The following is a 44,198-nucleotide window of genomic DNA, read 5'->3' as shown; positions in this document are numbered from 1 at the left end:
TGGGACTCCTTTTTGTGTTTTTATCTTTCTTGATTTATTCTTTTTGCCTAATCTCTATCCTAATAGTATTATTCATTTGGTTGGCTGGGTGATTAGGGATATTTTTAAGAAAATAATCTTTGTTACTTTATATCTAAATTTTTATAAATAATTCTTTAAAAGGGTTTATCTTTTAGGATAGTGAGGTAATGAGTATTCTTGATTTTAACCAATATTAAAAAAAATTATATTATGATTAGGATTTTAGTATGTTGTGGTAAGGAGTGTAAGTGGGATTTGCAGATTTTTTTAAAAATTTTAAGAAAGACGAAAGAGCCACCCCTCAAGAAGCACCTAGTCATTGGGTAAAATGCCCTAGTTGTAATGCGCTTACCTATTATAAAGAAGTGGTATTACAATTCCATACCTGCCCTAAGTGTAATTTCCATATGCGAATTAGTCTTGATGATAGAATTGCTTTACTTTGCGATGAAGGTAGTTTTGTCGAATATGATAAGGAATTATCCCCTAATGATCCTTTGAAGTTTGTTGATAAGAAAAGCTATAAAAAACGCGTTGAAGAATACCAAAAAAAATGCGGACGACCTAGCTCTATTGTTAGCGGTGAGTGCAAAATTGAAGGCATAGAGGTTGAATTGGTTTTATTTGACTTTAATTTTATGGGAGGTTCTTTAGCCTCTGTGGAGGGCGAGAAAATAGTACGTGCTATTAATCGTGCTATTGCTAAAAGACATCCTTTAATTATTATAAGTGCAAGTGGTGGGGCTAGAATGCAAGAATCTACCTATTCTTTAATGCAAATGGCAAAAACCTCTGCTGCACTTAATGCCTTAAGTGCGGAGAGATTACCCTTTATTTCTATATTGAGTGATCCTACAATGGGAGGCGTTAGTGCTTCTTTTGCCTTTTTGGGTGATATTATTATGGCAGAACCGGGAGCAATGATAGGATTTGCAGGTGCTAGAGTGATTAAGCAAACTATTGGAGAGGATTTACCAGAGAGATTTCAAACAGCAGAATTTCTCTTAGAACACGGATTGATTGATATGATAGTGCAACGCAAAGAGATGAAAAATGTTCTTGCACAGCTTTTAGAATACTTCAAAGTGAATCCTTGATTAAGGTAATAGTTTATTATATTGCAAAAGATACTTATGGGGTAAGTAGTCTTTGTGAGGAATATAAACCCTTAGTATCCCATTTTGGGGTGAAGATAGAATTTGTGAATATGCTTTGCAAGAATATTAAGGAGAGTCAAAAAAATAATGAAAGAGAGGCAAAGAGAGCTTATACACAAGCGTTTGCTAAGGTTTTTAAAAATGCCTCTTATAAGGTTGCACTCACTCCAGAGGGCAGAAGCTTGGATACTTTTGGGTTTGCCGAAATGTTAAAAGAAAAGTCAGAGATTGTATTTTTTATTGGAGGGGCTTATGGATTAGAGCAGGAGTTTTTACATAAGTGTGATTTATGTGTTTCTTTATCATCATTAACTTTTAGTCATAGTATAGCAAGAATTGTATTGAGTGAGCAGATTTATCGGGGTTTTTGTTTATTAAACAATCATCCTTATCATAAATAAAAAGGGGAGTTATGCATCAAGATAAATTAGAGAGTTTTAAAAAGGTTTTATTGGCTAAGAAAGATGCGATTTTGGAGCATAATGCTCAACATCAAAGCAATGTTGAACAAATGCGTAATACAAAAGGAGATGAAGCAGATTATGCAACAATGAGTGTAGAAAACACTTTGGAGGGGTCAATTTTTCAAAAACATCATCAAGAATTAGAATACATTGAGGTGGCTTTAGAAAAAATAGAAAATGGAGTTTATGGGGTTTGTGAAATGTGTGGCGAACCTATAGCACACGGGAGATTAAAAGCAAAACCCTATGCAAAATATTGTATAGTATGTCGAGAAATTGTTGAAAAAGATTTAAAGGATAAAGTATGAAATGGAAATATTATTTAGGGGCTTTGTTAGTCTTTGTCGTGTTTTTGGGGTTGTATGTTTATTCTTTAAGTGGAGAGCAATATACTTATCACATACCTTTTAGTATTTACACTATTACATTGCCTTTGGCGGTTTGGTTTGTTGTGCCTGTTTTATTGTTTTTTGTCATTATTGTGTGTTTGCGTCTTGGTGGTATGTATCGAATGTGGAGAAGGGAAAATAAATACAAAAATGATTATAAGCTCTTGCTAGAACAGATTGAAAACCAACTTTTGGATAAGAAAGTATCTCTTAAGCAACCGAGTATGGATTGCTATAAGAGGCTTTCTATATTGCTTGATAATCTTACTTTTGATATTAAAAAGGAAGCATTGGTAAAAAGTGGTGAGGGAAGATTAGATGAGCTTTTAGAGGTTTTAGGCGATTTGAAACAGGGCAAAGAGGTTAATCTTAAACGTTTTTCTCTGCCTAATGATTCTTCGCTTAAGCGACAAAATACTTTTAATCAGATTAGGAATGATGAAAAATTTGCTTTAGAGGTTTTGAGAAAATCCCATTTTGAAAATGAGTATAAGCAAGTAGCTCTTAAGAAGCTTCTTGATAGTGGTGTTACTAAGGATATTAAGCATTTCCTTAGTGGGGTAAAAATGGATAAAAGTTTAGCAGATACAATGCTTGGAATGTGCTATGCTAAAAAGATTCAGCTTAGTAATGAAGAGATTATTAAGCTTTGTAAGGAGATAGGATACACTAAAGAAGACTATTTGCATTTAGCGCAAAAAATGAAGAAATGTTATGAGCCGGGTCTATGGGTTGGTTTGTTTGAAAGCTTGGCGGATGAAGATGAAAAAGCGGAGATGGCGTATTTTTATGTTTTATTGGATTTAGAGATGTTAGATGAAGCCAGAGATAGACTGAATACTTATCCCAAAAATGAGTTTTTAAAGATTCGTGCCTACTTAGATTTAAAAAGTTTTGGCAAAAAATATCCTTTAGAATTATTTTTGCTTGATTAGGGGAGATTGTGAAACTTTGTGTTGCCCTTGATTTAGCAAGTAGAAAAGAGAATTTAGACTTATTAGAGACTCTAAAAGATAATGAGATTTGGGTTAAGGTTGGATTAAGAAGTTTTATACGCGATGGAAAAGAGTTTTTGCATTCTATTAAAGCTATTAATCCATCTTTTAAGATTTTTTTAGATTTGAAGCTTTATGATATTCCTAATACGATGGGTGATAGTATTGATGAGATTGTAAAGCTTGGTGTTGATATGGTTACTTTGCACGCTAGTAGTGGTAGAGAGGGTATGTGTGAAGTTATGGAGCATTTAAAAGCCATTGAAAATCCTCCTTTGGTTATGGCGGTAACAGCTTTGACGAGTTTTGATGAAAAGAGTTTTTTTGAAGTCTATCATAACGATATTTCCTCTCAAGTCCTAGAGTTTGCCAAGATGGCTTTTAGTGTTGGGGTAAATGGCATAGTCTGCTCTTGTTTGGAATCTTTGCAGATTAAAAAAGCCTTTGGGCAAGATTTTTTAACATTAACACCAGCTATACGACCTTTTGGCGAAGGGAGTGGAGATCAAAAGCGGGTAGCAAATTTGCAAGATGCTAAAGAAGCGATGAGTGATTTTATCGTTGTAGGGCGTCCTATTTATAAAGCGGAAAATCCACGAGCTATTGTTAGGAAAATTTTAGAATCTATGGAATTGCCTTGTTAGGGATTCTAACACAAGATTTAAGCTTTACACTTTTTAATCAACACTTTGGTGAGCATTATCATAATCTTCGTGATGGTGCTTTAAAAGAGACATTGCATAAGCATATTTATCCTAGCTTTGCTTATTCTTCTTATAAAGATTCTTTAAAGGTTTTGGATATTTGTTTTGGATTGGGGTATAACACGTTTGCTTTGATAAGTTATGCAAAGGAGAGAGGGTATAAAGGTGTTTTAGAGATTCACTCTCCAGAAATTGATAGAGGACTTCTTTTATCACTTGAATCTTATAAATATCCTAAGAGTTTGGATAAGCAGATTTTAAAGAAGCTTATCACACAGCAATATTATGAGGAAGAAAAACTCAAGGTTTTTTTACATTTAGGGGAAGCAAGGGAGATTTTAACGCATTTAAAAGGAGATTTTGATATTGTGTTCCAAGACGCCTTTAGCCCTAAAAAGAATAAAATGCTTTGGACTTATGAGTATTTTAAAAGACTTTTTGAGATGACTTCAGAGGATTGTATTATTACTACTTATTCGCAAAATTCTTCTATGCTTTATGGTGCATTTTTAGCGGGTTTTATACCTTATTTGTTAAGGCAAAAAGAAGTGCGGGATTCTATTGTTTTTACAAAGATTGTTAATCCTTGTATTGCTATTGCCAATGTTTTAGGTATTGTAGCGGTAGATATTCCTCATAAAATTTCTTTAAATAAGAACTTAAAAGCCTTGTATGATGAAGAAATAAATGAAAAATCTAAGCAATAAAGTGCGCATAAGGCTTTCTGATAAAGAGCATTAGTTTGTGGGCTTAGGATAGGGTGTATCCTATGCGTAAAAAGCGCACGATTTAGGAATTTTAAAACAAAAGAGTTCAAAAACTTATGGGGTTTTAGCAAGGTTTTTATGGTGGAGATGAATATAAAGCTGTAGAACTTCTAAACTAGCAGGTGTGATACCGCTAATTTCACTAGCTTCAAAAAGGCTTTTTGGGGTAAATTTTTTGAGCTTTTCTATAACTTCTAGGCTAAGACTTGGAATCTCATAGTTAAAACCCTCTGGAATTTGAATGCTTAACATCTTGTCCATATTATCAATGAGTGTTTGTTGCTTTTGGATATAATTGACGTATTTTGCTTCTATTAAAATTTGCTCTAAAGCACGGAGTGAAAAAGCCTTAAAAGGTGTTGGGATAAGTTCGGTAATTTTTAGGAGTTTAGGTAAATCAAAACTTCTACGACTAAAAATTGTTTGCCAATTTGTTTTATCGCTTATTTTTTCTTCTTGGAGGGATTGTAGGAGATTTAGAATCTCTAGTGTTGGGGTTATAGAGGTCTCTGTAAGCCATTTTAGTCCCTCTTGTATGGATTGCTTATCTTGAAGAAGGCTCTCATATTCTCTTGGTGGCATTAAGCCTAACTTATAGGCTAAGTCTCCAAGCCTAAAGATTGCATTATCTTCGCGCAATAAGAGTCGGTATTCTGCACGAGAGCTAAACATTCTATAAGGCTCTTTAGTGCCTTTGGTAACCAAATCATCAATCATTACGCCTAAATAGGCTTCATTGCGTTTAAGAATGATAGGTTCTTTATCTTGAACGCTTAAGGCTGCATTGATTCCTGCTAAGATTCCTTGAGCTGCTGCTTCTTCATAACCTGTTGTCCCATTAATTTGCCCTGCACAATAGAGGTTTTTTATTTTTTTTGTTTCTAATGTGTGCTTTAGCTCTGTGGGATTAATATAATCATATTCAATGGCATAGCCATAACGCACGATTTCTGCATTTTCTAAGCCTTTGATGCTATGAATGATTGCCTCTTGCACATCAAAGGGCAGGGAAGTTGTTAATCCATTGATATAATATTCATTAGCTTCTAGTGTTTGGGGTTCTAAGAAAAGCTGATGCCTCTCTTTATCGCTGAAGCGATAAACCTTGTCTTCAATGCTTGGACAATATCTTGGACCTACTCCTTCAATTTGTCCTGTAAAAAGGGGTGTGCGATGGAAATTATCGCGAATGATTTGGTGTGTTTTGGCATTGGTATAAGTTACATAGCAGGGTAGTTGGGTGGGAGAAAATTCTTGCCCTTCCAATTCCTTTGTGGTTTTTTGACTAAAATAAGGGGTTGGAGTGTCTCCATAATGTTTTTCTAAAGATTCAAAGTCAATACTGTTCCCTTTGATTCTCGCACAAGTCCCTGTTTTTAAACGCCCTATTTCAAGCCCTAAAGTCTCTAAGCATTTGCCAAGCTCCATAGCAGGAGGCTCTCCAGAGCGTCCATTGTTTGAAGTATTCTCCCCAATATGGATTTTCCCTCTTAAAAATGTCCCTGTGGTTAAAATCACTTTTTTTGCGTGATAGATTTTGCCAATATTGGTTTTTACTCCTCTGATTTCGCCATTTTGCAGGATAAGGGATTCTATAATTTGTTGAGATACCTCTAAATTTGGGGTTTGGTAGCATAAATCTCTTGCTAAGATTTTATATCTATCCATATCAATTTGCGCCCTTGTTCCGCGAACAGCGGGACCTTTTGAGGCATTGAGTGTGCGGAATTGAATCCCTGTTTTATCGGTGATATATCCCATAACTCCGCCAAGTGCATCGACTTCTTTGACAAGGTGTCCTTTGCCAAGTCCTCCAACAGCGGGATTGCAACTTGCAGCACCAATTTGTTCTACTAAGATGGTTAATAAAAGTGTTTTGCAACCCATTTTAGCTGCTATGATAGAGGCTTCAATACCTGCGTGACCACCACCAATAACTAAAACATCATAATCCATTTTTAACCTTAAGCAAAATTTATGGAATTATAGCTAATTTAATCAAAGCTTTAGGGGTTTTATGGCGAAGTTGTGTTATCTCAAAGTAATGCGCTATTTTAAACCTTAAAAGAGTGATTTGTAGAGTAGATGCTCTTATGCCAATAAACGCTTTTTTAAAAAAATAATAGTAGAATCTTATAAAATGAAATTTATTAAAGAAGGAATGATTATGAAGTTTAGCACAAAAGCCGTATCGGTTGCCGAAGAGCCTAATTTAAGCGGTAAAACCTCAAGTGATGTTGTAAGCCCTATTCATTTAGCAAGCACCTTTGCAAAACCAGATTTTGAAAACACTATTAAGGGATTTGGGTATTCTAGATTAACCAATCCTACAAGGGAGGTTGTAGAGAGTAAATTAGCGGCTTTAGAGAATGCAAAATATGCGATTTGCTATGCAAGTGGTCAAGCTGCTGAATGTGTGAGTTTGCTAAGTTTTTTAAAATCTGATGATGAGATTCTTTGTTTTGATGATATTTATGGGGGGACAAGGCGACTTTTAAGTAAGGTTTTTAATCATTTTAATGTCAAAGTGCAATATCTTGATATGACAAAGCTTGAAAATATCCAATCCGCCATTACAAGTAAAACCAAAATGATTTGGCTAGAATCCCCAACAAATCCCCTTTTGCAACTTTGTGATATAAAGGCTATTTGTGAGATGGCTAAGAGGCATAATATTTTAAGTGTAGTGGATAATACTTTTGCTACACCTTATTTGCAAAAACCTTTAGATTTGGGTGCTGATATTGTAGTGCATAGTATGACAAAATATATTAATGGGCATAGTGATAGTGTGGGAGGAGCGGTTGTTTTAAATGATGATTCTTTGTATGAGCAATTACGTTTTGTTTCTAATTCTACGGGAATGATTCTTGCTCCTTTTGATTCTTATTTACACGCTAGGGGGTTAAAAACTTTGCAATTAAGAATGGAGCGGCATTGTAGTAGTGCTTTAGAGATTGCACGATTTTTAGAATCGCATAAAAAAATAGAAAAAGTGATTTATCCCGGACTTCCCTCACATCCCCAACATCAACTTGCTAAGGAGCAAATGAATGGGCTATTTGGTGGTATAGTAAGTGTTTATTTAAAAGCCAACTACCAACAAATGCAGGTTTTTGCTAAAAACCTTAAACATTTCATCTTAGCAGAGAGTTTGGGTGGGGCAGAAAGCCTCTTTGGATGTCCTTATTATATGAGTCACGGAAGTGTTGATGAATCTATTAAAAAAGCCTTAAATATCACGCAAAATCTCCTCCGATTATCTATTGGCTTAGAGGATGTAGAGGATCTAAAAGAATCCTTAAGTAATGCTTTAGAGAAAGTATAAGGAAAAATTATGAAAAGAAAGAATTTTTTATTTTTAATATTTTTATTATCTTTATGGATTATAGGTTGCAGTAGCGAGAATACCAAAGAGGCGCAATTACAAAATGTTATTAAGGTTAAAGTAGGGAGTGAGGGGGCTTACAAACCTTTTAGTTATGTGGATAAAGAAGGCAAGATTACAGGGTATGATGTCGAGGTGTTAAGGGTGTTAGAAAAGATTGATCCTACTTTGTCGTTTGAGTTTAATTATGCTCCTTGGAGTACTTTGTTTTTGGGATTAGATTCTGCTAGATTTGATGTTTTGGCAAACCAAATTGTAAAAACCAAAGAGAGAGAAGAGCGGTATTTGTTTAATAACCAAAGTTATTTTGTCTCTACTTCGCAGTTTATCACTAGAGAAGATGAGGATTCTATTAATTCTACAAAGGACTTTAAGGGTAAAGTGGCTGGAGGCGTGGTTGGATCAGTGCATACCAAGACTTTGCAGGAGTGGAATAAGGCTAATGGAGGGATTTTAGAAATTCGTTATTACAAGGATTTAAGCCCTCTTTTACAGGATTTGGTGAATAAACGCATTGATGTGCATTTAAACGATCCTGCAAGCATTGCAGATATTATCAAAGAGCAGAATCTGAAGTTAAAAATCTTAGATTCTAGGATTGCAGAGAGTAATGTTTATTTTATTTTTAGGAATGAGGAAGGATCCAAAAATATCATAAAAAAAATCGATGCTGCCTTAGAGAAAGCCAAAGAGGGAGGAGAGCTTCGTGAGCTTTCTATTAAGTTTTTCGGTGTCAATCAAAGTGAATAATGCAACTCTTTGATTTTGAATATGCCCTAAGTGCAATCCCTGCTATTGCTAAGGGGGTTCCGCTCTCTCTTGTAATAGCATTGGTAGGATTTGTGATAGGTTCTATTTTGGGATTAGCATTGAGCCTTATTAGGATTTATAAAATCCCTTTTTTCTATCAAGCTGCCACGCTTTATATTTCGTTTTTTCGCGGGATTCCTGTGTTGGTGCAGATATTTTTGGCTTATTATGGGATTCCTCTTGTGTTGAGGTATTTTAATTACAAATATGGATTAAATATCGATATTTCTAATATTAGTGCCATTTATTTTATGTATCTTGTGTATTCTCTCTATTGCTCTGCTTATTTAAGTGAGATATTTCGCAGTGCGATTTTAAGTATCGATAAGGGGCAATTAGAAGCGAGTTATAGTGTGGGTTTGACGACATTTCAAGCCTTGTATTTGATTATTTTGCCCCAAAGCTTTTTGAGTGCTTTGCCAAATATTTTAAACTTTTTTATTTTGCTAATCAAAGAAACCTCTTTAGTCTTTGCCGCTTCTGTGCCAGAGATTATGGGTGTTGCTACGCTTGAAGCCGATAGGAGTTCGAAGTTTTTAGAGGTTTATATTATCGCTGCTTTGTTTTATTGGGGGATTAGTAGCGTTTTGGAGAAAGTTTTCACGATTTTAGAAAGAAGGGTAACAAGATATAAAAAGATTGTAGGTGCTAAATGATAGAGATTACGCATTTAAAGAAAAGCTTTCAAGGACAGAGGGTTTTAGAGGATATTTGCTTAAAGCTAGAAAAAAACAAAACCTATGCCCTACTTGGTCCAAGTGGAAGCGGTAAAAGCACTTTACTCCGGTGTATTAATTTGCTTGAAACGCCCGATAGTGGGATAATGAAAATGCAGGATTTGGTGATTGATTTTGCAAAGATTCCTAAAAGAGATTTGCAAAAGGTGCGTAAAAAGGTCGGAATGGTTTTTCAAAACTATAATTTATTTGCCAATAAAACCGCTTTAGAAAACATCACGCAATCCCTTATTAGTGTGCATAAGTATAGTAAGGCTGAGGCTGAAAAAATAGGTTTTGAATATTTGGATATGGTTGGGTTAAGAGAGAGGGCAGGGCATTATCCAAGTATGCTAAGTGGAGGGCAACAGCAGAGAATAGGAATCGCTAGAGCCTTAGCTTTTAATCCAGAGATATTACTTTTTGATGAACCTACTAGCTCCTTAGACCCAGAGCTTGTTGAGGAAGTTTTAAATGTGATAAAAATGATTAAAGATAAGACGATGATTCTTGTAACACACGAGCTAAATTTTGCTAGAAAGATTGCTAATGAAGTGCTATTTATGAGTGAGGGGAAAATACTAGAGCAATCCCCTCCAGAAACCTTTTTTAATGCTCCTAAAACCGATAGGGCAAAGTTATTTTTGGAGAAGTTTCATAGGGCTATTTAGTGTTAGTATTTAAATTCTTTGGAGAAAAACACACAAAGTCCAATAAGCAATCTTCAATCTATGTTTTTAAGGTAATGGATTTTGCTATTGCAGAAGAGGTAAAAACTATAATAAAATTTCTAGTCTTTTAAAGAAAGTATTGGGGTAACTATGGGTATTTATAACCATTTAGGATTAGCTGTAAAGCTTATAGAAAGCCATATTTTATAGCTTGGCATTTCTAAAGCATTTTCAATCTCATCTCGGATGGCATCAAGTTGGCGAATAGAAACCCTATCATCTAGATTTGTAAGTAGCAAATTTATTTCTATCATAAAAAATCTTCCACTTTTTGCCACATGAGTGTCATAATCAGAAAAACCATATTTTAGACTTAGAGATTCCATAATTTGCGTGATTTTATCATCAAGTTCTTTGGGTGCTACCATTATTAAATCTTTAAGGTTAGAAAACATAATTTTAAGAGGAGAGAGGCTTAAAAAAAGTGATAAGCAAACAAGTAGTATCGGGTCAATATAATGGCTTAGGGGATGCTTTTGTTCATAATCAAAGATAAAAACTATCCCAAAAGCAATGATTCCGCCTAAATACATAATAGAATCAATAAGCCATTCGACATTATCTGTAGCAATGAGTTCAGAATCTAGCTTTTTGGCATAAAGGCTTGTATAAATATACATACCTAAACATAAGATAAAAGCGCAACAGGTATAGGTGATTGCCCCTCCTAATGTAATAGGGTATCCACCATGATAAATATCTTTAATGCCTCCTAAACAAGCATAAATGCAAATAGCCATTAAAATTGAGCTTTTAAAGAAATTTACCATAGGTTCAAAACGGACATATCCATATTGAAAAATATCATCGTCTTTGCGGTAAATATAGCGCGAAGTAACTAGACTAAGTAATCCTAAACCTACGCTTACAATACAAACAATCCCATCAAAAATTATTGCATTGCTTTTATTGAGAACTCCAAATGAGATTCCAAATATCGCTAAAAGCACAGCACAAATTATAGAGGCTTTTAAAACAAGCTGTTCTTGTGTATTCCAATTCTCTATGGGTTGGAGTTGCTTTTGGCGAATTTTCTTTCCATAGTTTTGTGTAAGGATTCCTAATTGCATCTTAGTTCCTTTATTATAAATTACCATTTATCGTTGTGTTTATTAATAATATCTAAATGGATGTGTGGGCTTAGAGGTTTTGCAATTCTCCTTTGAATATCCCAACTAATGTGCGCACAATAAGCCATATAAATATCAGTGTAACAAGGATTAATAGGCTTATTGAAAAAAACGAAAATATCATTTCAATATTGAGTAATGTGGAAGCTGATAGGGCAAAAGAGTTTGGAAATTCTAAAATTTCTGTGTTGATTTTTATACTTGCTATGCACATTGCCGCTAAAGGAAAGCTAATTGCCCACCACGAGATTTTAAAAGGGCAACATCTTTTGATTTGGATAATTTGGGGCAATAAAGTGAAGAATAAAAACAAGCCAATAAAGAAGAGGATATAGGGTGTAGAATCCATTGCAAGGAAGCCTAAAGAATCTTCACCTAATGTAAGTGCTTGCATAGAGATAAATACCATATATGCCCCAACACCAGCACCAAAGGGTGCAAGAAAAATAACCAAAGTTGGCATTAGTTTATCAGGAAGTTTAGAAAAAAACACGATTCTCGCAAAGATAAGTGTGCAAAGCACGATTGTAAAAGTAAATCCCACTGCCAAGCAAAATAGCGATATTAAAAAGCCAACATCAGGTATTCTATAAAATTGTGAAAAAAGAGGCAAAGCAAGAGGTAAATCAAGTAATCCCACAACGGGAATAATCCACGCAGGAGTAACATCGGATAGTTCAAATTTGTGGCAAATCCAAAATTGGGTAATATGCACACTAAAGATAAGCATAGATACTGCACCAATTATCCACATTATAAGGCTTATTATTTCAGGGAATTCGAGTCTTTGGAGTGCAAAAGGCAAAAGCAATAAAGTAATACAAATAGTGGCAAAAAAGGGACGAGTTATAGGGGAGAGAAATTCTTGTTTGCAACTTTGAAAACTTGTAAAAAGCTTGAGGATATAAGCAGAGCTTAATGCAACAAAGGCAACAATGCTTAGGAGAGCGAAAATAAGTGAGAGTGCATCTGCAAGGGAAGGCTGAATAATAAAAGAGGATTGAGGGATATAGGTTAGATTATGTTGAGAATTTGTAGAATAAAGTAGGCTAAAGTTTGCCATTGTGTGCCACGCTGTATTCATTGCGCTTAATCCCATACACGCACCAAAAAGACTTACAGGCAGATAGCTTATTTTATTTGGAATTTCTTGCATTGGCTGTCCTTGTGGCATTGAGATTCCTTTGGTTGAATTTAGTATTATTGATTAGAGTTATATTATAAAATACAGATTATTAAGGGATAGTAAAAGCTAAGTTCTTTACTTTTAAGAGCATTAGTTGTATCTCTAAGGGCTAGGTGGAGGGAGGATTATGGGGTTAAGTTTAAAGAATGGAGCAAATAATAGCCTCCAAATATCCCAACAAGCATTAAAATAATATCACTCATAATCCCAATACTCTTTTGGTATCTGAAGAAAATAGCTTTTTGCGTTAGTGAGACATAACTAATAAGAATGCTAAAATCAAGGATAATCCATATAAAAACCAAAATACTTAAGCTTAGGATAATGGAATCTGTTATGTGAATAAATTGCGGAAAAAATGCGACCAAAAATATAATGTCCTTAGGGTTACCAATGGCAATCCCAAATCCTTCTAAAAAACTAGAAATAAGGGTTTTTTTAGTATTTTTCTTTTTGAATGATTGTGTGCGAGATTCCACAGGTAATTGGCTTTTATGGTGTTTAAAGGTGTGATATAAGGAGTTAGCCCCTAGATAAAATATAAATCCACAGCCTAAAATACTAAGTATAGATAATATCAAAGGGGAAATTTTCAATACACCTAAAATCACCGCAATAGCAATAGCTAGTAAAATTAGGGAGGCAAAGTTTGTGCCTATGCTTGTAAATAACCCTATTTTAAATCCATAAAGTGATGCGTTGCGTATAATAAGTGCAATGACAGGACCGGGGGTTGCGATTAATAAGAAAACTGCTAGGATATAAGTGAGTAAAACCTCAATCATTAAGATTCCTTGAGAGAAAGAGCATAAATTTGTTTGTCTTTTTATATTATTTTTGAGGCTTTTATTATATAGCAATTGGAGTTATTGTTGGCTAAAAGGTTTGTTTTGAATGAGATTTGGCATATCACTGATTTAAATTCTTATTCACGTCTCTAAAATATCTCCCTTTTATCCATATCTTGCAAAGCAATATACATTATTTGGTTGATAAGCATAATTTAAACTTTAGCTCATTGCCTTAAGCCCAATGACTGAAACGATAATGAGTGCGATAAAAAGAAGTTTCTTGGCATTTTTGCTTTCTTTATAAAACACAATACCCACAAGCACACCACCTCCTGCGCCTATGCCTGTACATATCGCATAAGCAGTTGCCATAGCAATTTCTTGCATTGCTAAAGAGAGCAGGGTAAAACTTAGCATAAACTGCAACAAGATAGCGAGTAAAAAGATTTTGCGTCCGCTCAAGGAATATTTTTTCATCGTAATGACACCCACAATCTCCATACACCCAGCAAGGAATAAATAAATCCAGCTCATTTTTGCTCCTTTTTTCCAATTTACTCCTTTTTTCCAAGCCCTAAGTTGCGCGAAGGCTCTTGAAAAGGTTTTATTCTTGTGCCTCTGTCTCTTTGTCTGCAGAAAGCTTTAAGCCAATGACGCCTAGAAGCAAGGTAGCGATAAAGAGGATTTTAAGCAGTGAGAAAGCCTCGCCAAAGACAAGGATTTCAGCTAGGGTAATACCCGCTGTGCCAATACCCACAAACACGCTATATGCAACGCCAATCTCTAGCACCCTAATGGCTAAAATCATACAGATAAAGGAGATGAAAATCCCCATTCCTGTGAGAGTATAAAGTAGCAAATTATCGCTATGCTTTAGCCCACTTGCCCAAAAGCATTCTACAATGCCACCAAAAATAACCAACGCCCACGCAAGATTTGGGGTAAGCTTTATGCTTTTCATAATCTTTCCTTTTGTTTTATCTTTAGAATTTTAGCTTCAAGCGACAAACCCTGTCTGTGCCTTATATTTTCTTGATTCTAGCCTTATATTTTCTTGTTTCTATTAGAGTGTTTTTGCCTTTGCGCTATATTGCTCTAGGATAATCTCATAGGCATTAAAATGTTTGCGCTCGGTATCCACAGACTTTTGCACAAATTTCATTTTATCGGGCATATATTTTTGACAAAGCAGCGCCATTGCCTTATTTTGGGCTTCTTCATCGTGAAGTGCAAAAATTTTGCCATAGGCAATGGTGCTTTCATATTCGGTGGTAAAAACATGGCTACCTAGCTTTTTAGGCTCATAAAGGGCGATTTGCTTTAGCTCTTCTGCGCTATATAAACTTGTATGCGCCCTACAAACACCAAACACACCAATGTGCCATCGCGAAAAAATCTCGTTTTGTGCCCTGAGTCATCATCTCAATTGCCCTGCTTGATTCTAATGCCCTATCTTTGCGCCGCATATTCTATTCCTTTGTGATTTTGGGGTATTGTAGCAAATTTCTAATGAGATTGTGGCTTTGCTTGAGTGGGGCAAGGTTAGAGCAGTAAATATTATGCTTTTATCCAAACAGCACAACATTTAGCGTCTCTTATGAAGCAGGAATTATCTCATCAACAGCACTTAGAGCATTAAGGCTTCTTGGATAGCCAATATAAGGGATTAGAGCGGTAATGGTTGCGATAAGCTTAGCTCTATCATTGCCAACTTTGAGATTTCCTGACACATGCGCTATTAGTTGGGGTTGTGCGCCCCCCATAGAGAGGATATAAACAAAGGTTAGTAGCTCTCTAAACTTCAAATCAATCCCCCCTCGCGTGTAATAATCCCCAAAGCAATTAGCTGATAAAAACTCGCGAATATGTTTCACATCAGCAGGAGCCGTTGAATTTCCTCTATCAATCGCATCGCCAAAAAGTTTGCGCTGGATAGATAGCCCTTTTTCTTTGCGATTTTCTTTAGTTGTCGTTCCTTGTGGTTGTAGGGGTAGGGCGATATTATTTGCCACAAATATCTCATTACTTGCGTGGATAAAGTCGATTACCTTGCCCATTCCCACATAAGGAGTGGCTTGATAAAGGATTTCTTTAATGGCTACGGGAGAGACCTTGCTATCTAGTGCTATTTGCACCAAAGATTTATACTCACTAAGTGCGGGAATAGCAATGAGTGAGGCAAGGATAATCATCAAATGTTCTCTCTCCTCCAAATTGCTTTTTACAGACACTTCCTCAAACGCAAAATGTGTATGATTGCTAAAAAATTCAGGATCTGTTTGCTTTAAAGATTCATAACTGCTATTTAAGGAATGTTTGGAATCTTGTGTTTTTTTGCTAATTCTAGCAGTCTCTTTTGCATAGATGAGATTTGTGCCTACCAACCCAAGCCCAACAAGAGAAAAGGAGGTTTTAAGGAGTTTTCGCCTTTTGTTATTGAGTTTTGCTTTCATTGCGCTTCCTTGATAAATTGTTCATACTCTGCATCGCTTAGTTTTTCAAGCCAAACTACATTTTTCCCGTCTTTTTCGTGGGTAAGGGCGATATGTGCGCCACTCTCATACAATCCTGCGCCGTGCCAATGCTCTACATCTGGAGGGCAAAGGATAGTATCCCCCTCTCTTGCAATTTGAACAATTCCTTCTTTAGTGCCTGTGTAAATCGTGCCTTTGGTAACTAGAAGTGTTTGTCCTGCAGGATGGGTATGCCAAGCACTCCTAGCCTTTGGCGCAAACTCCACGATAGCCCCGCTAAAGTTTTGCCATTGATTAGATAAAAAAAGCATTTTTACACTAACTTCACCATTAAAAATCTTAGAATCCCCGCTAAAGGCTTTAAAAGCGTCATTTTTGATAATGCTTTGTGAAAAAAGCGGAAGTGCTAAACCAACTGCGATAGTGATTGTTTTTAAAATTTTTTTCATTTTGTCTCTTTAAAGTGTGTGAAATTTTTTTGTAAATGGTTTTTGTATTCGGTCATATATTGAGTTATTTGTGGGTTTTTTATCACATCATTGCACATAAAAGTAGGCAAAACCTCCATCCCTAAAAACTCGTGAATCTTTCTTAGATGAAAATACACCATCTCAACGTCCAAGCCCTCAAAAAACCCTTGATGTTCATTAAAGGCTTCTAGTGGGGCATTCCAAGTTACGCTAAACATTGCCTTTTTGCCCTGACACAAACCCCCACTGCCATATTTTAAATTATCATCTTTACGACTGCGCCCATCATTTGCAAAAAGCGTCCCATAGCCTTCCGTATAGACTTCATCAATATACTTTTTAGCAATCCAAGGCTCACCCATCCACCAAGCGGGTAGCTGATAAATCAACACATCACTATGCAAAATCTTTTGCACCTCCTCTTGGATATTATAGCCCTCATCAATGATAGTTTGAATGACTTTAAAGCCCATAGATTCTAAGCTTTCCTTTGCTACTGCTTGCAAAGTAGCACTTAGCTTACCTTGTGAGCTACCAAACTTCTTCGCGCCATTAAGCAACAATACTTGCATATTTCTCCTTATTAATGATTTGAGATTCTTTAGCTGGGATTAAAGAGGGAAAACTTTAGAATGATAAAAACAACCACTTTTTAATAGGCTTTGAGTAATGTTAAAAGCCCCTAAAGCCCTATTGGCATTTACACCCTTTATAATCCTTGCTAGTTGGATTAAATCCATCTACGCCTTTGTTAATCATTTCATCATACACTCCTAATTTGTAATCTAGCTTTTTTAGCACCGCATCTAATTCTTGCATTTTAGCAATTACCATTTTTTTCTGCTCACTAAGCATTTCTCTCCTTTGTTTGGCAGTCCCCTCTCCTTTGGCAGCTAGAGTGATGTAATCTTTGATGGATTCTATGCTCATATGGCTTTTGCGAAACCACTCTATCCATCGCACCCATTCGACATCGGTGTTGCTAAAGTATTTTACGCCATTTTTGTCTTTTTCTACAAAAGGAAATAAGCCCTTTTTTGCCCAAAATCTAAGTGTATGCGAGGAGATTCCCGTTTCCTTTTCTACCTCTTTAATTGTGTATGCCATCTTAAACCTTTGAAACGATTTATAAAATTATAAAGGATAAGAGTAACTCTAAGTCAAGTTTTAATGCGATTTTATAAGAAATTCGCAGATTTAGAATGTTTGCGTCATTTTAAGTATTACAAAGAATTGATTTGATTGATGCTATTTACTAATAGACAAAGTCTCACTCTCTGATAGATTCTAGCTTATGGGTGTAGTAGGCTAGGATTTTTTGTAGGTGTTTTTGTTCTAGCTCTTTCATAAAGGATTCCATAAAGGCATAGTTGGGCTGCCCTTTGGAATCTAGGGGAAGTAAAATTTTTAGAGAATCTGCATTTGCACAACAATTTTTACCATATGAAAACTTAACCGATTGCTTATTGATGCATAAACAAATAAAAAGTAAAATGAAATAATTTACTTGTGTAAATTTTGCTTCTAAAGCCTTAACTCTTGTTCCTATATAAAAATCTATTTTTTGTGTAGCTGCAAAGAAATTGCCTCTATCTGCTAAACTAATAGTAGTTTTGTGGTTAAATTTTTTTCTATTAGGTATGGTTTGAGTATAAACACTCACTCCATTATCTATTGCACTATGGCTTACAATAGGAATCTCTCCTTCAATAATATTTGTTAGAATTAAGTCTCCGCCCGTATAAACCTCAAACAAATCACTAATTTTAAACTCGCCCCATTGAAGTTTGTAATCTTTACAAATATACGTAAGACTCATATAAGGAAAAGCTAAATCTTTATCATCATCAGCTTTTGTAGAGATTGAGTTATTTTGAGATATTTTGCTTAAAGGTTTAGTCTGGCAAGGGGTTAAAGTCTCTATAAACTCTAAATATTCTTGGTAATTAAAGGATATTGCCCCCCCCCCCGATAGTTCTAGCTTATGGGTGTAGTAGGCTAGGATTTTTTGTAGGTGTTTTTGTTCTAGTTCTTTCATAAAAGATTCCATAAATTTATAATTTGGCTCTCCTTTGGAATCTAGGGGAAGTAAAATTTTTAGAGAATCTGCATTATGTTGTCTAAATTGTTTTCCATAAGAAAATTTGCTTTTTTGTTTATTAATGCACGAGACAAAAAAGAGTTTTACATAAAATGACAATTTCTCATTAATAAAAAAATAAATATTATCATCTCCTGTGGCTTCGTATGAGTGATAAAAAGCATTGCCAAACATATCAATAGAAATAAAATCTTTATATTTTTGCATAGATTCATTGCCAATAAATGAGGCAACGCCATTATCTGCTTCACCCGCTGTAAGTAAAGGGGTTTTTCCTTGCTCTCTGTCTCTTTCAATAAGTCTTTTTCCATGATAGTTTTTAAAAAATAGAGAAAGTTTAAACTCGCCCCATTTTATGGATTCTAAGCCTAGTTCATTTTTTGCAATCTCCATTAGGCTACCCTCAAGGAAGGTTGCGAAATCATCGCTTTGAGGTTGATTGGGTAGGGATTCTTCGTGATGGGATTCTTCAGTCGTGCTTCGCAAGACTTCAGAATGACAAAGATTATTTTTGTCATGTTGAGCGTAGCGAAACATCTCATGGGATTCTTCAGTCGTGCTTCGCAAGACTTCAGAATGACAAGAGGATTTAAAATAATAAGAGCTAGCTTGAGAGCGACAAAGAGGAAGTCTGCCCCCCCCCCCCCGATAGATTCTAGCTTATGGGTGTAGTAGGCTAGGATTTTTTGTAGGTGTTTTTGTTCTAGCTTTCGCATAAAGGATTCCATAAATTTATAATTTGGCTCTCCTTTGGAATCTATGGGGAGCATAATAATTTGTTTCATTAATCTTTCAGAAAATGCTTTATATCCAAAAGCGTATTTTGAAGCATTGCTTTTTACAATTCTTGCTATAAAAAGTCCATTGTGTTTATTAAGCTTGTCATTACCAAAAATCGTAATTTCATCACTTGCTGTAAATTCTCCCTCTACATAATAACAATCGCAAAATGTGCTTATAATGAGTTTATTTTTTGCTATAAAAAGCGGATTGGCTATCATATCAGTTAAACCGTTACTCTCCTTACTTGCGGAATAATAGGGGATATTTCCTTTAACTCTATCTCTCTCAATGAGTCTTTTGCCACGCATTGCAAAATCAAAAATCTCCCCCACAACAAACTCACCCCACCGCATAGATTCTAAATTTTTATTCATTATCAAGCCTTTCATCAGTTTGCATCTGCGTCTTTTCCTCTTCTAAGCTAAAGAGATAGCCCCTGCCGTGCGTTATCATATTAAACTCAAAAGTGAGATAATCTGCCATTGTTTTATCAAAGTCTGCATATTGTGGAATCTCATCATTAAAATAATAAAAACTATGCAGCCACTCATCCTCGGCTTCTATGGTGGTTTTTACACAAAATTTAGATTCTGCTTCCATTTCATCACGCCAGACTTTCAGCAAATGTGCCTTTTTATCCTTTGCGTGGATTGTCTCTACCAAGCCCTTATGCTTTTGGACCTCAAAGCCATCGTTTTCGTAATTGATAAATTTACAAACCTTATCTTTAGGGTGGGGAATCCAAGCGGTAAAAATCGCTATGCAAGGATTTGTCCCTACGCCATAAAAGGTATTTTTATTTAAAGTAATGACGCCTTCCAAGGTGTGCTTTTTTAAGATATTTGCTTTGATTGCCTTTTCTTCTTTGCTCTTTCCTGTCATCGCTGATTGTGGGACGATGACTATTACCTTGCCACCTTTTAGGATAGAATCACATAAATGCTCGCTAAAGGCAATTTCGGTTAGATTTTTATCAATCTTGCCTTGAGAATAAGGCGGATTCATAAAGCCTATATCTGCTTTAAACTCCTCTTGTAATTTATGGGGGTTTTGCTTTAAGAAATCCTCATCATTTAAATTACTCTTGCCATCGCCTCGTAAAACCATATTTGCAGTAGCTACTGCAAACATAAAGGATTGAAGCTCAAAGCCAAAGAGCTGGTGTTGCTTAATGCTATCCTTTTGCGTTTCATTCTTTGCCATTTTTAGCATATAATCCATAGCACAAATCAAAAATCCAGCCGTCCCGCAACAAGGGTCAAAAACTCTATTTTCGGGCTTTAAATCTGCCAAATCGCAAAAAAGCTCGGTGATATGATTAGGCGTTAGCACGATGCCTAGATTCTGTCCATCGGCGTTTCCAAATCGCACAAATTCGCTATAAAACATACCCAAATAATCATAGGAATTTTTGATATTTTCCATAGTATCAAAGATTTCTTGTTTAATATAAGTCGCATAATGCTTGAGTGGAGTGCATTTTAAATGTGGGTGGATTTCATTAATCTTTGTCGAGGTTTTAATCACCGCAAATTCTGCTAAGACTTTATCAAGCTTGACTTGCGGGGAGAGCTGAGAGACTTTAAGCTGCTTTTCTATGAGGTCATAAATTTTCGCCCCATCGGTTTCTACATCCTTTGGCTCACCTGTGAGTGAGGAGAGGTCGATATTATTGCGTTTCATTCGCTCTAGGGCAAGGAGGATCCCAGCGACTATTAAAGGCTTGGTTTTGTTGTCTAACGCCCCATAGTTACGCAAGTCTTCGTGCAAAGTGGCGGCTATTTTTTCTATCTGTTCTTTGGTTTTTTCTTGGGGTGGTTGCTGCTTTAAAATCTCTCTTTTGTAAAAATTTTCGATATTTTTTTCGCTTAGTAGCAAAAAGCTCTCGATATCCTCTAATGGCTCTTTGATAAATGCTCCATCATCGACAAATAATGGCGTTATTCTGTGTCTTTTCTCATTGCCACTTACTGCGATGGCAAAAACTTTTTTATAGCGGTTTTGGTTTTTAATAATATGCTTTGCATACCATAAAGCCCCATTGAGTGCATAGTTTTTGATATGCTCTTGCTCCTGTGAGATGAGATTGTTAGAATCTAGCTTGCAATGATTACTCACATCTGCTTTATTCTCAACTACAATCACAAAATCTTTTACTACACCTATGAAATCGGGGACGCCGTGATTACCCGTGCCTCCTTTAGAAGCACTTTTTAGAGCATCAGTTAATACCTTATTTTGCCCCCCCCCCGCACACTCGCGCCTTGTGGTTCTAGGTCTAGCCCCGCATCTTTTGCTAGTTTATTCACCCAAAAATCTGTTTTAATCTCTTTTCCCATTGCTTCCCTTTAACACTACAATATAAAACGCAAAATTATAGCAAAGTTCCTTATTGCTGCGAAGAAGTGCTTGGCTGGGTGAAGAATCCCAAGATTTAGGATTTCTAGCTCAAGCAGTTTTTTATAAGCAAGTCTCTCATATCCCTCTCTTTGCAAAAGGAGCTATTTAGAAAAACTCTCTAATGAGTAATTGAACAGAGAGGGCGAAGCATACGCATATCACAATTGGGCGGATAATCCTTGCTCCGTGTTTTATGGCGAGTTTTGCTCCCAAAGTCGCACCGATGATTTGCCCCACACACATAATAATGCCTAAAATCCATAGCACATTGCCACCGATGACAAAAAATAAAGTAGAGGAAATATTGATACTAAAGACCACCCAACGCGAATGCGCTAAAGCCTTACTAAGCCCATATCCCCCGATGCTAACAAGCAAGGCTAGGACAAATGAACCAATGCCAATACCTACAAATCCGCCATATAATCCAGCCCCTACCATACTTGCAAACAAAAAGATTCTATGTGGATTTTTCGCCCTGTCTTCATCGCTAATGCTTGGAGAGAACAAAAAATATGCACCTACTGCTATCATCACAAAGGGTAGGATTTTTGAGAGCAAGGAGACTTCCATAAACTGCACTAAAATAGCCCCCACCGCCCCAAAAAGTGTCGCAATTATCATCAAAGAGCGACTTTCTTTTAAATCTACCAAACCTTGATGATAATAATGTGCTGCACTTGTAAAAGAGCCAACACAAGCTTGAAGTTTATTGGTTGCTAGGGCTTGGAGAGGGTTTAAGCCACTTACAAGAAGCAAGGGCATTGTTATCATTCCTGCGCCACCAGAGAGTGAGCCTACAAGCCCACCAACGATAGAAGCGACAAAAAAGAGGGTATAAAAATACACGGCAACACCCTCAAAGGTTTGTATCGTCAAAATCTCAAGCCAACCATTCATTCCCGCAACCGCTCAAATCAAGGATTAATCGTTTTTGCCTCCATTAAGGGAGGGAGGATAAGCATAAGCGTCTCTAAGCCAATATTTAGCGAACTATCCACGCTGCAAGGGCTAATCCCAATCCCTCTGCCTGCTGGCAATCGTGGATTAAAAAAGGTTGCGATACACTCGGTTTTGTCCAAAACAAAAGAGCGAATCTGCACCGCAGAGGTTGTTGTAGGGATAATTGTAAATAATGTTTCAAGTTTTTCTTCTCTTAAATCATCCTCGCAAGACTTCAAAGCAAAAAACCCACTCTCATCAATCCCCAAACACATTTTTGAATCTTCTGTATTCACAAACTGCACCGCCCCAAGATTAAACCCATCAAAGGGGTCGCTTTTGCGAATCTTGTCATTAAGTATCACTTGCTTAAGATTCCAATTTGGTTTTCTATAATCTGGAGCTAATAAATCCCCACTCATCGCACTTCTTAGAGAGAATGGAGCGGTGAAATCTGGCAAATCCTCTAAATTTTCTGCATACAAAACCCCAAAGCTAAACATCAAACACATTAAAATCTTTTTCATTGTATTCTCCTAAAATCGCCCAAAATGCACGGGTGAATGGTCAGATGAGAGGTGTGCGCGTATGTTTGCTGCTATCAGCAAGGCTGTAATTTGTGGCAATGCTATGGTCGAACGTGAGGGGCTTGATCTCCCAACTAGCGCATAATCAAGCGTCCTGTTTGCGCCTCTTGCCCCAAAATGTGTAGCAGAGTTTGGCGCAACGATTCTTATATGGTTGGCAATTCTTGTATCAAGCCCCGCTTGCAAAAGTGCTGGGTCGCGGTTGAAATCCCCTGCGATAAGCCAATTTATTTGTGGCATATTGATAAAGGCATTATGCACTGCTGTAACCAAAGCAGGTGCATCGCCTCCGCCACTTGCTAGGGCGTGGATATTAAAAAACACATCATTACCAATACGAATGCCTATTGCTGGACGCGAAGAATCTGTTGCAACGACATTTTGATGCACGACAAACACCTCATCAGCCCTCCTATCAGAGACTATGGCGAGATTTACTCTCCTTGCTCCAACATCAAGGGGGGCATAATAAATATAAACAGAATTGGGTCTGGAATAAGTCCCAAGCTCCCAAATAAACTCCTCCACAGGTGTGCCACCTGGCTGAACCATTCTGCCTGTTCTTCTTGCAGTTGCGGGAATAGCCCCAGCTTCTTGAATCATAAGGATATTGGCAGGATTATCCCCTGTGATAAGCTGCCTTACGCTTACATTCCATTTGCTTTCTGTGTTTGCCAAAGAGCCTTGCAGATTCCAAGTGCTTACTCTATAATCCTCAATATTAGCAAACATAACCCCAACACTTACCAAAAAACACCATAAAATCCTCATAAATCCCTCCTTAATCAATCACAAAAATAGGACTTGCCAAATCCAAAATAGGCGTAATATACCATTGCTGGTCAAGATTGGGCTTATTAGATGCACAATTTGTGAGATAAATACTATAATAAGTCGTTGTGCGAATAGTTGGCGTTTGTAAGCAGGTTTTTGTGCCTACATTTTGAATCTGTATGGCTTGGTTATCAAAAAAATTGAGATTCCAAAATTGTGAAGAATTTTTTTCATCGCATATTTGATGAATGACACCATTTTTATAAGCTTGAAGACAGGTTGATTTTTCTTCATTTTTAATCATTACCTGCCCGTTTGCAAAGCTTATAATGCGCCAAAATGGTGCTTTTCCAAAGCCATGACTATCAATAGGCGTATATCCCCACACCCAATTTCCCGGATTTAACGCCCAAAGCGTCAAAAGTCCTCCTGATGAAGACATAATAGAGAGCGCATTGGAAGCATTTTTAGCCAATGGTGGCTCATTGGAATTAGCAAGAAGAGGGCGAATCTTCGTTTTTTGTGCATTCATTAGCAACATTCTTGATTTTTCGCCCAATATTGGCTCATTTAAAGGAGGCGTTGGGCTTAAGCCTATACCCAAATCTTCTTCATTTGTAGCTAGAGGTTTGGGTTGTTGGGGTGCTGAAGAACACGTCACAAACAAAAGAGTTATGAAAAGGAGAAACAAATATCTCATAAAATAGCCTTTTTCTAAAATTGACACTATTTAATAAAGTAAGCATTATATAAAATATATCCATAAGAATCCAAGAAAGATATGCAAATTTATCAATAATTAAAAGCAAAATAAAAACTTATTTTCTATTCCCTCTATTTCTATCTATTTTCGCTTATCCACTTTATCTACTAGAGGAGTTATTGTATTGCATCACATAGCTATCTATCGTAAGTAAATCCACATTTATAAAATCTTTAAATCGTGAATTTTATTTTTCATTACCGCAAAATTTTTTTCTAACTCTATTTTTCTATTTATTGACATTTTTATAAATTCATTTTCTTTTTCTATACCAACGAACTTTCTATCTAAAAGATTAGCGGCTATTCCTGTGGTGGAGCTACCACTAAAAGGATCACAAATCATAGAATCCTTATCACTTGCCATTAAAAGCAATCGCACAAGTAGAGCTAAAGGCTTTTGCGTAGGATGCTTACCATTTGCCTTTTCCCAGGGAGCAATAGCGGGGAAGCTCCACACATCTCGCATTTGTTTGCCTCCATTAAGTTTTTTTAAAATTTCATAATTAAAAATATGCTTGTGTTTAAGGCTTTTTCTCGCCCAAATGATTTGCTCTGTTGAATGCGTGAGATAACGACAACTAAAATTTGGAGGAGGATTGGTTTTTTGCCAAGTGATGAGATTTAAAATCTTAAAATCAAGTTTTTGCAAAACTATTCCCAAAGAAAAGATATTATGATAAGTTCCACTAATTAAAATACTTCCTGTATTTTTTAAGGCTTTTTTTGCATTGCTTATCCACTCCATATTAAACCCATCAATATCATTGATACTTTCTCCTCTATCCCATTCTCCTTTATTGACACTCACAATTTTCCCGCTTTGTATGCTTAAGCCATCATTGGAAAGAAAATAAGGCGGATCGGCAAAAATTAGATCAAATTTATTTTCAAATTGAGGCAAAATTTCATTACAATTCCCTTGATAAAGCCTAAATAGAGAATCTTCACTTATAAAAATGGGGGATAAATCTTTATTGAGTGATGTCATTTTTCACCTTTTGGATAAAATTAGCAATATTGCTTAAATTATAAATTTTTACATATTTATAAGCTTCTTGGAGTTTATTTTTAGCACTTAGCCAACCTTTGCCATCAGTTATCCAAATAAACTCATAATTTGAAAACTTTTCAAATTTTAAAGCTAAATCTTGATAAGCTCTTGCTGTTTCATTAAGCTTGCTTCCACTACCTGTATAAAAGTTAGCTTCTATAAAATAGGTTGTTTTTGCACCCCAAATAACAAAATCAAATTTTTTAATATCCCCCCCCCAAAAAAACTTGATGCAAATCCTGCTGGGCGTTCTTTTCTATCCAAAAATCGAGATTTGTAATATTTATTAGGGGATTAGAATCTAAAGATAATTCGTTTTTAGATTCTATTTGACGCAAAAGCTTTTCTTTTTGCTGAATAAGATAAGAGGAATTTATATAAGTCATTCTAGCCTTTGCAATCATTATCGCCAAGGGATTTAAATCAAAACCTACAAAATACCGTATTCCATACCCTAAACCACTTACAAAACTACTTCCACTACCGCAATACGGGTCTAAAAGATTACTTTTCTTAGCTTTAAATTCCTTGAGTAATTCTAAGCCAATTTGAGGAAGCATTGTCGCAGGATATTTATGTAAATTGGGATATATTGACGCATAAGATTGCCCTAGAAAGTCGTATTTAGGATTATATATTGCCAAATAGTCTTGTTTTTTAGAATCTTTATCCATTTGTTTTTGCATAAAGTTTGAGTTAAAGTTGGGCTTTTCTAAAAGTATCATTAGAGATTCTCGCTTATATAATCAATAAGGGATCTTAATGGCTTGATAAAATCGCCTGTTTGTATATTCTTGCCAATAAATGCACAATCAAAAAATTTAAACATTCCTCTATGTTGGGGGTTATTAATTTCATTATAAAAATTCACAGTAGCAAAACATACAAGTGGCAAAATGGGAGGATTATAGGAAATATCATATTTTTCTTTAAGGCTAGATTCTGTGCTAGCAATTTCCATTAAGAGTTTCCATTTATAAGTTTGCCCCGCCCTTTCACGCAAAGAAGTCTTAAGGGATAATATCAAGCATTTATGTAATTTTGCATTAGAATCTAAACTATAAATCACCAAATCAACATCGGGCTTTTGCATCTCCTCTCCTACTTTAATATAAAACAAATCTTGCCATTGCGGGATAGAAGAAATTTTGGAAGTAATAAAGATATTGAAAACATCTTACGCACTATGCAATAAATTTTGTTTGCCAAACTTAAAATTACTAATTAAAAGCTCTTTGCCAACATTAGCCTTTTCTTGCTTGTAATTATTCATTCCATATTGCACAGAATATTCACATACATAGAAATCTTTATAAAGATTTTTTATATAAGGACTATCATCATAAGTGAGCAAAAATTTATGTTGTATGTTTTTGAGATACTCGCAAAATCTTTGATGGTCAAAGCCTGTGTGCAAATCTCCCTTTTTGCCATAGAGTCTAGATTTTGTAGCAGAATAATAGGGAGGGTCTAGGAAAATAAAAACCTCTTTGCCTTCTTTTTGCAAAAGATTCTCATAGCTCTGATTGCTAAAAATAAAATTTTGTAAGATTGTATCCATATTTTTGAGCCTCTCAATAGAGCTTTGGGTAAAGCGGGTTTCAAAAGCCTTTTGCGAATATCCACCACAATCAACGACACCACTAAAAGTAATGCGATTTAGAATAAAAAAATCCACAGCCCTTTGAAAGTCATTTAAACTTTCATTTCTACGACTTAAAATATTCTCATAAAGCACTCTTCCGTCTTTATGGGATTGTTTAATATTCTGGATTTCGCTAATTAACGCTTGGTTTTGTGTTTTTAGAATATTCCAAAAGCAATACACATCTTTATTAAAATCATTTAGGAAAAATCGAATCTGTTTTTGGTGTAAAAGTTTTTGAGCAAGATAGTTTCCTACACTTCCACCGCCAAAAAATGGTTCTCGATATTCACTAAAACTCTTTGGAAAATAATCTTTTAAAAATTTAATCGCTCTACTTTTGCCACCGGGATAACGAAGGGGAGATTTATAGAATTTGGCGTTCATTAATCTATCCAAATTTCAAAATGATTTTGTTTCGATTCTACATTAAGAGCCTCTAGGGTAGCAATTTGAGAGATTGAAAAAGCATTATTTTTCATAAAAGATTCTAAATCCTCATTTGGCAGAGTAACGCTATTTTGTAAAAGATTTGAGGTTAATCTCAAAACAATTTTAAAGCTATCATACCCATCAATTTTTGAGAGATTATTATAAAGCATAAGCTTTAACAACCCATCTTTTATATCGTCATTGCTCGGCAATAATGAATTTTTACTGTGTTTGCTTTCACATAGATATAATGTTCCATCTTTTAAAAGAATATCGTCAACGGTAAAAAAATATTGCCCACCTAAGTAGTTTTTGATAATAATTTTTGATTTTTGTCCTATGCCAATATATTCTTTAGGTTGCAAGGTCAAGCTTTCTCGATTTTGAGCTTGTTGTGCTTTTTGTCTCGAAAACTCCATAAAAGATTCTTTATATAAATTTATCTATATTTTGGGGATTATGAAGTTTAATATTTAAAATATTAGAGATATTTGCATAAGCATTTTTTGTAAGACTTGCAAGTTTTGGAAGTTTTTCAAGGCTCAACTGATTAAGATTCCAATGCAATGCAGATTGATGATAATTGACAAGTTGAGTGAGCTGTCCCAAAATATATTCATTATTAAAAGATTGATTTGTAATTTTTCCAATATTACTTGAGTGAGGCTGCGCTTTATCGTAAAAGCCTATAACTACATAGACATTCAAAAGACTCATAAATGAAAGTGTATCCCATTGCAAATAATCCATATCTCCATTGATGCCTTCATCTTTAATGAATGGAATTATTGTTACAGTCTTGTTTGCTCCACTATCAAAAGTGTCATACACCCTTGCGTAAGGATAAGAGCGAGTACGTTTGGGACTAACCCATTTACTTAAAGCCAAAGTTTTATCTTGAAAATTAATTAAGCATTTACTAGGTAAAGTATTAATATTTACAAAGGCGAAATTTTCTAAATTCTCTCGCCATTTTTTTATATAAGAAAAATTTTGTATTGTCGCTTGCAACATAGTATTCCCTATTTTATAACAAAATTACAATATTATATACTTCTCACTCCCACTCAATCGTTCCTGGGGGTTTGCTAGTAATATCATACACCACGCGGTTAATACCCTCAACCTCATTAATAATGCGGTTAGAGACAGATTCTAAAAAGCTATGGGGCAAAAAATAATTGTCTTTAAAATTCATCTTTAATGCTCTCATAATTCCTCTCTTTAAGAATTTCTGGCAATTCTTTGACGGAGGGAAATTCCTCTGTAATTTCTAAACAAAGTGTTTCAAGGAGCTTATCACCAAGTAAGTTAGCATATTTACCGCGCATTGCCTTTTCATACCAAGCAATCAAATCAGATTCTGTAATAATGCTTTGGATTCTGCTCTTCCAGCCAATTTGTGTAAGCAAGGATAGAATAACAGATTTTTCTGCTTCTTTACACACAATAATAATTCTATCGCTTTGAATATTAGACACAATGCTTTCTGCTAATTCACTATCAAGACTTAGATGCTTAATTTGTATTGCCACACCCCAATTTGCATACATATCAAGTCCTCTATCTGCTGCATTTGTTACACCAACCCTATAAATACGTGCTTGCTGTGTAGTAAAAAGATTGCTAGAATCCAAGCACATTACAGATTTTGTAAAATCTTCAAATTCTTTTAAAATATTAAGTTTGTCTTGATTGATTGAAAGGGTAATGTTTAATTCTAAAATTTGTGCTAATGTGTCAAAAAGCGAATGCGTGATAATCTCATAAACTTTATCTAAGCTGCGCTTTAATCCAGCCTCATACCAAAATAAATTAATAAAATGCGAAATCTCAAAACTTGCCTTATTTGTATTTAGGCAATATTGTAGCGCATTGTTAAGCTGTGTATATTTGCCGATAAATTTATTATAGATATAGCTTTCAACTGTTCCATTGTGTTCTCTATTAAATTTCCCTAATTCTGCTATGAGTTTAGGAGGAATTACATTGAATAAATCATCTTGGAATTTTGCCGAACTTGTAGAGATTCTGCCAAGTAGCGCAATGCAAACTTCATCTCTCCACGTTTTGCTTTTAGTTCTGTATGTTTCAAGGTTGTTTAAATCTATATCGCCAAAAATTCTATCACGGTAAAGAATCTCTGCGATTTGAATCGGTTTATAGAAGTGGATTCTTGATTTTGCAATGACTTTATCCAAAGCCTGTTTTGCTACTTTTAGCATACTTTTTCCTTACATTGTGTTGGAGCAAACTCACTCAATGCTTTGAGTATTTGTTTAGCGACTGCTTCTATGACAGGCACTGCTACACTATTACCTGTTTGTTGTTTGATTTGCGTATAGGAAACTACGATTTTATAGTCCTCAGGAAATCCTTGCAATCGCAACATTTCTCTTTCTGTTAATCGCCTCTCATTATTAACCAAAAGATAATTTGCTGAAGCTCCAGCCCTAAGAGCACAAGAAAAATGATGAGGCGTAATAGAACCACCTACATTCTCGTGGGTAATGTAAGGTTTTGCAATTTCTTTCTTCATTCTTTTCTGTCTAGATTCTTTAATATGATCCTTAACATAATATTTTTTCTCTACATTAGATTCTAAAATCTCTTTGAGTGTTTTTCTGCGATGGATTGAATATGGAAAAACAAAATCTACTTTTTCCCTAAAACCACAGATAATAATTCTCTCTCTTTTTTGTGGAAGCCCAAAATCAAGAGCGTTTAACACTTTACTATAAACACAATACCCTAAGAATTCTAAATGTGAAATAATCGTTTTAAACGTTTGTCCATTGTTGTGGGTAGTTAAGTTACGCACATTTTCTAACATAAAAGCCTTGGGTTGCTTATCTTTCAAAATGCGTTCAATCTCAAAAAATAATGTCCCTTGAGTCTCATGTTCAAACCCCTCTTTATTCCCTATAATACTAAAGGGCTGACAAGGAAAACCAGCTAACAAAATGTCAAAATTTGGGATAATTTTAGAATCTATTTTGGTAATATCGCCTTTTGGATATTCTCCAAAGTTTGCAAAATAGGTTTTAGCGGCTTCTTTATCCCATTCTGATGAAAACACGCAGATTCCACCTAGTTTTTCAAATCCTAGCCTTATCCCTCCAATTCCAGCAAATAGGTCAATGAAGGTAAAGTCTTTGAATGTGTATTCTTTTTCTTTTCTCTGCTCTAAAATCATCTTAGAAAACAAATTCATTCTCTACTCCCACTCAATCGTTCCTGGGGGTTTGCTAGTAATATCATACACCACGCGGTTAATACCCTCAACCTCATTAATAATGCGGTTAGAGACAGATTCTAAAAAGCTATGGGGTAAGTGCGAAAAAGTCGCCGTCATTCCATCGATTGCCTCAACCGCTCGGACGCAAATGGTGTTATCATAGGTGCGATTATCGCCCATTACGCCTACATTTTCAATACCAAAACAATAGTTTTTGCGGTAATAGGATGAAGTGTTCACTATTTCTTCCATACAATATGCCCATTGATATTATGCTTTTCATAAACCTTTAGCACATCTTCTAGGAAGTCTATCAATTCTTTTTCATTGGTATCTTTTGCGCTCTCTAGCATCCTTAAAAACATTTTCTTTCCTGTTTCGGTTTGTTTTAAATTTTTCTTTAAGAAATTATGCTTACTACAAAGCGTTTGCCCATTTTCTAAGGTAGCTTTACCACCTAAATCTTTGGGCTTAATATGGTCAATATGCAATTCCACACCCTCCTTTTTCCCCATTCCACAGATAACACATTGATAATTATCTCGCTCTAAAATTTGCTTTTTAAGTGTGGGGATAAAATCCTCTAAATCCTCTCGCAAAACAACAAAATCAGGATCATAGCGATAAATTCCTTTTGCAATTTTTTGCAAATAACCCTTTTGATGCAAGCTCCTAATCCCTCTATCTGGGTCCCTAAAAACTTTTCCTGTGCGACTCTGCCATTCTTTCACAACCCAATCCACAACTTCGGGGTGTGAAATATCCCTTTTGGGATTTGCTTTAAAAAATTCCATTATTAAATCAAGTTGACTACCTGCTTTATTATTCATTCAAACAATCCTTCCTCTTTTTTAATTATTTCTAAGAAACGATTTTTTGAAAGTTTGCAATAGTTAGAATCTAGCTCAATGCCTACAAACTGACGCTTATTGAGATAAGATTCTATCATCGTTGTGCCGCTTCCACTAAAAGGATCGCATACCACATCGCCCATATAAGAAAAAAGCTTAATACATCGTTTGGGTAATTCTCTAGGGAAAGGAGCGGGGTGTCCAATGCGTTTTTTAGATTCTCCATTAAAAGTCCATAGCCCATTTGTCCAAGTCATAAACTCTTCTTTGCTTATATTGCTTTGCCCTTTATGTTTTTTCTTCCACTCGCCTTTATAAAGCACGAGGATTAGTTCCACAGGAGCAATCACATAAGGAGCAGAAGCAGAGAGCCAACTTCCCCACGCAGTGCGCCTTGAAATGTTTCCCTCATTCCATATTATCGTACTGTGGTATTTCCAGCCTACTTTTTTGACAAGAGTTGTGATGTCTGCTCCTATACTTTGCTGCCCACCTTTGTTTTTATCAAGCGGAATATTAAGGCAAAATCTTGCTCCATCTTTTGCCCAAAAATAGCAGTTTTCTATCCATTGCCTACTAAATTTCAAATATTCTTTATAATCCTTAGAATCCGCATTAGAATTATATTCTATGCCTACATTATAGGGAGGAGAAGTAATAATTAAATCAAGACTTTGAGATTGCAACAATTGTCTGTTGAGCACAGAATCATTGTGTAGCATTATATTTTTATAGTTGAATATAGTATTGTTTTTCTTTAAATTATTATGTATATCATGTGCTATTGTCATTTGCATTTCTTGAATATCATATATTTTTGAGTTTTTGATTTTTTCTATTAGCATTTATATGCCTTCATTAAACTTTGCGTCATTCCCTACTCCCACTCAATCGTTCCTGGGGGTTTGCTAGTAATATCATACACCACGCGGTTAATGCCCTCAACCTCATTAATAATGCGGTTAGAGACAGATTCTAAAAAGCTATGGGGCAAATGTGCAAAAGTCGCCGTCATTCCATCGATTGCCTCAACCGCTCGGACGCAAATGGTGTTATCATAGGTGCGATTATCGCCCATTACCCCCAAACTTCGGACATTGAGCAACACGCAAAACGCCTGCCACACTTTGTCATAATACGCAAAATCTACCATGCTATAACATTTTCAACTTTTCTTGATTTATTATTCAAACTTTCTCCTTTTTTTCGTTGCAATTCTCCATATTCACATTGAATGAGATTTTGTTGATTATATTCCTCCATCCATTTTTGGTTAATTTTTATGGCTTCCTTGCTTTCATCTATTCCTATGAATTTACGTTCTAGCAAAAATGCTTCCTTAAGAAAACCTCCACTTCCACAAAAACAATCCATGACAAGAGAATCTACATGGGAAGACATTTGGATAATGCGTTTTAGCATGACATTATTTTTTTGCGTAGGATAAATGGGATTCTGTGTGTCTTTAAATTCCCAAATATCTTGTATTTTTTTACCTCGAGAATCTTTCGCATACACCTTTTTTCTAGGCACTCCATTTTTGCTCCATTCAATCAGCCCCTCATTATTTAATCTATCAAGATCCTTAAGACTACAACGCCAATGTCGTCCTTGCGGAGGTTTTAAGCCATTCCATGCTTGCCCACTCTCGCCATTTTGTGTCACTCCTGGTGCATGAAGTGGGATAGTTGTGTAAAAGCCTTTGTCGTCTTGTTTTGTGAATCGTTTGCCTAAATCATCAAAGGAAATGTCCTCATGAATCTCATTCCAAATGTATTGACGACTTTTTGCATAGAATAGAATCATATCCTTAATATTTCCATATCCTTTTTTAGAGAAGTTTTTAGGATTACATTTGATACGCGTAATATCATTGATGAAATTCTCTCTTCCAAAAATTTCATCACATAGAATTTTGACATAATGTCCCATTTTTGTATCAATATGGATATAGAAACTCGCTCTCTCGCTCATTAATTCTTTGATTAGAATTAATCGGTAGTAGAGGAACTCTAAGTAAGATTCTAAATTAAACTTATCTTGATAGGCAACTCTTGAATCCAAGCTCGCACTCATTGTGCTACCCATTCTAAAAATATTATTTGTTCCAAAAGGAGGGTCAATATAGACTAAATCGATAGCGTTTTTAAAAGTTTTCCCCTGATTAAAGGCTTTATTCTGCAAGAGATTCTGCATTGCATTGAGATTGTCATCAAAAATAAGCAAGTTTTCTTTTGCAAAATTCCCTTGCAATTCTTTGCTAAATGAAACCTGTAAAAACTCTTTTTGAGATTGAAAATGATTAAATAAATTAAGCATTGTTACACCTGATAAAGAAAGTCTCTTAAAAGTAAAGCAGATAGAATGTTGTAATCCTTATATGTTTGCGTTAGGATTTCAAACATTTTGTTTCTGCCATGAATATAGCATACTCCATCTAAGATTGCAATTTTAATAATATCTGTATTTAAAGTCACATTGAGCAAACTCATTGCATCTTCGAGTTGAGCATTTTGATGTCCTCCAAAATCGCTCAAAAACTTTGCTTCACCAATAATTATTTTTCCATTGAATCGTGCAATAAAATCCAAGCCCTTTGAGCGTGTATAGCCTAAATTTTCCCTTGCAAATTTTTGCATAGCCAAATCGGAAGCATTCAAAATAGCATTTCCATTAGTATTTTTGAATACCTCTAGGCTAACAGGTTGGATTCCTAAAATGCCACTATTCACCCATCGCTTGAATAGCGGTCCGATTTGTCGGTTGGTTTCTTTGGGCTGTGAGATATTCTCATAAATTTTCTTGAGCCCCATTTCTTTTAATCTGCCACAGATTCTCGCTATTGTCGCTGGATTGCGTTTGATAGCAGTTCTGTCACGCCTTAAATAGGCAATATATGAATCTTTAATTGGAAACAAATCAAAATCAAGCAGAGATTCTATAATTTTTTCTTGCTGATTACAATTAAATGCTTCTTCAAAACTATTCCATTTTGTAGAGTCTATATCCCTGATATTATCGGGACTCATGGGATAGACTCTAAAAAGCTGGTCTAAATAATCTCTCTGGTTGGCTAATTCTATGCTTTGATTAAGAAAATAATTCATTCTCTACTCCCACTCAATCGTTCCTGGGGGTTTGCTAGTAATATCATACACCACGCGGTTAATGCCCTCAACCTCATTAATAATGCGGTTAGAGACAGATTCTAAAAAGCTATGGGGCAAATGTGCAAAAGTCGCCGTCATTCCATCGATTGCCTCAACCGCTCGGACGCAAATGGTGTTATCATAGGTGCGATTATCGCCCATTACCCCAACACTCCGCACATTCAGCAACACGCAAAACGCCTGCCACACTTTGTCATAATACCCCTGTTTTTGCAACTCCTCTATAAAAATACAATCCGCCTCACGCAACAAATCCAAATCCCTCTTATTCACCTCTCCCATAATGCGAATGGCAAGTCCGGGTCCGGGGAAAGGGTGTCGCATTAGCATCGACTCTGGCATTCCTAGCTCCCTGCCTAACGCCCTCACTTCGTCTTTAAAAAGCTCCCGCAATGGCTCAATCAGCTCAAATTTCATCCACTCGGGCAAACCCCCGACATTATGATGGCTTTTAATCGTCTTGCTAGGTCCTTTTACGCTAACAGATTCAATCACATCAGGATAAAGCGTGCCTTGAGCTAGGAATTTTATCTCACCCTTTTGATTATGCTTTTTTGCCTCTTTTTCAAAGACTTCAATAAAAGTCTCGCCAATGATTTTACGCTTAAGCTCGGGGTCTAGCACACCTTTAAGGCGACTTAGAAATAGCTTGCTTGCATCTGCGGTAATGAGCGGGACTTTTAAGTTTTCTCTAAACATTTTCTCTACCGCCTCTCTCTCGCCCTTGCGTAAAAGCCCTGTATCGACAAACACAGGGATAAGATTCTCCCCAATGGCACGATAGAGCAAGGCGGCGACAACGCTAGAATCTACCCCGCCACTAACGGCACACAGCACTTTGCTCGGCGTCTCTTTGTTACTTTTTGTGGAGTCTGCACTCTCAACTTCGGTCATTAGCGATGAGCTAACTCCCTTGTTTAGAGCTTGACAACCACAAAAATTGTCTAAAGATACTTCCGAGCTAGATTCTAAATGATTTTGCTCACTCACATTTTGTCTCTTTATGTTTTGCTTTTCGTCTAGTATTCTAAGATTTTGCAAGTGTGGGTTTGTGGCTTTGCCACTGCACGCGGTAGTGTTTTCGTGGTCTTTTATGGATTTTGTGTGTGAGGCTAGACTAATGGTCTGCGAACCTGCAAAATCCACAAAATCTGCGGAATGATTGCCCGAAGCTGAATGCCTCCTAAAGCACGAATCAAGGTGGTCATTCACCATTCCCACACTTTGCATAAACGCATACATCATTGTGCTACCTACAAACTTAAAGCCTCTTTTTTGCAAATCTTTGCTAATCTTGTCTGAAAGCGGGGTTTTTGTCGGTATCTCACTCATAGACGCAAAATGATTGATGATTGGCTTACTATCTACAAAGCCCCAAATATACCTATCAAAACTCCCAAACTCGCTTTGAATCTCCAAAAACAATTTCGCATTATGGATTGCGGATTCAATTTTTGCACGATTGCGGATAATGCCCTCATTACTCATCAACTCTTGAATCTTTGCTTCATCATAGTGTGCGATAATTTTTGGGTCAAAGCCATCAAATGCTGCCCGAAATGCCTCGCGTTTTTTGAGAATGCTAATCCAGCTAAGCCCTGCTTGAAAGCCCTCTAAAACAAGCTGTTCAAAGAGTTTTTTGTCATCGTGTAGCGGCACCCCCCATTCTTTATCGTGATAATCCTCATAGAGCTTTCTTGCCACTTCGTCTTTATCTCTCGCCCAAGCGCAACGCTCTCTCTCCTCTTTTTGCCCTAAAGATTGTTGCAAATCCTTACGCATAATGCTTAAAGGAATTAGTCGGATTTTCCCAGAAGCCCCTGCATAAAAGGGATTTCCACTTTCTTGAAAGCCTAATTTTTTATAAAATCCTAAAGCCCATTCACGACTTTTGAGGATAATCACATCAAACCCTCCTAAATATCGCTTTAATGCCTCTTTTATCAAGGCTTTGCCAAGCCCTCTACTAAAGGATTGAGAATCTACAAACAATAAAGTGATTTCATTGTCTTTTGTAGCGATAAACCCTAGCCATTGTTCCTTTTTGGCAATGATTAGAATCTGATGTGCTTTTTTAATGTAATCCTCTTTGATTTCTGCTCTCCTGTGTGCGATAATCTCCTCACTTAGCTTTTGGGTAAGACGCACAGAATCCTCCCAGATTTTAAGAAGCCTTTCTATCACTTGAGATTTTTTCATACTCTCACACGTTTCTTTAAAGGTTAAAAAGGCAATGGGGTTAGATTCTATCTTTTGGATTCCATAGACGATTTGTTGTAATTTTATAATCTCATTTTCGGCAAAGTTTCGCATATTCCAGCTTGTATCACTCCTGCAAATATCCACTGCAAAATTTTGCAAAATCTGCCCCCCACACTCGCTATGCACGACCTCGGGGTGGAATTGCAGGGCATAAATATCTCGCGAAAAATCCGCAATCGCACAATAATGCGTATTGCCCGACTTTGCAAGCTCCACAAAGCCTTGCGGGATAGATTCTACCTTATCAGCGTGGCTCATCCACACAATAGAATCTTGCTTGATGTTTTTAAAAAGTTTGTTTTTCCCCTCTTTTATCTCTAACACCGCCTTGCCAAACTCCTGTGCCTCTGCCTTTATCACTTTGCCACCAAAATGTTGGGCGATAAGCTGCATACCATAGCAGATTCCAAGAATAGGAATCCCAAGTGCAAAAATCGCATTATCAGGCTTGTAAGCGTCCTTTTCATACACACTCGCAGGTCCTCCGCTTAAGATTATGCCTTTAGGGTTTTTTGCCTTGATAGAATCTAGCTTTTCAAAGTAGGGCACAATCTCGGTATAAACTCCAGCTTCACGCAATCTCCTTGCGATAAGCTGTGTGTATTGACTGCCAAAGTCTAGGACTAAAATTTGTAAATTATTCATAAAAATCCCTAATGAAAATTTGCAGAGAATCTTATTTAAGATTAACTTATAACTTAAGAAAATAAGAAAACTATGGAGAAATCAGGAATATTTTATCGCATATAATGCGCCCCAATAGAATGGGAACGTTTTAGTGCCGATTCAACAATATTTTTAGCTGTTAATAGACGCAGTTTTAAAAGTCTCCCAACTCCGCTTTGTAGCATAACTTCAATACCTCCTAAAGCTTCATTAAGATCACTTTTTTTGCGGATGATACCAACTTTATTCCACATAAGATTGCGTAAAATAGTCTTTAGATTTTCATCTTGTTCTTTATAGAGGGTTTGTGTATGGAGTGGAAATTCTCTTTTATTGAGTGTGGTTTCTTTTCCTAAAATATCTAATGTAGCACGACGCGCAAATACAAGGGCTTCTAAGAGAGAGTTTGAAGCAAGGCGATTAGCACCATGCACTCCTGTGCAAGCACATTCTCCTATGGCATAGAGATTATCAATATTTAAAACCTTGCCTTTCTCATCGCATTTAATGCCTCCCATACAATAGTGAAAAGCAGGGGAGATGGGGATTTTATCTTTGGGTAAATCAAATCCAAAGGCATTAAGATTGCGAGCAATATTGGGGAATCTTGTTTGAAAAAAATCTTTAGAGAAAGCACTTAAATCTAAATAAACTTCGGATTCTTGAGAATTAGTAGGGTATTTTTGTGATAGTTGTAATTTGTAATCATAAATAGAACGCGCTACCTTATCCCTTGAGGCAAGTTCTCCTCTATCATCATAATCAAATAAGAATCGCTTTCCCCAAAAATCTATAATATATGCTCCTTCACCTCTTAGGGCTTCGCTAAGAAGCATTTTTCTGGCATAAGGCGTTTTGACAAACACTGTGGGATGGAATTGTAGCATTTCCATATCTTGGAGTTTTAAACCATTTTCTAAAATCATACCGTGTAATTCACTAGAGATTGTATAAGCGTTGGTGTGGTATTCAAACAAAGCCCCTATGCCTCCACTGGCTAAAATAATATTCTTTGCATAAAGATTATAATTTCCTCTTTTGGTTAAGACACTTACGCCATAGCAATGATTGTTATCAATAAGGAGTTCTGTAACTGTGGCATTTTTCCACAAAGTATGGGAGATTTGTGAGATAAGATGACTATGTATTACTCTACCTGTGCAATCTCCTCCAGCGTGTATAATCCTAGAGGTGCTATGAGCAGCTTCTTTGGTAAAGAGCAGGTTTCCCTCTTTGTCCCTATCAAATGGAATCTCTTTATGGATTAAATCTTCTAATACCTCTAAACTTTCCTCGCTAAGGAGTTTGACGATTTTTTTATCACACATACCAGCACCTGCTTTTAGGGTGTCATTGATATGCAAGGGAATGTCTTTTTTATCCTTTGCAACAGCAATTCCACCTTGTGCGTAAAAGGTATTACATTCCCAAGGTTGGTCTTTACAAAGAATAAGGACTTTAAGATTTTTAGGTAAGTTTAAAGAGGCATAAAGCCCTGCAATTCCAGCACCAACAATAATTACATCATAATGCATTATAGAGATTCTTTAGAACTGGTAAGTGGTGTTAGTATCCCTAAAAGGATCATCTTTAAAGCCACAACCATTAAAGAGTATAATCTGTGCTATAATCAAAATATGAAAAAGGTATCGCAAATTTTGTCTCATCTCTTTAATACTCCTTCTTATCAAAAACTTCATCAAACGCAACAAATCAAGGCTTTCTTGTGGGCTTTACCCAAAAGTCTTCGTGATGGTGTTTGTTTTTGTTATATCAAAAACCAAGTTTTATTCTTTGTCTTAAAACATCCTTGTTATAAACAGGAGTTTGATTATAAACTAACAATAATAAAGCAGTTATTAAAACAATACCAGCAAAGCAAAGAGGAATTATTAGGGGTTAAAGATATTAAAGCCTTTGTCGGTAATAATGCTTACCAAAAATCCCAAACACAACAAATAGAGAATTTAGAAGTGTATGGAGAGATAGCTAAGGGAGATTTTGAAAATTTGGCTAAAGATAAAGAGATTAGAGAAATTTTTGAATCTATTAGAAAAGCTATTTTATGCAATCATTAGAGCCTCTTAACGAAAATCTTTTAAATGATTTAAAAAAGCTTCCACCTTTAAGTGGTGTATATCATTATTTTGATAGTGAGGGGAGATTGCTTTATGTCGGGAAAGCTAGAAACTTAAAAAATCGCATTAAAAGCTATTTTCGATTTACCCCTAAACTTAGTGTTGCACCCAATTTAAGCCCACGAATTACGCAAATGGTTTCACAAGTGGCTACATTGCGCTACATCCTTTTAGAAAACGAAAATGATGCCCTCATTTTGGAAAATTCTCTTATTAAACAATTAAAGCCTAAGTATAATATCCTCTTACGTGATGATAAAACTTATCCTTATTTGTATGTGGATAAAGGTCAGCCTTATGCGCGTATAGTTTTAACGCGTAAAGTGATGAAAAAGACACAAAATATTCGTTATTTTGGTCCTTATTCAAGCGGGGGAAGGGATTTGCTGGATTGTCTTTATGAATTTTTTCCGCTTGTGCAAAAGGAGAGTTGTATCCGAGGCAAAAAAGCTTGTTTGTTTTATCAAATTAAACGTTGTTTAGCACCTTGTGAAGGGAGGGTTAGCCAAGAAGAATACGCAAAGATTTTAGAAAAAGCTTTAGAATGTATAGAAAATCCCAAAAAGATTCTTGTAAAGTTAGAGGAAAAAATGGAGTTTTTATCCCAAAATTTGCGTTTTGAAGAAGCGATGATTTTACGCGATAGGATGTTAAAAATCCAGCAGATTAATCCCCTCTCTAGTGTGGATTTTGCTAGATTAGAAGATTTGGATATTTTTGCACTTGTTTTAGAGGAGAAAAGAGGGGTTTTGGTGAAGTTTTTTATGCGCAATGGCAGAATCGTCTCTAGTGCTTTACAAAATATTAAAAGTGAGTATGGTTTTGATGTGGTGGAGATTTATAAACAAGCCTTGATTGATTATTACCATAAGGATTTACCCTTAATCCCCAAACAGATATTAATTCCTTATGATTTAGGGGAGGTAAAAGTAGAGCTAGAAAATTTCTTGTTTTTGCAGTTGCGAAAAAAAATTTCTATCCATTTTCCAAAAAATGGAGAAAAGAAAAAGCTTTGCAACCTTGCTTTAGAAAACGCTAAAGAAGCTTTGAGATTAAGTAGTAGCCAAGAAGAATATATTCTAAGGGATTTAAAAGCATTATTGGGATTGCAAAATATTCCTTATCGGATTGAAGTGTTTGATACTTCGCATCATCGTGGCAGTCAAAGTGTAGGAGCTATGATTGTTTATGAAGAAGGGTTTATTAAAAAATCCTATCGGCATTATACTTTAAGCGGAAGTGATGAATACTCCCAAATGCGTGAAATGCTTATGCGACGCATTGAATCGTTTTCTTTAGAATTTCCTCCAGATTTATGGCTTTTAGATGGAGGAGCCGGGCAGATAAATTTAGCTAAAGAATTATTGCAAAGTGTGGGGGTAAATATTGAAGTGATAGGTATTGCCAAAGAAAAAATTGATTTTAAAGCCCATCGTGCTAAGGGTGGGGCTAGAGATGTATTAAGGGATGATCTTTTAAGAGAATATCGGCTTAAAGTTAGCGATAAACGTTTGCAATTTTTACAAAAATTGCGCGATGAAGCACATCGTTTTGCTATTACCTTTCACCAAAAACAAAAACAAAAAACAATGCATAAAAGCAAGATTTTAGAGCTAAAGGGTATTGGTCCAAGCACACAAAAGAAGCTTTTAGCTTATTTTGGAGATTTTCAATCTATTTATCAAGCAAGTTTAGAGGAGTTACAAAAAGTAGTGGATTCCAAAAAAGCTTTAGAAATTTATAATCTCTTAAAACAATAAAACCTCCGCTTCCAAATTTCTTTTATGTAATTTATGGTTTTTATTAATGGGTAGTTTTTATTAATAAGAGTCTTTTGCTTGTTAGAGTTTTCTATTTTCATAACGAGATTTAGCACTTTTGAAAATACTTTATTCCTATCACTTGTAAGGAATCAATCTTTTGTGTAAAAGTGTATAGGAGTTGTAAGCTAACAAATTACTAATGATAGGGAATTGATGCCAACAATATCTATGAGACTAAAATCGATTCTCTCTCCACTCTCTTACTATCCTCTTAGATTCTATTAAATAAAACCATAGTATGCCCCCTCCCCATTATAATTAGTATTATTTGCTATAAAGGGAAGAGGAAATTTAAAGAAGTTTTGTTTATAAGCCTTTATTAATGCTTCTCCTAACTTATAAGAAAGAGTTGTTTTTATTTTTAAAGATTCTTTATAATCAGAATAAGATTCTAAAGGAGGAAGTTTTAATTTAGGATTCTTTTTTATTTTTTCTTGGTATTGTTTTTGTTCTTTATTGTGTTTATCTTTAATATAAGATAACACATAAGGCATTCTTATATATCCTAAAAGACTTTTAGAATTATCTATCATTGCCTCTCCTAGTTTATAAGCTAGGTGAGATTTAAGGCGGGAGGAGGCAGAGAGTAGAGGGGTTTGATAGAGAGAGTTAATATAAAAGTTGTCATTAGATAAGTTGAGGGGCTTTAGGGATTGAATTTTTTGCTTTATTTCAAAAAGTGAGGGATAAGAAGGGGTAATGCAGATAAAATTAAAATTATTAAAGATATTTTGATAAACATATCCTGTCCAGCTATGAAAAAATAAGGTTTTCAAAAACTATTCTCTTCTTGTATTTAAAATATTTTGGAGGTAAAAATCCGCTTCTTGAAATTCATTATTTTGCAGAAGTAATACTAGGAAATAGATTCTGTATTTATCATTATCTGGATCTAAATCCAAAGCAGATAAAAGATAACTCCTAAGAATGCTTACACTTTCTTGAGTTTTAGAACCTAGTAAGAATAATTGAAAAAGGGAATATGCTCTTTGCATTGGAGAGAATATGATTTGTCCGTAAAAAAATTTAAAATTTTCATAGCATTCTTTAGGAGTAAAAACATTATTGCTTAAAACATAATGAGAATTGCCAAGTAAATATGCTATTTTTGTTAAAGCAGAACCTGTTGTATAAATCATTTTTGCTTGTGAGAGAAAAATCGTATCATATAAAAAAAGTTGAAATTCTTTGTGATAGCCATAGGCATCATTTTCTCTTAATTGATTGGTGGAAATAATATTGGGTTTGTTGTAAAAATTTATTATTTTTTGTATGGAATCTAAATCATCCCCAATAAGAACAATAGTTTGATCTTTGTTTTTTGAAAGTTCTTTTTGTATTAAAGATAAAATAAGCTCACAACAGCTCGCAAGATTTATAGCAAGTAAATTATGTTTTCTTATGGGAGAATAGTCATAAATGACATCCCCACTTCTGAAGTGAATAGCTATAAAACTGCCTATTTTATTTGTATCTTCATAGGCTTTTGAAATAGCATAGTCAAATTCATAGAGAAAATCTAATTTTTGCTATAAGCATAAAGTCATTGCTCTATATTCATTGAGATTAATATCTTGAAGATACCAAGCTAAACTTCCTATTGGGGTAATAAAGTAATCATATTGATTGCTAAAAAAAGCAATTTTTAGGGATTGTAGATTTTTAAAGTTTGTTATATCAATGAATGTGGCATTATTTTTTGCCTGTTCTTGTATGCAGTAGTTGTCGATGAAGTTTTGAGAAAATATTTTATCTACTTTGTCTAAAGAAGCACCTATGATATGATTTTTATTAGCACCAGTATTGTCTCTTGTGCCACCTATCCATAAAAGTTTTGCATAAGATAAGTCTCCTAAATATTGTGCAATATATAAAGCATTTAAAAAGGCATTTAGTCTTGAACCGCTTCCATCTGTCCTATTAGCTAAAATGAACCCCATATTTTTCCTTTTAGTGTTTTAGATTTTATTTTATCTTAATCCGTCTTAATTATAGAATTTATCAAAAATTAAAATTTATTATTCAGAGCCTTTAATCTCCATCTTGGTTATCAAAATCCTCTATCTTTAAAGCTTGAATCTTTCTTTAAAGTAGAGACAAATCCAACTGCTATAAAAGTAATAATTCGCCACAAAAGCAATTCTCTTTAGCTTTTTAATCCTAATCCAAACTCTCCCTTAAAGATTCTCTACCATTTCTTTAATGCCTAAGCTCTTAAACAATCCCCTAACAAAACAACAGATGAAACACAACAAAACCCAATCTAAAGTATCCATCTAACCTAACTAACTAATCTTAAGATTCTTGGAACCTAAAGACTCTAAACCCAACCAACCCCAACCCCCTTAATCTTAAAACCTTACAAACAAGAGTAGGA

The 44,198-nt window shown here is 35.5% G+C and carries 46 protein-coding genes and 7 pseudogenes; 12 read left to right on the top strand and 41 right to left on the bottom strand.

Going from position 1 to position 44,198, the window contains the following annotated elements:
* Positions 1-269: 269 nt before the first annotated feature.
* Genes accD through C6H18_RS08620 form a run of 6 tightly spaced genes read left to right on the top strand, consistent with a single transcriptional unit; the run spans position 270 to position 4,437 of the window.
* Entirely contained in the window at positions 270-1,118 is an 849-nt protein-coding gene (gene accD, locus C6H18_RS08645; protein WP_104722696.1) for an acetyl-CoA carboxylase, carboxyltransferase subunit beta, read from the top strand.
* Positions 1,115-1,579: a 23S rRNA (pseudouridine(1915)-N(3))-methyltransferase RlmH gene (locus C6H18_RS08640; protein WP_104722695.1), complete on the top strand. Its 465-nt coding sequence runs from the start codon at positions 1,115-1,117 to the stop codon at positions 1,577-1,579. Before accD ends, C6H18_RS08640 begins: the two co-directional genes overlap by 4 nt.
* 11 nt (positions 1,580-1,590) lie before the next feature.
* Entirely contained in the window at positions 1,591-1,950 is a 360-nt protein-coding gene (dksA, locus tag C6H18_RS08635; RefSeq protein ID WP_104722694.1) for an RNA polymerase-binding protein DksA, read from the top strand.
* Positions 1,947-2,966 carry a hypothetical protein gene (locus tag C6H18_RS08630; protein ID WP_104722693.1) on the top strand — a complete coding sequence of 340 codons (1,020 nt, stop codon included), beginning with the start codon at positions 1,947-1,949 and terminating at the stop codon, positions 2,964-2,966. The genes dksA and C6H18_RS08630 overlap by 4 nt, the downstream gene beginning before the upstream one ends.
* A gap of 8 nt (positions 2,967-2,974) precedes the next feature.
* On the top strand, positions 2,975-3,670 hold the full coding sequence (gene pyrF / locus C6H18_RS08625; protein WP_104722692.1) for an orotidine-5'-phosphate decarboxylase: 696 nt from the start codon (positions 2,975-2,977) through the stop codon (positions 3,668-3,670).
* The gene (locus C6H18_RS08620) at positions 3,664-4,437 is read left to right on the top strand and encodes an MnmC family methyltransferase (protein ID WP_104722691.1); all 774 of its coding nucleotides are present in this window, start codon (positions 3,664-3,666) and stop codon (positions 4,435-4,437) included. The genes pyrF and C6H18_RS08620 overlap by 7 nt, the downstream gene beginning before the upstream one ends.
* A gap of 114 nt (positions 4,438-4,551) precedes the next feature.
* Here C6H18_RS08620 and mnmG read toward each other — a convergent pair whose 3' ends face one another.
* Positions 4,552-6,453: a tRNA uridine-5-carboxymethylaminomethyl(34) synthesis enzyme MnmG gene (gene mnmG / locus C6H18_RS08615; RefSeq protein ID WP_104722690.1), complete on the bottom strand. Its 1,902-nt coding sequence runs from the start codon at positions 6,451-6,453 to the stop codon at positions 4,552-4,554.
* 211 nt (positions 6,454-6,664) lie between these two features.
* On the opposite strand from mnmG, the gene C6H18_RS08610 reads away from it, so the two are divergent.
* The 4 genes from C6H18_RS08610 to C6H18_RS08595 are packed head-to-tail and all read left to right on the top strand — an operon-like array spanning position 6,665 to position 10,082.
* Positions 6,665-7,825: a trans-sulfuration enzyme family protein gene (locus C6H18_RS08610; protein WP_104722689.1), complete on the top strand. Its 1,161-nt coding sequence runs from the start codon at positions 6,665-6,667 to the stop codon at positions 7,823-7,825.
* Between the two features lie 9 nt (positions 7,826-7,834).
* Positions 7,835-8,635 (top strand): transporter substrate-binding domain-containing protein, encoded by an 801-nt coding sequence (locus tag C6H18_RS08605; RefSeq protein WP_104722688.1) that lies wholly within the window; start codon positions 7,835-7,837, stop codon positions 8,633-8,635.
* The gene (locus C6H18_RS08600) at positions 8,635-9,351 is read left to right on the top strand and encodes an amino acid ABC transporter permease (RefSeq protein ID WP_104722687.1); all 717 of its coding nucleotides are present in this window, start codon (positions 8,635-8,637) and stop codon (positions 9,349-9,351) included. The genes C6H18_RS08605 and C6H18_RS08600 overlap by 1 nt, the downstream gene beginning before the upstream one ends.
* On the top strand, positions 9,348-10,082 hold the full coding sequence (locus tag C6H18_RS08595; RefSeq protein ID WP_104722686.1) for an amino acid ABC transporter ATP-binding protein: 735 nt from the start codon (positions 9,348-9,350) through the stop codon (positions 10,080-10,082). Before C6H18_RS08600 ends, C6H18_RS08595 begins: the two co-directional genes overlap by 4 nt.
* Positions 10,083-10,240: 158 nt before the next feature.
* Here the strand turns inward: C6H18_RS08595 and C6H18_RS08590 are convergent, their stop codons facing one another.
* The 37 genes and pseudogenes from C6H18_RS08590 to C6H18_RS08415 all read right to left on the bottom strand — a co-directional run bounded on the left by C6H18_RS08590 (position 10,241) and on the right by C6H18_RS08415 (position 39,395).
* On the bottom strand, positions 10,241-11,212 hold the full coding sequence (locus tag C6H18_RS08590; RefSeq protein ID WP_104722685.1) for a cation diffusion facilitator family transporter: 972 nt from the start codon (positions 11,210-11,212) through the stop codon (positions 10,241-10,243).
* 70 nt (positions 11,213-11,282) lie between these two features.
* Complete coding sequence (locus C6H18_RS08585; RefSeq protein WP_104722684.1) at positions 11,283-12,446, bottom strand: SLAC1 family transporter; 1,164 nt, start codon at positions 12,444-12,446, stop codon at positions 11,283-11,285.
* Between the two features lie 137 nt (positions 12,447-12,583).
* Positions 12,584-13,243 (bottom strand): LysE family translocator, encoded by a 660-nt coding sequence (locus C6H18_RS08580; protein ID WP_104722683.1) that lies wholly within the window; start codon positions 13,241-13,243, stop codon positions 12,584-12,586.
* Positions 13,244-13,468: 225 nt separating this feature from the next.
* A complete protein-coding gene (locus tag C6H18_RS08575) occupies positions 13,469-13,783 on the bottom strand; it encodes a DMT family transporter (RefSeq protein WP_104722682.1) in 315 nt (104 codons plus the stop codon).
* A 70-nt stretch (positions 13,784-13,853) separates the two neighbouring features.
* Positions 13,854-14,210, bottom strand: a complete 357-nt coding sequence (locus C6H18_RS08570; RefSeq protein WP_104722681.1) for a DMT family transporter — start codon at positions 14,208-14,210, stop codon at positions 13,854-13,856.
* A 102-nt stretch (positions 14,211-14,312) separates the two neighbouring features.
* Positions 14,313-14,621, bottom strand: a complete 309-nt coding sequence (locus C6H18_RS08565) for a pyridoxamine 5'-phosphate oxidase family protein (protein ID WP_104722680.1) — start codon at positions 14,619-14,621, stop codon at positions 14,313-14,315.
* A gap of 223 nt (positions 14,622-14,844) precedes the next feature.
* The gene (locus C6H18_RS08560) at positions 14,845-15,702 is read right to left on the bottom strand and encodes a carboxymuconolactone decarboxylase family protein (RefSeq protein WP_104722679.1); all 858 of its coding nucleotides are present in this window, start codon (positions 15,700-15,702) and stop codon (positions 14,845-14,847) included.
* Positions 15,699-16,172, bottom strand: a complete 474-nt coding sequence (locus C6H18_RS08555) for a cupin domain-containing protein (protein WP_104722678.1) — start codon at positions 16,170-16,172, stop codon at positions 15,699-15,701. The genes C6H18_RS08560 and C6H18_RS08555 overlap by 4 nt, the downstream gene beginning before the upstream one ends.
* Complete coding sequence (locus tag C6H18_RS08550) at positions 16,169-16,765, bottom strand: NAD(P)H-dependent oxidoreductase (RefSeq protein WP_104722677.1); 597 nt, start codon at positions 16,763-16,765, stop codon at positions 16,169-16,171. Before C6H18_RS08550 ends, C6H18_RS08555 begins: the two co-directional genes overlap by 4 nt.
* 118 nt (positions 16,766-16,883) lie before the next feature.
* Positions 16,884-17,300, bottom strand: coding sequence for a MerR family transcriptional regulator (locus C6H18_RS08545; protein ID WP_104722676.1), 417 nt, complete (start codon positions 17,298-17,300; stop codon positions 16,884-16,886).
* A gap of 163 nt (positions 17,301-17,463) precedes the next feature.
* Complete coding sequence (locus C6H18_RS09740; protein ID WP_104722675.1) at positions 17,464-18,687, bottom strand: restriction endonuclease subunit S; 1,224 nt, start codon at positions 18,685-18,687, stop codon at positions 17,464-17,466.
* Positions 18,687-19,451: a restriction endonuclease subunit S gene (locus C6H18_RS08535; protein ID WP_158654897.1), complete on the bottom strand. Its 765-nt coding sequence runs from the start codon at positions 19,449-19,451 to the stop codon at positions 18,687-18,689. Before C6H18_RS08535 ends, C6H18_RS09740 begins: the two co-directional genes overlap by 1 nt.
* Positions 19,444-21,222, bottom strand: coding sequence for an HsdM family class I SAM-dependent methyltransferase (locus C6H18_RS08530; RefSeq protein WP_233704117.1), 1,779 nt, complete (start codon positions 21,220-21,222; stop codon positions 19,444-19,446). Before C6H18_RS08530 ends, C6H18_RS08535 begins: the two co-directional genes overlap by 8 nt.
* A gap of 360 nt (positions 21,223-21,582) precedes the next feature.
* Positions 21,583-22,377 (bottom strand): TSUP family transporter, encoded by a 795-nt coding sequence (locus C6H18_RS08525; RefSeq protein ID WP_104722672.1) that lies wholly within the window; start codon positions 22,375-22,377, stop codon positions 21,583-21,585.
* A gap of 17 nt (positions 22,378-22,394) precedes the next feature.
* Entirely contained in the window at positions 22,395-22,946 is a 552-nt protein-coding gene (locus tag C6H18_RS08520) for an RICIN domain-containing protein (protein WP_104722671.1), read from the bottom strand.
* Between the two features lie 9 nt (positions 22,947-22,955).
* Positions 22,956-23,777, bottom strand: a complete 822-nt coding sequence (locus C6H18_RS08515; RefSeq protein ID WP_104722670.1) for a cytolethal distending toxin subunit B family protein — start codon at positions 23,775-23,777, stop codon at positions 22,956-22,958.
* Between the two features lie 10 nt (positions 23,778-23,787).
* Positions 23,788-24,480 (bottom strand): cytolethal distending toxin subunit A/C, encoded by a 693-nt coding sequence (locus C6H18_RS08510; RefSeq protein WP_104722669.1) that lies wholly within the window; start codon positions 24,478-24,480, stop codon positions 23,788-23,790.
* Positions 24,481-24,705: 225 nt separating this feature from the next.
* Positions 24,706-25,533, bottom strand: coding sequence for a DNA-methyltransferase (locus tag C6H18_RS08505; protein ID WP_104722668.1), 828 nt, complete (start codon positions 25,531-25,533; stop codon positions 24,706-24,708).
* Positions 25,517-25,816: pseudogene (locus tag C6H18_RS09565) on the bottom strand (DpnII family type II restriction endonuclease); the annotation flags it as partial. The gene C6H18_RS08505 and the pseudogene C6H18_RS09565, both read right to left, overlap by 17 nt.
* Positions 25,800-26,321 (bottom strand): hypothetical protein, encoded by a 522-nt coding sequence (locus C6H18_RS09785; RefSeq protein ID WP_407645615.1) that lies wholly within the window; start codon positions 26,319-26,321, stop codon positions 25,800-25,802. The gene C6H18_RS09785 and the pseudogene C6H18_RS09565, both read right to left, overlap by 17 nt.
* A complete protein-coding gene (locus tag C6H18_RS08495; protein WP_267891874.1) occupies positions 26,321-26,734 on the bottom strand; it encodes a BsaWI family type II restriction enzyme in 414 nt (137 codons plus the stop codon). The genes C6H18_RS09785 and C6H18_RS08495 overlap by 1 nt, the downstream gene beginning before the upstream one ends.
* A 39-nt stretch (positions 26,735-26,773) precedes the next feature.
* Entirely contained in the window at positions 26,774-27,628 is an 855-nt protein-coding gene (locus tag C6H18_RS08490) for a DNA adenine methylase (protein WP_104722667.1), read from the bottom strand.
* Positions 27,628-28,092, bottom strand: a complete 465-nt coding sequence (locus C6H18_RS08485; RefSeq protein WP_104722666.1) for a hypothetical protein — start codon at positions 28,090-28,092, stop codon at positions 27,628-27,630. The genes C6H18_RS08490 and C6H18_RS08485 overlap by 1 nt, the downstream gene beginning before the upstream one ends.
* Positions 28,093-28,102: 10 nt before the next feature.
* A complete protein-coding gene (locus C6H18_RS08480) occupies positions 28,103-28,687 on the bottom strand; it encodes a hypothetical protein (protein WP_104722665.1) in 585 nt (194 codons plus the stop codon).
* 43 nt (positions 28,688-28,730) lie between these two features.
* Positions 28,731-28,850: pseudogene (locus C6H18_RS08475) on the bottom strand (GMP synthase (glutamine-hydrolyzing)); the annotation flags it as partial.
* Between the two features lie 10 nt (positions 28,851-28,860).
* Positions 28,861-29,898: a HaeII family restriction endonuclease gene (locus C6H18_RS08470; protein ID WP_104722664.1), complete on the bottom strand. Its 1,038-nt coding sequence runs from the start codon at positions 29,896-29,898 to the stop codon at positions 28,861-28,863.
* On the bottom strand, positions 29,892-30,887 hold the full coding sequence (locus tag C6H18_RS08465) for a DNA cytosine methyltransferase (RefSeq protein WP_199770192.1): 996 nt from the start codon (positions 30,885-30,887) through the stop codon (positions 29,892-29,894). The genes C6H18_RS08470 and C6H18_RS08465 overlap by 7 nt, the downstream gene beginning before the upstream one ends.
* 3 nt (positions 30,888-30,890) lie before the next feature.
* Positions 30,891-31,109 (bottom strand): annotated as a pseudogene (locus tag C6H18_RS08460) (GMP synthase (glutamine-hydrolyzing)); the annotation flags it as partial.
* 41 nt (positions 31,110-31,150) lie between these two features.
* On the bottom strand, positions 31,151-31,741 hold the full coding sequence (locus C6H18_RS08455) for an HNH endonuclease (protein ID WP_104722663.1): 591 nt from the start codon (positions 31,739-31,741) through the stop codon (positions 31,151-31,153).
* The gene (locus C6H18_RS08450; protein WP_233704118.1) at positions 31,738-32,484 is read right to left on the bottom strand and encodes a DNA-methyltransferase; all 747 of its coding nucleotides are present in this window, start codon (positions 32,482-32,484) and stop codon (positions 31,738-31,740) included. Before C6H18_RS08450 ends, C6H18_RS08455 begins: the two co-directional genes overlap by 4 nt.
* A 155-nt stretch (positions 32,485-32,639) precedes the next feature.
* A pseudogene (locus tag C6H18_RS08445) lies at positions 32,640-32,903 on the bottom strand (GMP synthase (glutamine-hydrolyzing)); the annotation flags it as partial.
* 5 nt (positions 32,904-32,908) lie between these two features.
* On the bottom strand, positions 32,909-34,081 hold the full coding sequence (locus tag C6H18_RS08440; RefSeq protein WP_104722662.1) for a site-specific DNA-methyltransferase: 1,173 nt from the start codon (positions 34,079-34,081) through the stop codon (positions 32,909-32,911).
* A 2-nt stretch (positions 34,082-34,083) separates the two neighbouring features.
* A complete protein-coding gene (locus C6H18_RS08435; protein WP_104722661.1) occupies positions 34,084-34,869 on the bottom strand; it encodes a restriction endonuclease in 786 nt (261 codons plus the stop codon).
* Positions 34,870-34,872: 3 nt separating this feature from the next.
* Positions 34,873-36,051: pseudogene (gene guaA / locus C6H18_RS09810) on the bottom strand (glutamine-hydrolyzing GMP synthase); the annotation flags it as partial.
* 75 nt (positions 36,052-36,126) lie between these two features.
* A pseudogene (locus C6H18_RS09805) lies at positions 36,127-37,218 on the bottom strand (GNAT family N-acetyltransferase); the annotation flags it as partial.
* Positions 37,198-37,839 (bottom strand): annotated as a pseudogene (gene guaA, locus C6H18_RS09800) (glutamine-hydrolyzing GMP synthase); the annotation flags it as partial. The pseudogenes C6H18_RS09805 and guaA (C6H18_RS09800), both read right to left, overlap by 21 nt.
* A gap of 92 nt (positions 37,840-37,931) precedes the next feature.
* Positions 37,932-39,395, bottom strand: a complete 1,464-nt coding sequence (locus C6H18_RS08415; RefSeq protein WP_104722660.1) for an L-aspartate oxidase — start codon at positions 39,393-39,395, stop codon at positions 37,932-37,934.
* Between C6H18_RS08415 and C6H18_RS08410 the strand changes: the two genes are divergently transcribed.
* On the top strand, positions 39,390-39,938 hold the full coding sequence (locus tag C6H18_RS08410; protein ID WP_233704114.1) for a hypothetical protein: 549 nt from the start codon (positions 39,390-39,392) through the stop codon (positions 39,936-39,938). The genes C6H18_RS08415 and C6H18_RS08410 overlap by 6 nt on opposite strands.
* Entirely contained in the window at positions 39,926-41,758 is a 1,833-nt protein-coding gene (gene uvrC / locus C6H18_RS08405) for an excinuclease ABC subunit UvrC (RefSeq protein WP_104722658.1), read from the top strand. The genes C6H18_RS08410 and uvrC overlap by 13 nt, the downstream gene beginning before the upstream one ends.
* A gap of 284 nt (positions 41,759-42,042) precedes the next feature.
* Here the strand turns inward: uvrC and C6H18_RS09670 are convergent, their stop codons facing one another.
* From C6H18_RS09670 to C6H18_RS08390, 3 genes are all read right to left on the bottom strand, one after another.
* On the bottom strand, positions 42,043-42,597 hold the full coding sequence (locus C6H18_RS09670) for a hypothetical protein (RefSeq protein ID WP_233704113.1): 555 nt from the start codon (positions 42,595-42,597) through the stop codon (positions 42,043-42,045).
* 3 nt (positions 42,598-42,600) lie between these two features.
* Positions 42,601-42,960, bottom strand: coding sequence for a hypothetical protein (locus tag C6H18_RS08395; RefSeq protein WP_104722657.1), 360 nt, complete (start codon positions 42,958-42,960; stop codon positions 42,601-42,603).
* A 390-nt stretch (positions 42,961-43,350) separates the two neighbouring features.
* Positions 43,351-43,761, bottom strand: a complete 411-nt coding sequence (locus C6H18_RS08390; RefSeq protein ID WP_104722656.1) for a hypothetical protein — start codon at positions 43,759-43,761, stop codon at positions 43,351-43,353.
* Positions 43,762-44,198: the final 437 nt, after the last annotated feature.

It is taken from the genome of Helicobacter mesocricetorum, from assembly GCF_900198605.1.
Taxonomy (GTDB): Bacteria; Campylobacterota; Campylobacteria; order Campylobacterales; family Helicobacteraceae; genus Helicobacter_D; species Helicobacter_D mesocricetorum.
Note: the sequence above shows the minus strand (reverse complement) of the source record. Positions and strands in the feature narration are given on the sequence as shown.

What these genes read in the sequence shown, in the direction of transcription:
- dksA (WP_104722694.1), top strand. Translation starts at nt 1,591, where the DNA reads ATGCATCAAGATAAATTAGAGAGTTTTAAAAAGGTTTTATTGGCTAAG.
- C6H18_RS08630 (WP_104722693.1), top strand. Translation starts at nt 1,947, where the DNA reads ATGAAATGGAAATATTATTTAGGGGCTTTGTTAGTCTTTGTCGTGTTT.
- mnmG (WP_104722690.1), bottom strand. Translation starts at nt 6,453, where the DNA reads ATGGATTATGATGTTTTAGTTATTGGTGGTGGTCACGCAGGTATTGAA.
- C6H18_RS08610 (WP_104722689.1), top strand. Translation starts at nt 6,665, where the DNA reads ATGAAGTTTAGCACAAAAGCCGTATCGGTTGCCGAAGAGCCTAATTTA.
- C6H18_RS08605 (WP_104722688.1), top strand. Translation starts at nt 7,835, where the DNA reads ATGAAAAGAAAGAATTTTTTATTTTTAATATTTTTATTATCTTTATGG.
- C6H18_RS08600 (WP_104722687.1), top strand. Translation starts at nt 8,635, where the DNA reads ATGCAACTCTTTGATTTTGAATATGCCCTAAGTGCAATCCCTGCTATT.
- C6H18_RS08595 (WP_104722686.1), top strand. Translation starts at nt 9,348, where the DNA reads ATGATAGAGATTACGCATTTAAAGAAAAGCTTTCAAGGACAGAGGGTT.
- C6H18_RS08590 (WP_104722685.1), bottom strand. Translation starts at nt 11,212, where the DNA reads ATGCAATTAGGAATCCTTACACAAAACTATGGAAAGAAAATTCGCCAA.
- C6H18_RS08585 (WP_104722684.1), bottom strand. Translation starts at nt 12,446, where the DNA reads ATGCCACAAGGACAGCCAATGCAAGAAATTCCAAATAAAATAAGCTAT.
- C6H18_RS08580 (WP_104722683.1), bottom strand. Translation starts at nt 13,243, where the DNA reads ATGATTGAGGTTTTACTCACTTATATCCTAGCAGTTTTCTTATTAATC.
- C6H18_RS08575 (WP_104722682.1), bottom strand. Translation starts at nt 13,783, where the DNA reads ATGAGCTGGATTTATTTATTCCTTGCTGGGTGTATGGAGATTGTGGGT.
- C6H18_RS08570 (WP_104722681.1), bottom strand. Translation starts at nt 14,210, where the DNA reads ATGAAAAGCATAAAGCTTACCCCAAATCTTGCGTGGGCGTTGGTTATT.
- C6H18_RS08560 (WP_104722679.1), bottom strand. Translation starts at nt 15,702, where the DNA reads ATGAAAGCAAAACTCAATAACAAAAGGCGAAAACTCCTTAAAACCTCC.
- C6H18_RS08555 (WP_104722678.1), bottom strand. Translation starts at nt 16,172, where the DNA reads ATGAAAAAAATTTTAAAAACAATCACTATCGCAGTTGGTTTAGCACTT.
- C6H18_RS08550 (WP_104722677.1), bottom strand. Translation starts at nt 16,765, where the DNA reads ATGCAAGTATTGTTGCTTAATGGCGCGAAGAAGTTTGGTAGCTCACAA.
- C6H18_RS08545 (WP_104722676.1), bottom strand. Translation starts at nt 17,300, where the DNA reads ATGGCATACACAATTAAAGAGGTAGAAAAGGAAACGGGAATCTCCTCG.
- C6H18_RS09740 (WP_104722675.1), bottom strand. Translation starts at nt 18,687, where the DNA reads ATGGAGATTGCAAAAAATGAACTAGGCTTAGAATCCATAAAATGGGGC.
- C6H18_RS08535 (WP_158654897.1), bottom strand. Translation starts at nt 19,451, where the DNA reads ATGAATAAAAATTTAGAATCTATGCGGTGGGGTGAGTTTGTTGTGGGG.
- C6H18_RS08525 (WP_104722672.1), bottom strand. Translation starts at nt 22,377, where the DNA reads ATGAATGGTTGGCTTGAGATTTTGACGATACAAACCTTTGAGGGTGTT.
- C6H18_RS08520 (WP_104722671.1), bottom strand. Translation starts at nt 22,946, where the DNA reads ATGAAAAAGATTTTAATGTGTTTGATGTTTAGCTTTGGGGTTTTGTAT.
- C6H18_RS08515 (WP_104722670.1), bottom strand. Translation starts at nt 23,777, where the DNA reads ATGAGGATTTTATGGTGTTTTTTGGTAAGTGTTGGGGTTATGTTTGCT.
- C6H18_RS08510 (WP_104722669.1), bottom strand. Translation starts at nt 24,480, where the DNA reads ATGAGATATTTGTTTCTCCTTTTCATAACTCTTTTGTTTGTGACGTGT.
- C6H18_RS08505 (WP_104722668.1), bottom strand. Translation starts at nt 25,533, where the DNA reads ATGACATCACTCAATAAAGATTTATCCCCCATTTTTATAAGTGAAGAT.
- C6H18_RS09785 (WP_407645615.1), bottom strand. Translation starts at nt 26,321, where the DNA reads ATGATACTTTTAGAAAAGCCCAACTTTAACTCAAACTTTATGCAAAAA.
- C6H18_RS08490 (WP_104722667.1), bottom strand. Translation starts at nt 27,628, where the DNA reads ATGAACGCCAAATTCTATAAATCTCCCCTTCGTTATCCCGGTGGCAAA.
- C6H18_RS08485 (WP_104722666.1), bottom strand. Translation starts at nt 28,092, where the DNA reads ATGGAGTTTTCGAGACAAAAAGCACAACAAGCTCAAAATCGAGAAAGC.
- C6H18_RS08480 (WP_104722665.1), bottom strand. Translation starts at nt 28,687, where the DNA reads ATGTTGCAAGCGACAATACAAAATTTTTCTTATATAAAAAAATGGCGA.
- C6H18_RS08470 (WP_104722664.1), bottom strand. Translation starts at nt 29,898, where the DNA reads ATGCTAAAAGTAGCAAAACAGGCTTTGGATAAAGTCATTGCAAAATCA.
- C6H18_RS08465 (WP_199770192.1), bottom strand. Translation starts at nt 30,887, where the DNA reads ATGAATTTGTTTTCTAAGATGATTTTAGAGCAGAGAAAAGAAAAAGAA.
- C6H18_RS08455 (WP_104722663.1), bottom strand. Translation starts at nt 31,741, where the DNA reads ATGAATAATAAAGCAGGTAGTCAACTTGATTTAATAATGGAATTTTTT.
- C6H18_RS08450 (WP_233704118.1), bottom strand. Translation starts at nt 32,484, where the DNA reads ATGCTACACAATGATTCTGTGCTCAACAGACAATTGTTGCAATCTCAA.
- C6H18_RS08440 (WP_104722662.1), bottom strand. Translation starts at nt 34,081, where the DNA reads ATGCTTAATTTATTTAATCATTTTCAATCTCAAAAAGAGTTTTTACAG.
- C6H18_RS08435 (WP_104722661.1), bottom strand. Translation starts at nt 34,869, where the DNA reads ATGAATTATTTTCTTAATCAAAGCATAGAATTAGCCAACCAGAGAGAT.
- C6H18_RS08410 (WP_233704114.1), top strand. Translation starts at nt 39,390, where the DNA reads ATGCATTATAGAGATTCTTTAGAACTGGTAAGTGGTGTTAGTATCCCT.
- C6H18_RS08415 (WP_104722660.1), bottom strand. Translation starts at nt 39,395, where the DNA reads ATGCATTATGATGTAATTATTGTTGGTGCTGGAATTGCAGGGCTTTAT.
- uvrC (WP_104722658.1), top strand. Translation starts at nt 39,926, where the DNA reads ATGCAATCATTAGAGCCTCTTAACGAAAATCTTTTAAATGATTTAAAA.
- C6H18_RS08395 (WP_104722657.1), bottom strand. Translation starts at nt 42,960, where the DNA reads ATGATTTATACAACAGGTTCTGCTTTAACAAAAATAGCATATTTACTT.
- C6H18_RS08390 (WP_104722656.1), bottom strand. Translation starts at nt 43,761, where the DNA reads ATGGGGTTCATTTTAGCTAATAGGACAGATGGAAGCGGTTCAAGACTA.